The following is a 44,677-nucleotide window of genomic DNA, read 5'->3' on the forward strand; positions in this document are numbered from 1 at the left end:
CTTGACCGCGTCGTCGATGACCGGGTCGAGGGCGGAGTCGAGGAGGCAGTCGATGAGCGAGGAGGGGGTGTAGTACGAGCCGGTCGTCTTGCGGGCGTTGCCTGCCACCTCGATCAGTTCGAAGTGGCGCTCGGTGGCGTCGTGCTTGGGGACGAGCTCCAGCAGGGACTCGTAGATGGAGCCGAGTTCCTCGGCGTCCAGGTGGCGGTAGTCGACGACGCGGTTGCGCTTGGAGTTGGTGTCGCGAACGATCGACAGGGCGCGTACGGCGTCGAGCAGGGGCTCATTCGACAGGGCGAGGCTGTGCAGGATCTTGTCGGTCTCGGTGTCGTCGAAGATGCCGCCGAGGCCGGGCAGGCCCAGCTCCGGGCGGCCGTCGTCGCTGCCGAGACCCGAGAGGACGAAGCACAGGGCCTGGTAGAGGTCGCCGTGGGCGGTGCCCCGGCGCCGCTGGGCGTGTCGGCGCAGCCGGGCGGAGGAGAAGTACGTGGCGTAGCGCTCTTTGGCGGTGGCGTCCGCCGAGGGTGCCAGTAGAGCCTCACGGTCTTCGGCGACGAAGAGGAAGAGCAGCCGGTAGACCAGGCGCAGCAGGGCGTAGTGGAAGGTCGTGACGTCCAGCGTTTCGCGCAGCTCGCGGTTGGCGGGGTGCTTGAGGAAGCCGGTGCCGAGCGTGGTGATCGCGGTCTGTACGCCCTTGCGGAGCTGGTCCAGGGCCCGCGTCCCCGAAGCGATCGCCTCCGTACGCCACTTCTCCAGCCAGCACGCCGACGGGGCCGCGTCCTCCGCCACCTCGAACCGCGACACATGCAGCAGCCGGTACAGCAGGACGAATTCGCTGAAGAGCTCGCCGTCGAAGATCGCCTCAAGGTCGAATTCGACGTACGAGGCAGTGGCCAGCGCGCTGGAGTCACGCAGGAGCCGGACCTGGCGGCCGTTCGTCAGCATTCCCCACAGGTGGGCTTCCGTCCGGTTCAGGCACTCCTGGAGCATCGACTGCGGCGGGACCGTGCCCGCGCCGCCGGGGCGCTTGTCCAGGTTGGCGTTCCACGCCGTCTGGTGGATAAGGGTGTGCCGCCAGCGGTGCGAGACCTGGAAGCCTTTCTCCGCGTCGGAGTCGGCGGTCACGCCCGCCGGGCCGACCGCTGTGAGCGGGCCGAAGCCCAGTTCTCGCCAGAGCGGGGCCAGCCAGTCGCTGCCGGCGAGCCCGGTCGGGTCGGAGGCCGCAGCGCCGGTCTCCGGGTTCTCGGGGAGGTGCTTGCGCAGGTCGCGCCAGAGCGGCTTCAGGTACTCCCAGCTGCGCTCGGCCTCGTCCGGTACCGAACGGGACGACGGCAGGCCGTAGCCTGCGGGCTTGGAGCCGGGGACGTCCTTGCCCTCGGAGATCCGGAGCAGCATGTCGGCCGGCAGCAGAGCGCCGACCGTGTGGACGGCGGTGAACACCTGGTTGCGGGTGACGGCGGACATCAGGCGGACACTCCAGTGGCAACGGCCCCAGTAGCAACGGCCCCAGTAGCAACGGCCGGGGCTGCGGCAGGGGCGGCGGGCAGGTACACGTACGCGCCGAGGATGTCGGCGGGCTTCTGCACGGTGACGGACAGGCCACGCACGATCTCACCGGAGGCCTGGCGAACCCGGCGGTGGGAGGCATCCAGCTCGGCGGCCAACTCCTCGCCGTACGTCTCCAAATGGCCGTACACATCGGGGAGTTGGGTGAGCAGACGGGTCATCGTGCGCTCGCCGAAGTGGCGGTCCGTGCTCTCGGACGCCGTCGCGTCGAGCAGGTCCCGGGCCCGCTTCGGCGGCAGCCACTCCGCCTTCCTCGCGGAGCCTTCGAAGGCGATCAGCCGCGCGTCCTCCGCGACCACCTGCTTCTCGCCGCTGCGCGAGGGCAGCGTGAGGTGGAAGCGGTAACGGACGAGGAGGAGGGTCGTGAGGGTGCCGACCGCGTCCGTCGTGACCACGCCGCAGCGCCGCGCCGGGCGGGCGCCGTCCGCCTGGGTGTCCAGGGCGGCGTTCAGGACGTGGGACGCGAGGGCGCCCACGACCGGGTCCGTCCGGACGAGGGCCGCCTCGCCCCTCGCCACCGCCGGGTTCGCGCGGAACGGGATCGGGCGGTCCTTCTCGATCACCTCCGCGCCGACCGTCGGCGCGAGCGCGTCCCGCAGGCCGATGGGCGTGCCGCCCACCTGGGCCGTGAAGTCCTCGCCGTCGCCGCGGAGGACGGCACCGAGGGCGCCCAGTGACTCCCGTACGAACGTGTCGATCTCGTCCGCGCCGCCCAGAGCCTCCCGGACTGCCGCGACCTCGCGGGCCACCTCCTGCGGACGCACGGAACGCTGCGCGAATCGCGAACGCGACGCCTTCTCGCGCTCGGCCGCGGAGTTCCAGTCGCTGTCCAGCTTCGCCGTGCTCACCTTGAACGCGTCCGCGCTGAAGAGCGCGTCCTCGTCCTCGCGCCCCCGCATCAGCAGCCACTCGACGATCGCGTCCGTCACGCCCGTCGACAGTTCGTCGGGGACGGAGACGGAGATGCCGAGGTCCTTCTTGATCTGGCGGTGCTTCTTGATGAGGACTTCGAGGACCTTGCCGTCGATGCCGTTGTCGTCGCCGTACAGGGTGATGACGCGGACCTGGTCCTTGCGCTGGCCGTAGCGGTCGACGCGGCCCTCGCGCTGGTCGTGACGGGTCGGGTTCCAGGCCAGGTCGTAGTGGACGACGGCGTCGAAGTGGTGCTGGAGGTTCACGCCCTCCGACAGACAGTCCGTCGCGATCAGGACGCGGCGGGCGGCGGCGTCCTCGCCGGCCTCCTCGGCGAGCTTCTCGATGCGCTCCAGGCGCTGCTGCGGGGAGAGCGTGCCGGTGACCGCCTTCACGACGGTCTTGGCGCCGAGCGGGCCGCGCCTGCCGGACTCCTTGTCGTTCTCCAACTGGGCGGCGAGGTACTCGGCCGTCGGGATGTAGCGGCAGAACACGATCGGGTTGTGGCCGTCCGCGAGGAGCGCCTTGAGGTGCTTGATCAGCGCCTTGAGCTTGAGGTCCTTGGCCGGGCCTTCCAACTGCTCGGCGATGTCGGCGAGTTCGGCGAGGTAGGAGCGTGGGTCCTCGGTCGTCTCCGCGCCCGGTGCGACGTCCATGCCCTCCATCGCGTCACTGTCGGCGGCGTCGCTGTTGAGCGGGGCGCCCAGCTTGTCGGCCTCCTCCGCCGACGCGGCGATCGCCGCCGCCGAACGCGTCCGCAGCGTCTGCGCGGCGGCGCGCGGCGACGACACCAGGGAGCGGAGCAGCGCGATCGCCGACCACCAGGCGATGCGCGCCTCCCGCTTGCCCTGGCTGCCCGCCTGCTCGACGCGCTCACTCGCGTACGCGATCGCGTCGTCGAGCAGGGCCCGGTACTCCGGCGACAGCTTGTACGTCTCGTCCTTGAAGTAACGGTCCGAGGGGAACGCGGTCCGCTCCGCGAGGGAGTCGTCGGTGAGACCGTCCTCCTTGGTGAGGTACTGGCGTACGTCGGCCCGCTTGCGCGCCACGAAGTGCTGGGCGAGGAGCTTCCTGCCCGCCTCCGAATCCAGGCTCACGTCGGCCAGTTCGGGCTTGACCAGGCCGAGGAGGTTGCGGAACGCGGACTCCTTGCCGCTGTGCGGGGTCGCCGTCACGAGCAGCAGGTGCCGGGTCTCGTCCTGCGAGACGCGGCGCAGCAGCTCGTAGCGGAGCTGGTTCTGCGAAGCCGTGGAGGTGTCGTCGGCGACCACGCAGGTGTGGGCCTCGTCGACGATCACGAGGTCGGGGCAGTGGCGTACGAAGTCGTCCCGGTGGCGCGGGGACTTGATGAAGTCCGTCGAGACGATCACGTGTGGGTACTTGTCGAAGAGGGACTGGCCCAGGTCCAGGCCCCGTTCGAGGCGCGAGACCGTCGAGGAGAGGACCAGCTCCGCGTCGATGCCGAACTTCGTGCGCAGCTCCTGCTGCCACTGCTCGGCGAGCGCGGGGGAGCAGAGGACTGCCAGGCCGGTCGCCTCGCCCTGCGCGAGGAGTTCGCTCGCGACCAGGCCCGCCTCGATCGTCTTGCCGATGCCGACGTCGTCCGAGATCAGCATGCGGACCGTCTTCTGCCGCAGGGCCATCAGCAGTGGAACCAGCTGATACGCGCGCGGCTCCACCGCGATCCCGGCCAGCGAGCGGAACGGGCCCGCGCCCGAGCGGAAGCCGACGCGCAGCGCCGTACGCAGCAGGCCTGCCGCCCGCTGGTCACCGAGGTCGCTCGGCTCCGGCGGCGCGAACTTCGCCTCGTCCACCGTCTCGAACGCCGGGAACACGGCAGCGATGTCGTCGTCCGAGCCGCCCAGCGGACGCAGGACGAGCAGATCGGGCTTGCTCTCGGGGAGCACGACCCATTCCCGGCCGCGGGCCTTCACCAGGGAACCGGCGGAGTACGTGAGTGCCATGTGAGTCTTCGAGTCCTCGTGTTGGGTCCGACCGGATGGTGGATGGGGCGGGCGGTCAGTTGGCGGCCGGAGAGCCGAAGTAGCGGGAGTTGGCGGCGGCGACGGCGTCCCAGTCGACGTCGTGCGCGAAGCGGATGACGTCCCAGCGGGCGTTGAACAGGCGGTCCTCGGCGTCCTCGTCCCGGAAGGTGTCCTGCTCCTTGTCCGGTAGGTCTACGAAGACCGCTACGTTCACGCCGGGCAGGCGGTACACGTAGTCGGGGGTCGCCATCGCCTCGGTGAGGAACGAGCCCGGTTCGTCCGGCAGCCGCAGGCCGCGCGCCTTCGCCCAGCCAAGGAAGTCGCCCTGAGCGGCCAGCTCGGCCGCCGATGCCTCGACCGGTGTCGGCTCGGCGGGGTCGGGGTCGGGGTCGGGGTCGGGGGAGACCTGGTCGAGCAGTCGCCGGTACTGCTCCGAGCGCGACTCGCCGCGCGACTCCCGCCGGGCCGTCGCCGACGCGAGCCGCACCAGCAGGTCCCGCACCGAGTGGCGGTTGATGAGCGCGTGGTTGAGCTGGTTGCCGTAGGTCAGCAGGCACTCGTAGCAGCCGAGCGCGCACGGCCGGTCCGGGTGCGGGCCGCCCTGGTCGGTGCCGTCCGCGGCGAAGTGGCAGATGTCCAGGGCGCGTACGGCCGCCTTCGCCAGGGCGTCGGGCTCGGCCTGGAGGCGGCGCAGCACACCCGCCCCGCCCTCGGCGGCCTCCGTGAACAGGATGCGGTTGCGGGGGCCGTCGTCCGGCGGCAGCAGCTCGCTGGACAGTTCGGCGTCCTCCAGCTCGAACGCGGCCTCGATGCCCCGTTCCAGGGCGTACATCAAGGAGAGCGCCACCGGCTCCGGCAGCGGCTCGTCGAGGGTGACGACGAGGATGTTGCGGCGGTCCTCCACGTACGGGATGACCCGCTTCTTGCGGCGTCGCTCATTGCCGTCCGAGTCGATCACGGGCAGCTCGCTGGAGTCGCCGGACGCCTCTGACGCGTCCTTGTCGTTCATCCAGCGGCCGTCCGCGAGGTCCAGCCAGTACCCGGCCGGCTCGTCGCTCTTGGCGCGCACCCGCCCGATGTTGGTGATGCGGACTGTCGCCGAGTCGCCGTACGCCACGTCGGCGAGCGGCGCGCCCGAGGCGTCGGTGACCGCCGCGTTCAGGCGGCCCTTGCGGGTGCCGTGGTCCTGGAAGCGGTACGACGTCTCCAGCTTGAAGCCGGCGCGGCGCCGCTCCTCCTCGTCGGAGGAGATCCGCTCACGGCGGGTGGTGTACACGGTGTGCAGGTGCAGCAGGCCGTACGTCGCCGCGCCCAGCGGCTCGTGGCACATGGCGCAGCGGTCCTCCAACTGCTCCGGATCGTGGTGGTAGCCGCAACTCGCGCAGCGGCGGGCCTCGCTGGTCGCCAGCTCGCCCGAGGAGTCCGGTGGCAGCTGGATGCGGGTCACCTGGTAGCGGGCGCCCTCGTGGTAGATCAGCGCACCGGGGCCGAACTCGCGGATCGCGAGGAAGCGCGGGCGCTGGAGGTAGTCGCCGTCCCCGCGGCGGCGGCCGACGGTCGGGATGTACGCGGCGAGCGGGAGCCGCGGGAAGCTGTAGCCGGGCAGGAAGCCCTCGGATGCCAGATAGCGGTACGGGTTGAAGTCGGAGAGGACCGACTTGCTGTCGACGCTCTCGTTCATCAACAGGTTCAGTTGTGTCTCGGCCTCACGGCGGCGGGCGTTGGCACGGATGCGGTCGCCCTCGGTGAGGCTGTAGTCGAGGCGGCGCCTGTTCTGGATGTACTGGTCGTCGAGGGCGGAGCGGAACAGTTGCCGCCAGCGGTCGAAGGCCCGGTCGAAGCGGGTCGCCACGGTCCGCACACGGTCCTGGATCCAGTCGTCGTGCCACCACGTGGTGTCGGCGAAGTCGGGCAGGAGCGGGCCGAGGACGCGCAGGGCCGCGTCGACGGTGCGGCGCCGGGCGCTCTCGTCGAGGGAGGCCGCGAGGATGTCCGGCAGCAGTTCCAGCGCGGGGTGCGGACGGTCACCTGTGTCCGGGTACGACACGTCGAGCACCTCGGGGATGGCCCGGCCCAGCTTCAGGCCGGCCTCCGCGATCCAGATGCCCTGGAGATGGGAAAGCACCAGATCCTCGTTGGCGAGGTCCAGGCGCGGCGGGGCTACGGCACCCGCGACCATGCGCTCCGAGCGGCGGAAGTAGTACTGGTCGTGGCTGTTTCCCGTCGCGCAGTACGTGGTGACGAGGGCGGGCTGGCCGCTGCGGCCCGCGCGTCCCGAGCGCTGCGCGTAGTTCGCGGGTGTGGGCGGCACATTGCGCATCATCACCGCGTTGAGCTGGGAGATGTCGACACCCAGCTCCATTGTCGGGGAGCAGTACAACAGCTTCAACTCCGCCTTGCGGAAGGCCTCTTCGCGCTGCTCCCGCTCCTCCGGCGAGACCTGCGCGGTGTGCTCGCGCGCGAACAGGCCGGACAGGGTGCCTGCCGCGTCCTTGTACAGGTCGCGGAAGAAGGTGTTGACGCGCGGGCCGTCGCCGCTCTGGTAGGTGCGGGTCAGTGGGTCGTGCGTGCCCCTCTCGCCCCTGCCCGCACGCCAGACGAGGGACTGGGCGGCCACGCGGTAGCCGGTGGCGGCCGGGGCGGAGGACCTGCGGTAGCGGCCCGCGCGCTGCGGGGTCTCCGTCACCTCCTTCACCAGGCCCGCCTTGGCCAGAACCTTCAGCAACTCCTCGATGACCTGCTGGAGATCGGCCAGGTCGAAGCCAGGGCGCACCTTGAACGACGAGTCCGCGCGCCCCAGGTACTTGCCGAACTTGCCGCGCGCCGAAAGGAACAGAGCCGAGCGGTCCATGCCCGGGCGGGACGGGTGCGGATAGGCCGTGCCGACCTTCGGCTTGTCCGCGGCGGACAGCACCCACGGGTCGATCAGCCGCTCCTCGCTCGCCCGCTGGAGCGAGTCGAAGTCGTCACGGAAGTACGAGACGTCGATGGCGAGGGAGCGGCGCATCTCGTTGAGCACTGCCTTCATGACCTCGGCCCGCAGCGACGGGTCGGCGTCGCGCAGCGCCTCGTGCGTGCCCGCCCACCGGTCCTGCTTGGCCGCCACCCATTCCAGGTCCTCGTAGCCGATCTCCAGCAGGCCGGTCTGCTCCAGGTTCGGCATGGTGATGCGCCAGCCGCGCTCCAGGTCCAGATAGAGCCGGAACGCGATCACGTCACGGAGGGTCTTGGCGGCGTTGCGGGCGAGGGAGGGCGGCAGATCGCTCTCGCCGGTGTAGTCGGCCGGCTCGATGGCGAGCGCGTTCGTCACCGACGAGGCCAGTTCCTCGTGGTGGACGCCGTCCTCACCCGCGTCCAGAGCCGCCCGGTACAGGGCGCCGCGCAACTGCGTGATCTGCACGAAGTCGTTGAAGTGACCCGCCTGGAGGGACGCGTCCTGCCGGTTGTCGACGAACGTGAGGAGTTTGCGCGCCTCCGTGTCCAGGGTTTCCGCCGACACCGACTTCAGCGAGCGCACCACCGACGCGGAGATCAGTGAGGTCGCGGAGGACCGGCCCTCCTGGTCGAGCGTCGCCAGCTTCGCGAAGTCCCGGCCGCGCGTCTGCTCGTACGCGACCCCGCAGTGCAGACAGAAAAGGAAGGGGGAGGGGACGAAGGCGGCCTGGAGTTCGCCGCTCCCCTCGCGGCCGCGCGGATCCACCGTGACGGCACGCGGCACCCGGTCGCGGTACGACTTCTTGACGACCTCCTGGCCCCTGTCGTCCAACTCCAGCCAGGACTCGGGCAGTCGGCGGTCATCCACGGCGTACTGGACGTTGGACGGCCACGCCCGCTCGTGGTCGACGTACAGATAGCCGTCGCCCTGTCGCCCGCCCGTCGCGGAGGTGTCCCGGCGCGCCTCGTACCGGACCTCGCCGTCCTTCTCGGTCCGCCACACCGTCAGATATTCCTGCCCGCACTCCCGGCAGAACGCCAGCGGCATCAGCAACTTGCCGTCGCTGCCCGGCTGTTCGAGCTGGTACGAGCGGGTGAGGTGGCGCGAGAGCTTGTCCTCCAGGGTGACATACACGGTGTCGCCCTTGGAGAGGAACTGGTGCAGCCGGAACGCGAACAGCGGCCGCTCGGTCACCGGGTGGCGCGCCTGCGAACCGGCCTCCAGAGTGGCGCGGATCGCGGCGACACACTGGTCCTCGGCTACCCCGGACTGCTCGTGCAGCTCCTTCGCCGCGACCTCGATCTTCGTGGGCTGCTGGCGGATCAGCCGCCCGGTGGCCTCGTCGGTCGCCAGGCCGAAGCGGGTCTCGATCCAGCGGGCCAGCGGGTCGCGTACGAGATCGTCGTACGCGCGCGGCGCGGCGGGGGAGTTGAGACGCTCGGCGGGAACGGTGTCGGGTGTCTCGTGGGTCGCGCGGACCAGGGTCTCGCCGATGACGTGCTCCGGGCGCACCGGCGTACCGAACAGGGTGCTCGCCACTGAGGCGACGACCTTCTTCTGGTCGTCGAGCGTGCCCTCCGTGGACATGGTGGCTGACGTGCCGATGCACTGCAGGTCCTGCGCCTCGCAGGCCTCGCGGACGCGGCGGATCAGCAGGGCGACGTCGGCGCCCTGTCGGCCGCGGTAGGTGTGCAACTCGTCGAAGACCAGGAATTCCAGGCCCCGCGCCATCTTGATGAGGCTCGCCCGGTCGGCCGGGCGGGTCAGCATCAGTTCCAGCATCACGTAGTTGGTGAGCAGGATGTCCGGCGGGTTGTCGCGGATCTCCTTGCGCTTCTCGTCGTCCTCCTGGCCGGTGTACCGGGCGAAGGTGACCGGCTCGCGGCCCGCGCCGTAGCCGTCGCGCAGATACTTCTCCAGCTCCTTGAGCTGGCTGTTGGCGAGCGCGTTCATCGGGTAGACGATGATCGCCCGCACCCGCTTGGGCGCGTTCGGTCCCTCGGTGTCCCGCTGGTGGAGCACCTTGTTCACGATCGGGACGATGTACGCGAGCGACTTGCCGGAACCGGTGCCCGTCGTCAGGACATACGACGCACCGGACGCGGCGGCGTCGATCGCCTCGCGCTGGTGCTGGTGGAGCGTCAGGGGGCGGCCGTCGGGGACCGTGCCGCCCTCGGTCTTCTTCGCCTGGAAGATACGGGCGCACTCGTCGTGCAGCACCTTCTGCCCGGCGAGTTCGACCACCGTGCCGCCGCTCTGGAAGAACGGGTTCAGCGACAGCCACGGGTCGGGCCATTGCGACTTGCTGTCGAGGTCGTCCTCGACGAACGCCGCGATACGGTCGTCGCGGATGACGGTGCCGCCCTCGGTGAAGGACCGGTAGTCCTTGATCAGCGCGCGATGCACACCGAAGACATCCATTCCGGAGCCGGAGACGGTCACCGGGGCAGGCGTCGGGGCCACCGCGTCGCGCACGGGGGCCCGGGTGGTGGAGGCACGCAGCGGGCCGGTGGGGTCCAGGGCGCTCCAGTGCGGCAGCCGCGCGGAGTCCTCGTCCGCCGTGGCCAGGGGCAGCAGCGCGTCGCGAACCGCGACGGCGTCCGCGGGGCGGGCCGCCGGGTCCTTCGCGAGCAGCCTGTGGACGAGACGCGCGAGCTCGCTGGGGATGCCGCCGCGGATGCCGGCGACGGGTGCGGGCTCCTGCCTGGTGTGCTTGTCCGCGAGCTCGAACGGGGACTCGCTCGTGAAGGGAGGAACGCCGACGAGCATCTCGTACAGCACACACCCCAGCGCGTACAGATCGGCGGCTTGCGTGACCTGCTTGGCCTCGAACTGTTCCGGAGCCATGTAGCGGGCGGTCCCGACGCTGACACCCGTGCTGGTCAGCCGTGTCTCGTCCGGGTCGTCCACGATGCGGCCCATGCCGAAGTCGAGAACCTTGACCGTGCCGCCCTCGGTCAGCATGAGGTTCGCGGGCTTCAGATCACGGTGAACGACGCCCGCGGTGTGCGCGGCCGCCAGACCCGCGGCGACCTGTGCGCCGATGGCGGCGGCCCAGGAGATGGGGAGCTGAGGTTCCTCCTCGATGAGATCGCGCAGCGTCTCGCCGTCCAGGAGCTCCATGGCGAGATAGGGGAGGCTGCCCTGGTCCTCGGCGACTCCGCCCGCGATGAGCCGAGTGAGGTTGGGATGGTGCAGGCGGCGCATGATCCGCACCTCGCGCGCGAAGCGCTGAACTGCCTTGGGGTCGGCGCCGGTGTCGATCCGAAGGCCGGTGCGGCGGCGAAGGATGGTCTTGAACGCGACCGCACGCTCGGGCGAACCCTCGAGGGCGTTCAGGTCCTCGGCCCGGTGCACCTCCCCCATGTTGCCCTTGCCGATGACGCGCCCGATACGGAATCTGCCGTCGACCAGCTCGTGGCTCACGCCCCGCTCCTCTGTCCCTGTCTCCGCGGGTTCTCACACTTCTGAAACGGAATGCGTCCCCCTGACCTGCTTGCCGCACCGCCCATCGTGGCAGAGGGGACGCTGCGACCGCCGTCACCGTACACGATTGTGGGAATTATCGATAGACGTTCAATCTGTTGACATCGTCAACGCGCCACGTTTGAAGAGCATGTGCAGGCCTTGGGGCTCGGTGGTGCCGAGCGGGAACGGCTGCGGGGTGAACCGGACCGGTTGGGGCTGCCCGTCCAGGGAGTGCATGTACACAATGACGCGGACATCCCGGATATGGAAAAGGTTGCACTGTTCCGTGGAGAAATTGTGTTCCCCAGGGTTGATGTGGTGCGAACGCTTCTCCTCCGCTACGCGGACGCCGACGGATTCGTGATGTCCCGGGTCGTGGACGGAGTGGCCCGACTGGCCGGACTCGGTGAGCGGGATGCGGCGGCGCTGCGGGCCGGGCAAAGGGCCGGGACATCGACGTCGTGTCCGACGAATCGGAGGAGTCGGGGGCGGGCGAGGAGGACGATCCGCCGTCTGCCGGGGAGCCGGAACTCACGGCAGCCGGCCGGGCGGCAGTGACGCGGCCGTGGCCGCGGCGATGGCCGTTCTGCGGGAGGACCGCTTCTCGCGACGCCCTGGGGACCGACTGCTGAAGGCCGAGGCGGAGGTCGGTCTCGCCATCCTGCTGCGGGGCGGCGCGGACCGTGTCGGCCGGTGCGGATCGTGCAGCGCACGGCGGGCAACCTGTACTACCCGGTCGTGCACTCGGCGCTCGACATCCCCGAGACGGACGTACCGGTTCACACCGACGACGCCCTTGCCGCATGGGTGCGTGAGGACGACCTGTGGGTGTCCCAGTGCCGCACGGCCGGGACCCCGCGTGCCGAGGAGCTGGGCATGATGATCCAGGACGACACCGGGGCCGATGACGACCTCCTGGACGCCCTCGTCGCCGAGGAGACGGGTGGGGTTTCCGGGGCCGCTCCCGCCTCGTCGGACGCTCCGGCCCGGCCCGACCTGAGCCGCGAGGAGCGGCAAGCGGGGGACGCTCCGGTGAGGCCCGGCGGCGGTTTCGGACCGAGGCCGCCGGGACTGTGGTCTGCCTGGTGTGGCCTGAACCTAGGCGATTTCCTTGCGTACCTCGTCCAGCCGTACCGGCCGCCGCTCTGCCACCGACAGGGTGCAGGCCTCCGCGATCCAGCTGGCCTCGATGGCGTCGGTGACCGTGCAGGGGGACGTGCGGGTGCCGGCCACGACCTCGGTGAAGGCGGTGAGTTCGGTGCGGTAGGCGGGGGCGAAGCGGTCCATGAAGAAGTTGTGCGGGGGGCCCGGGGGGAAGGTGACGCCCGGCTCGGCGGAGCGGAGGGCGAGCTGGTTGTCGAGGCCGGCGGCGATGCTGTCCTTCATGCCGTGCACCTCCAGGCGGACGTCGTAACCGCGGGCGTTGTGACGGGTGTTGGAGATGACGCCGATGGTGCCGTCGTCGAAGGTGAGCAGGGCGGACGCCGTGTCGACGTCACCGGCCTCCTTGATGTAGTCCGCGCCCTTGTTGCCGCCCGTCGCGTACACCTCGACGACCTCGCGGCCCGTCACCCAGCGCACGATATCGAAGTCGTGCACCGCGCAGTCCCGGAAGATGCCGCCCGACACCGCGACGTAGGCCGCCGGCGGCGGGGCGGGGTCCAGCGTTGTCGACCGTACGGTGTGCAGTGCGCCCAACTCGCCGCTGAGTACGGCCTTCCTGGCGGCCACACAGCCCGCGTCGAAGCGGCGGTTGTAGCCGATCTGCACCTCGATGCCACTGTCCCGCACGGCGCGCAGCACGGTGAGGCTCTCCTCGACCGTCTTCGCCACCGGCTTCTCGCAGAACACCGGGATGCCGGCCTCGACCGCGGCGAGGATCAGCCCCGGGTGCGCGTCCGTCGCCGCGGTGATCACGACACCGTCGATGCCGGAGGCGAACACCGCCTCGGGGGAGTCGGCGACCGTGGCGCCGAACTTCTCGGCGGCCGACGTGGCGGCCGCGGCCACCGGGTCGGAGACCACCAGCTCCTCCACGACGTCGAGCCCGGCGAGGGTTCCGGCGTGGAAGGCGCCGATACGGCCCAGCCCCAGGATGCCAATGCGCATGACCAATGTCCCTTTCGGATGTGCAATGAGGATGTGCGATGAGGTGGAGAGGTGGATACAAGCAGGTCGGGGCGTAACGGGTCAGTCGGACGCGCCCATGACGTTCTGGTCCCAGTCGATGACCGAACCGGTCACCACGCCACTGCGGTCGGACAGCAGGAAGACGACGAAGTCGGCGATCTCGTCGACCTGGCCCAGCTTGCCCATCGGCAGGCGCTCGGCGGCCCGCTCCCGCCAGTCGTCGCCCGCCCCGTGGAACTCCCGCTGGATCGCGTCCTCGCCCTCGGTCTCCGTCCAGCCGATGTTCAGGTCGTTGATCCGGATCCGGTCCCAGCGGTGGGCGTGGGCGGCGTTGCGCGTCAGGCCCGCCAGGCCCGCCTTCGCGGCGGAGTACGGCGCCAGGTGCGGCGGGCCGCCGTGCGCGCAGTTCGAGCCGATGTTGACGATCGTGCCGGGAGCCTTCCGGGCCGTCAGATGCGCCACGACCGCCTGCATCGCGAAGAAGGGCGCGCGCAGATTGATCGCGATGTGGGCGTCGAACAGCTCCGGCGAGGTGTCGAGCAGCGAGCCACGGGAGGTCAGCCCGGCCGCGTTGACCAGGCTGTCGATACGGCCGTGGGCCTCGATCACCCGCTCCACGCTGCCGCGCACCTGCGCCGGGTCCGTGAGGTCCGCCCGTACGAACGTGGCGCCGGTGTCCGCCGCCAGCTTCTCGCCGGCCTCGGCGCGACGGCCCGTGAAGGCGACGGTCGCGCCCTCGCGCAGAGCCGCCCGCACGATGCCCTCGCCGACGCCCTGGCTGCCGCCGTTGACGAGGACGACCTTGTCCTCCAGTAGTGCCATGGGGGAGATTCCTTTCGAACAGTTGCTTGCCGCGCATCGATCAGTTGTCGCGTATCGATCAGGTACGCGCGCGCATCGATCAAGTGCGGCGCCGCTCCGCGCCCGCCCGCAGTTCCTCGCGCAGTCGCTCCGGGCTCCAGCCCTCCGTCACGGCCCGCCACAACGTGTCCGCCTGCGACGGCGGGGCCAGTCCGTCGACCGGCGGGTCCCGGTCCAGGTTGGTCGGGAAGGGGTAGCCCTCGGCGGTGGCGGCCACTACGTGCCGCAACCAGTCCTCGCCCGCGCCCTCGTCCCGGCGTGCGAGCAGGACCGGGAACAGGGCGTTCGCCATGGCCTCGCGGTCCACGGTCTCCATCGCGCGGCCGAAGGCGGAGGAGACCTGGAGCAGGTTCGCCATGCGCCTGATGTCCGCGGAGCGGTTGTGTCCGGCGGCGTGGAAGAGCGCGGGATTGAAGAAGACCGCGTCGCCCTTGTCCAGGGGGAGCTGGACGTGGTGCTCGTCGAAGTACGCGATGAACTCCGGCAGGCGCCAGGCCAGATAGCCGGGCTCGTACTTCTGGGAGTGCGGCAGGTACAGGGTCGGGCCGGACTCGACGGGCATGTCGCAGTGGGCCACCGCGCCCTGCAGCGTCAGCACCGGGGAGAGCCGGTGGACGTGCGCCGGGTACGCGGCCGCCTGCTCCTGGCCGAGGAAGCCGAGGTGGTAGTCGCGGTGCGCGCTCTGCGCCGCCCCGCCCGGGTTGACCACGTTGATCTGGGAGGTCACCTGGTAGCCGGGGCCGAGCCAGGCCTCGGAGACCAGCGCCAGCATGTCGCCCGCGTAATAGTCGGCGAATGCCTCCGGGGCCCGTACGGCCATCTTCTCCAGTGCGTTCCACACGCGGTCGTTGGCGCCGGGCTTCGCGAAGTGGTCGCCGCGGGCCGTGCCGGACGCGCGCTCCTCCTCGATGAGCGCCTCGAACGCGGCGGTGGCCGCGTCCACGACACCCGGGTCGGTGCAGGCCCGCTTCAGGACGACCACGCCGGGGCCGTCGAGCAGCGCGCGGACGAGGTCCGCCTGCACCTCACGGCGGTCGGCCGCGGCGCGCAGCCGCTCGCTGTCGTAGACGAGGACGTTCTGTTCGACGCCTTCCGCGTGCGGGTGGTCGCCGAGGTCGGTGGTGCGCCCGACCAGGGCGCGGAACTCGTCGAGGTCGCAGTCCTTCTCGGACAGCCAGGTCCTCGAGCCCGCGGCGGTCAGGGCCATGCGGAGTCCTTTCGCAGCGCTTTCGTCTCTGCCAGTCTTGGGGCGCGGACCCCCTCATACAACCCGCAGAGGCCCCTCAAAAACCCCTCAAGGAAGCGCAGCCATGGGACACCCCTACACGATCCGTGAGATCGCCCGCCAGGCCGGGCTGAGCCAGGCCACGGTCGACCGGGTCCTCAACGGCCGGGGCGGGGTGCGGGAGAGCACCGCCCGTGAGGTGCACCAGGCGGTCAGGGATCTGGACCGGCAGCGGACGCAGGTGCGCATCGGCGGCCGTACGTTCATGGTCGACATCGTGATGCAGACGCCGGACCGGTTCTCGACGGCGGTCCGGGAGGCGCTGGAGGCCGAACTGCCGTCCCTGCACCCGGCGGTCGTGCGGTCCCGGTTCCACTTCCGGGAGACCGGTTCCGCCTCGGAAATGGTGAAGGTGCTCGACCGGATCGGCCGGCGCGGCTCGCAGGGCGTGATCCTCAAAGCGCCCGACACGCCGGAGGTCACCGCCGCCGTCGAACGCCTGGTCGCGGCCGGCATACCGGTGGTCACCTTCGTGACGGACCTGCCGAGCAGCCCGCGCCGCGCGTATGTGGGCATCGACAACCGGGCCGCGGGGGCGACCGCCGCGTATCTGCTCCGGCAGTGGCTGGGCGGTCGGCCCGGTGCGGTGCTGGTGACGATCAGCCGGAGTTTCTACCGCAACGAGGAGGAGCGCGAGATGGGGTTCCGGGCGGCGATGCGGGCCGCCGAGCCGGGGCGGACGCTCGTCGAGGTCACCGACAGCGACGGTCTCGACGCCACGCAGCGGGAGCTCGTCCTCGACGCGCTGAAGCGGGAGCCCGGCATCGGCGCCGTCTACTCGATCGGCGGCGGCAACACCGCGACCCTCGACGCCTTCGCCGCGCTCGGCCGGGAGCCGTACGTCTTCGTCGCGCACGACCTCGACCACGACAACACCCGGCTGCTGCGGGAGCACCGGCTCTCCGCCGTGCTCCACCACGATCTCCGCCAGGACATGCGCCGCGCCTGCCAGACCATCATGCGCACCCACCACGCCCTGCCGGACGAGGGCCCGTTCCTGCCGTCGACGATCCAGGTGGTGACGCCGTTCAACATGCCACCGGGGGTGGGGACCGGGGGCGTTCCGGGGGCGGGATAGGAGGGACAGCCGGCGTTTCAGGGCTCAGGGAAGGTCAGTTCCCCGCCCGGAACGTACGCCGGTACGCCAGCGGTGACACGCCGATCGTCGCGTGCAGGTGCTGACGCAGGGACGTGCCGGTGGCGAAGCCGACTCGGGTGGCGATGTCGTCGACCGGGAGGTCGGTGGATTCGAGGAGGTGGCGGGCGCGGGCCACGCGCTGTTGGACGATCCAGCGGCCGGGGCTCATGCCGACCTCGTCGTTGAAGCGGCGGGCGAAGGTGCGCAGGCTCATCCGGGCGTGCCGTGCCAGGTCGGCGAGGGCGAGCGGCGCATCGAGGTGTTCCAGTGCCCACTGCCGGGTGGCAGCGGTGCCGTTGGCCGGGTCCTGCGGCACGGGCTGCTCGATGTACTGGGCCTGGCCGCCCTCCCGCCAGGGCGGCACCACGCACCGCCGGGCCACCCGGTTGGCGACCTCGCTGCCGTGGTCCTCGCGCAGCAGATGCAGACAGATGTCGATACCGGACGCGGCGCCGGCCGAGGTCAGGAAGTCGCCGTCGTCGACGAACAGCACATCGGGGTCCAGGTCGACCTTCGGGAAGCGGCGCCGGAACGCCTCGGCGAGCGCCCAGTGCGTGGTGGCGGGGCGACCGTCCAGCAGACCGGCGGCGGCGAGCACGAAGGCTCCGGTGCAGATGGACACCAGCCGGGTGCCGGGCCGGATCCGCGCCAGCGCCGCCGTCACAGGGCCCGGCAGCTCGGTCGACATCGACTCGGCCGCCGCGGGGGACAGTGCGAACGGGGCGACGATCACCGTGTCGGCCGTGTCCAGCACCTCGGGGCCGTGGTCCACGGTGATGGCGAAGTCCGCCGCCGTACGCACCGGACCACCGTCGACGGTACAGGTCAGCACCTCGTACAGACCGTCGATGGCGCCGAGGATGCGGCTCGGCATGCCGAGTTCGAAGGGGTACACCCCGTCGAGCACGAGGACCACGACACGGTGGGTGGATGTCATGCCGGACAGTGTGACACGACGCGTGGCACGATCCCATCGAATGATGGCAATCATGCCATTGTCGTGATCGCCGGGCCGTCGCAGGCTGGACGCCATGACGGAAACCACTGAGAACAAGACCGGAGACCGTGCCACCATGCGAGCGATCAGCCAGGACGTCTTCGGCGGTCCCGAGGTGCTGAAGGAGGTCGAACTGCCGCGACCCGTGCCCGGCCTGAGCGAGATCCTCGTACGGGTACACGCGGCCGGTGTGAACCCGACCGACTGGAAGAACCGGGCCTTCGGACTGTGGCACCCCGACCCGCTGTCCGTGCTGGGCTGGGACGTCTCCGGGGCCGTCGAGGAGGTCGGCCTCGGGGTCACCCTGTTCAAGCCGGGTGACGAGGTGTTCGGGATGCTGCCCTATCCGCACGCGGCGGGCGCGTACGCCGGGTACGCCAAGGCGCCCACCCGCTCCTTCGCGCTCAAGCCGGCGAACATCGACCACGTCGAGGCCGGTGCCCTGCCGCTGGCCGCGCTCACCGCGTACCAGGCGCTCGTCGACACGGCCGACGTACGGCCGGGACAGCGTGTCCTGATCCACGCGGCGGCCGGGGGCGTCGGTCATCTCGCCGTGCAGATCGCCAAGGCACGTGGCGCGTACGTCATCGGTACGGCCAGTGCCGGTAAGCACGAACTGCTGCGCGAGCTGGGGGCGGACGAGCTGATCGACTACCGGACCACGGACTTCGCGGAGGCCGTCTCCGATGTCGATGTGGTCCTGGACACCCTCGCCGGTGACGTTCGCAGCCGTTCCCTGGACGTTCTGCGGGAGGGCGGGGTGCTCGTCACCATCCTGCCGCTCGGCTACGAGGCGGACGCCGAGCGGGCCGCCGAGCTGGGCGTTCGGCTGGAGGCCCTGCTCGTCGAGGCCGACCAGGCCGGGATGCGGGCCATCGCCGAGCTGGTGGAGAAGGGGCAGCTCCGGGCCCGTATCGAGGCGACGTTCCCGCTGGAGGAGGCGGGCAAGGCGCACGCCCTCGGGGAGACCGACCGCACGACCGGGAAGATCGTCCTCACAGTGCGCTGACTACTCAGGCGCTCTCACTCGCTGGTTCCGGTGTGACGGGGCCCCTGAGCCGGGCCCCTCATCACATCGGCTCGCGGAGAGGTCAGCTCCTGACGAGTTCGGCCTCACGCCGCTCGGCGGCGGCCACAACGGGCACGGCCACGTGCATCGGCTCCGGCTCCGACACGGAACCCGTGCCCGTCCGCTCCTCCCGGGTCCGGAACAGCCAGGCGATGTCCCGGCCGAAGGACCAGAGCAGGGAGCCCAGGGCCAGGGCGACCAGGGCGAAGGTCGCCGTGTACGGCAGCAGCCCGGACGCGGCGACCAGCAGGAAGACGCCCTGGACGGCCGCGACCGTTTTACGGGCCATGCTGTGCGGGAGGGAACCGTTCAGCCACGGCAGGGCCTTGGCGGCGGCGACGAAGACGTACCGCATGAGGCCGATCAGCAGCACCCACGGGCCGAGCGACATGGAGACGTACACGCTCAGCACGAGGATCAGGAAGGCGTCGACCTCCATGTCGAAGCGGGCGCCCAGCGCGGTCGAGGTGCCCGTCTTGCGGGCCACCTTGCCGTCGACGCCGTCGAGGATCAGGGCCACGGCGGTCAGGCCGACGAACAGCGAGACCGGCGGCGAGCTCTGGAAGGAGTCGGCGACCAGGGCCGTGACGGCGCCGACGAGTATCGCCCGGCCGAGGGTGACGCGGTTGGCGGGGCCGAAGGTGCGGGTCCGGGTGCGCAGCAGGGCGCGGTTGAGGACGGCCCAGGTGGCGAGCCCGAAGGCCAGCCCGGTCAGCCAGCCCGCCGGGCCCAGTCCGATCGCGGTGCCCAGGAAGGCGAGAAGCAGCACCTGGGCACCGGCGCCCACGGTCGTCTCCGAGAGCAACAGCCGGCCGTCGTAAGTGTTGATCAGGGCCACCGCAAACCTTCCGAACGTGTGTGTACAGAAACGATCATCGCCGCGTAGCGTGTCCGCGACTCCCACCGCTGCGTACGTGGCGAACCGCTCGACCGTTCACGGAGACGCACATGAAACCGACAGCTCGCTCCTTCTGGCTCCGCTCCCCGGGGCAGGGAGAGATACGTGAGGAGACCCTCTCCGGACCCGCAGAGGGCAAGGTCATGGTCCGCGCGCTGTACTCCGGTGTCAGCCGGGGTACGGAGACCCTCGTGTTCCGGGGATCGGTGCCCGGGAACCAGTACGCGGCGATGCGCGCGCCGTTCCAGGAGGGCGAGTTCCCCGCACCCGTGAAGTACGGCTATCTCAGCGTCGGCAGGGTCGAGGAAGGGCCGGACGAACTCGTCGGCAGGAACGTCTTCTGCCTGTATCCGCACCAGAGCCGGTACGTCGTCCCGGCGAGCGCGGTCACCGTCGTACCGGAGTCCGTGCCCGCCGCGCGCGCCGTACTGGCCGGGACTGTCGAGACCGCCGTCAACGCGCTGTGGGACGCGGCGCCCCTCATCGGTGACCGGATCGCCGTCGTGGGCGGCGGCATGGTCGGCTGCTCGGTGGCCGCGCTGCTGGCCCGCTACCCGGGGGTGCGGGTGCAACTCGTCGACGCCGACCCGGCGCGCGCCGACATCGCCCGCGCGCTCGGCGTGGACTTCGCGCTGCCGGGGGAGGCTCTGGGGGAGTGCGACCTCGTCGTGCACGCCAGCGCCAACGAGCAAGGGCTCGTACGGTCGCTCGAACTCCTCGCGAACGAGGGCACGGTGATCGAGCTGAGCTGGTACGGCGACCGCCGCGTCGCCCTGCCGCTCGGCGAGGCCTTCCACTCGCGCCGGCTCACCATTCGCAGCAGCCAGGTCGGGACCGTCTCCCCGGCCGGACGCCCCGGCCGTACGTACGCCGACCGCCTCGCCCTCGCCCTCGAACTCCTCGCCGACGCCCGCTTCGACGCGCTGGTGACCGGGGAGTGCGCCTTCGAGGAACTCCCTGAAGTCATGCCGAAGCTCGCCAACGGGGAGCTGCCGGGGCTCTGTTACCGGGTCCGGTACGCCGCCGAGTGACCTACCGATGAGTCAGCGCAGCCGCCCCACCCGTCCCTGAACTGCCCGAACGGAACGCTGACCTCACAAGAAACCGCAGAACTCGGCTGAACAACGGGTAGGGAGCAGCCGTACTACACGGCATGCCCCGGCCCGGGGGCAGACGTACCGCACTGGAGGGTCGTCCGTTGTTCAGCATCACCGTCCGCGATCACATCATGATCGCCCACAGCTTCCGCGGGGAGGTCTTCGGACCCGCGCAGCGCCTCCACGGCGCCACGTTCCTCGTGGACGCCACCTTCCGGCGCGCCGAGCTGGACGACGACAACATCGTCGTAGACATCGGGCTGGCCACGCAGGAACTCGGTGCCGTGGTGAGCGAGTTGAACTACAGAAACCTCGACAACGAGCCGGACTTCGCGAACACCAACACCTCGACGGAGTTCCTGGCGAAGGTCATCGCGGACCGGCTCGCCGAGCGGATCCACAAGGGGGCCCTCGGCGAGAACGCCAAGGGCATCGCGGGAATCACCGTCACCCTGCACGAGTCGCACATCGCCTGGGCGAGTTACGAGCGTGCCCTGTGACCGACGTGACCATCGACCGGGCGGCCGCCGGCCCCGCCCAGCCATACGGCAGCGCTGTCCAGACCAACGGCGGCGTCGCCCAGGCAGGCGGGGGAGAGCAAGTGAGGCTCGGCTATGTGCCCGTGCAGAACGCGGCGCTCAAGCACGCCACCATCGTCCCCATGTCCCTGCGCTCCGTGCACTTCGTACTGCCGGGCGGCGTCGACGACCTCGCCCGCCCGAGCGGCGGCAACGCCTACGACCGCCGGATCTGCCTCGACCTGCCCGGCTTCGGCTGGCAGGTACACAAGCACGCGATCGACGGCAGCTGGCCCCGCCCGGACGAGACGGCACGCGCCGAACTCGCCCGCACGCTGCGGGAACTCCCCGACGGCACCGTCGTCCTGCTCGACGGCCTGGTCGCCTGCTCAGTCCCCGAGATCGTCCTCCCCGAGGCCGAACGGCTCTGCCTGGCCGTGCTGGTGCACCTGCCGCTCGGCGACGAGACCGGCCTGGAGCCCGAGCTGGCCGCCGAACTCGACGCCAAGGAGCGGACGACCCTGCGGGGCGTGCCCGCCGTGATCGCCACCAGCGACTGGGCGGTACGGCGACTCGTGTCACACCACGGGCTCGCCCCCGAGCGGGTCCATGTCGCCGCCCCCGGCGCCGACATCGCCCCCCTCGCCTCCGGCACCGACGGCGTCTCGAGGCTGCTGTGCGTCGCCGCGGTCACCCCCCGCAAGGGCCAGCACCGGCTGGTGGAGGCCCTCGCGGCCGTCACCGACCTGCCGTGGAGCTGCGTGCTCGTCGGCGGCATCGACCAGGAGCCGGAGTACGTCGACCACATCCGCGCCCTGATCGCCAAGTTCGGCCTGGAGGACCGGCTGCACCTGGCCGGACCGCAGGCGGGCGCGGCACTCGACGCCAGCTACGCCGCCGCCGACCTCATGGTCCTCACCTCCTACGCCGAGACGTACGGCATGGCGGTCACCGAGGCCCTCGCACGTGGAATTCCCGTACTGGCCACGGACGTCGGCGGTCTCCCGGAGGCCGTCGGACGCGCCCCCGACGGCGGGGTGCCCGGCATCCTCGTCCCGCCGGAGAACCCCGCGGCCATCGCCGCGGAGCTGCGCGGCTGGTTCGGGGAGGCCGACGTACGGCGTCGGCTGAAGGCCGCGGCGCGCGGGCGCCGGGCCGCGCTGGACGGGTGGGCGACCACGGCCCGCAGCCTCGCCCATGTACTGGGCCGGCTGCGGCACGAACCTCGGAGGGCGGCATGACCACTTCTGCCGAAAAGACCGGTCCCGTTGTGGCGCTGAGCATGGCGGGGCGCGGCGGTGACACGCCGATGCCCGAAGGACACCAGTACGCGCCGCGGTGGCTGGAGTTGCGCGAGAGCGCCGACGCCGACGCCCGCGCGGTGGACCTGCTCGACCCGCTGCGGATCCGCCTCGCGAACCTGCCGCGCCGCGCCACCGGCCTTGTCGTGCACGACCTCGGCTGCGGCACCGGCTCGATGGGCCGCTGGCTCGCGCCCCGGCTCGACGGCGCCCAGCAGTGGGTCCTGCACGACCAGGACCCCGACCTGCTGCGCCTGGCCACCGCGCGGGCGCCCCGCGCGGCCGGCGACGGCAGCCCCGTCACGGTCACCACACGGCGCGGCGACATCGGACGGCTGACGGCGGACGACCTGGCCGGCGCCTCGCTGGTCACCGCCTCCGCGCTGCTCGACGTCCTCACCCGTGAGGAGATCGGGACGCTCGCCGCGGCCTGCGCGGGCGCCGGCGTCCCCGCCCTGCTGACCCTCTCGGTCGTGGGCCGCGTCGACCTCGTCCCGGCCCACCCCATGGACGCCGAGATCGCCGACGCCTTCAACGCCCACCAGCGCGCCAGCGATCTGCTCGGCCCCGACGCGATCACCGTGGCCTGCGAGGCGTTCGCCCAGCAGGGCGCGACGGTACGGGTCCATCCGAGCCCCTGGCAGCTCGACGGACGCCACATCGCGCTCACCGAGGAGTGGCTGCGCGGCTGGGTCGCCGCGGCCTGCGAACAGCGCCCCGAACTCACCGAGCGCGCCGACGCCTACCTCCGCGACCGCCTCCGGTCCTGCGCCGCCGGCGAACTCCGCGCGGTCGTCCACCACAGCGACCTGCTGGCCCTGCCCCGACCGACGGGCGGCACCTCATGACGGCACGGGTGGAGGAGGCGGTCGCGGCCCCCGCGCCGACGACGGCCGGCCGTGTCCGCGTACGGCCACGGGGGGTTCGGGCGCGGGTGAAGGCGAGCGCGCCTTCGGCGAGGGCCCGGGTGAGCCACGGCGCCGTGGCGCTCGTCGAAGAGCGGCACGAGGTATCGGCTCGGGAGGTGAAGCCGTCCTCGTCCCGCGTGGACTGTCGTACGGAGGCAGCCACCAAGTCGCCGACCGGCCTTGCCGAATCCGACGCCGTCTTGGACGTCGACGCCCTCGAAGCCGCCGCCCCGCCCCGCCCCACCGCCAGGTTCACCCGCGCCCTGCGCGCCCACTTCGGGTCCATCGCCGGGACCGTCATCCTCGCCGTCGTCGTCTGGCGGCTCGGTACAGGGGTGTTCCTCGACGGGCTGCGGCGGATCGACGGCGGGACGCTGGTCGCGGCCGTCGCGATCGGTGTGCTGACCACCGTGTTCAGCGCCTGGCGCTGGTGTGCGGTCACGCGGGCGCTGGGGCTGAACCTGCCGCTCGGGCCGGCCGTCGCGGACTACTACCGGGCGCTGTTCCTCAACGCGGCGCTGCCCGGCGGCGTTCTCGGTGATGTGCACCGGGCGGTGCGGCACGGGCAGAGCTCCGGGGACATGGGGCGCGGGGTGCGGGCGGTGGTGATCGAGCGGACCGCGGGCCAGTTGGTGCTGGCCGTCGTGGGCGTAACGGTCCTGCTGACGCTGCCCTCCCCGGTCCTGGACCAGACCCGCCAGGCGGCCGGCGTGCTGGCGCTCGTCGCGCTGGGCACGGTGGCGATCTGGGCGGCGGTCCGGATGGGCCGGGCGCCGGGCGGGCGCGGCGGCCGGGGCCGCCGCCTCCGGGTGCTGCTCGCCGAGTCGAGTGACGCGCTGCTGACCCGCCGCAGCGGACTGGCGGTGCTGATCTCCTCGGTGGTGGTGCTGGCCGGGTACGTGGCGATGTTCCTGCTCTCCGCACGCGTCGCCGGATCCGCCGCGACCTGGCTGGAGGTGCTGCCGCTCGCGCTGCTGGCCCTGATCGCCATGAGCCTGCCGCTGAACGTCGGTGGCTGGGGCCCCCGGGAAGGCGTCACCGCCTGGTCGTTCGGCGCCGCGGGCCTCGGCGCCTCCCAGGGGCTGACCGTGGCCGTTGTGTACGGCGTGCTCAGCTTCGTGGCCAGCCTGCCCGGGGTCCTCGTGCTCGTCGGCCGTTGGTACGGCTCCCTGCGGGCGCGCCGTCAGTCGTCGGAGCCTACGGCGGACGAGGTGACCACGGAGAAGTACGCCCCGAAGGAATCGACCAACCCCGCCAGCAACTCCTTCCCTTTCGCGGCGGTTGCCAGCGACGGACGGCCGATGACACCGGAATCGGTGTAGGCCGACATACCGAGGGAGAGCAGATGACGGCGGTCGTCGGCAAGGAAATCGGTGGTCTCGTGACCGGGCCGGACCAATTCGGGATGGCAATGCAGAAGTATGGAGGTCTCAATTTCTCCCGCATGCATATCACTGAGCAACGAGGTCTCCACGCCCGCTCGTTCGCGGGCGGCGTCCCAGTCCTCCATGGCCGGGAAAAGCGCCATTCGATGTCCCTCCGCGGTGGATTCCTGGACGACATTGCCCAGGACGTAATTCCCACCGTGTCCGTTCACCACCACGAGCGCCTCGACGCCCGAGCGGCGCAGCGAAGCGGCGATGTCGCGGACCACCGCGTGCAGGGTCGTCGCGGAGATGCTCACCGTGCCCGGCCAGGCCGCGTGCTCGTGCGAGCAGGCGATGGTCACGGGCGGCAGGAGGTGCACCGGATACGCGGCGGCTATCTCCCGGGCTATGGCGCAGGCGACAAGCGTGTCGGTGGCCAGTGGCAGATACGGGCCGTGCTGCTCGTAGCTGCCGACGGGAAGCACCGCGACCTGTCGGCCGGCCTCCGCACCCCGCGCGCGGACATCCGCGGTGGTGTCCCTCGGTACAAGACTCGAACTGCTCATCTTTTCACGGCCTTTCGTCTCTGCTGATGCTCCGTCATTTTCGCATGACGTCAGGACTCACCAGATAGGAACCAGATCATGACAGAAAATGTTGGCGTACTCGGCGCGAATGCCCAGTCCTCCGGTGCCGTACGCGTGGTGAATGCCCCGCTGCCCACGACCTACGGCGACTTCGAGGCCGTAGGCTATCTCGACCAGGACCGCGGCGAGGAACAAGTGGCGCTGGTGTACGGCGACATCAGCGGCGGCGAGGAAATTCTGATCCGGCTGCACTCCGAGTGCCTGACCGGTGACGCGTTCGGCTCCCAGCACTGCGAATGCGGCGAACAGCTCGACAGCGCGCTCCGGGCCATCGTCGCCGAGGGTCGCGGCATTCTCGTCTACCTCCGGGGTCACGAGGGCCGGGGCATAGGCCTGCTCGCCAAGCTCCAGGCGATGAAGCTCCAGGCGGAGGGCCTGGACACGGTCGAGGCGAACCTCGCCCTCGGTCTGCCGGTGGACGCCCGCGACTACCGGGTGGCCGCCGAGATGCTGCACGACCTCGGCGTACGGTCGGTGCGGCTGATGTCGAACAACCCGCGCAAGCGGGAGGCGCTGCTGCGCCACGGCATCAAGGTCTCCGAGCAGGTGCCCCTGCTGATCACGCCGTGCGAGGACAACATCACCTACCTGCGCACCAAGCGCGAGCGGCTGGACCACTACCTACCGCACCTGGACGCGGTGGTCCGCTCCTCCTGAACCGCCGCTCCCGACCGCTTCTCCGACCGCTCCTTTTCGAACGCCGCGGGGTTCGCGCGGCGGCCGTACACGGGTGAACCCGGCACCGGCCGCCGCGCCCGCCGGGGGTTCGTCTTCGCGTGCTCCGCATGAACGTTCGCCGGTGGTGGAAGACCTGACTCCGTCGGGTGGCCCGGTCAGCGGGGCCGCCATGCCCCGGCGAAAGGAGTCACGTTCTTGATCCGCAGCGCACGGGTCGTCGTCATCGGCGGCGGTGTCATGGGTACGAGCATCGCTTACCACTTGGCTTCCGCGGGCGTGGAGGACGTCGTCCTCGTCGAACGCGACGAACTCGCCTCCGGCTCCACCGCACGGGCCGCCGGCGGGGTCCGCGCCCAGTTCTCCGACGAGCTCAACATCCAGCTCGGCGCCCGCAGTCTGGAGGCGTTCGAGCGCTTCGGGCAGGAACTCGGCCACGACATCGGACTCCACCGGGTCGGCTACCTCTTCCTGCTGTCGACCCCCGACCAGGTCGCCCGGTTCGAGGCGAGCGTGGAGCTGCAGAACGACCTGGGCGTACCCAGCCGCATGATCGACCCCGCCGAGGCCCAGCGACTCTCCCCGCTGATCCGCACCGACGGACTGCTCGCCGCCGCGTTCTCGCCGGACGACGGGCACTGCACCCCCGAATCCGTGGTCCACGGCTACGCCGCCGGGGCCCGCCGCCACGGGGCGACCGTGCTGCGGCACTGCGAGGTCCTCGGCATCGAGACCTGGCGGGACACGATCACGGCGGTGGTCACCAGCAAGGGCCGTATCGTCACCGACACGGTCGTCTGCGCGGCCGGCGCCTGGTCGCGGTCAGTCGGCGCCATGGTGGGCGTGGATCTTCCGGTGGAGCCTCTGCGCCGCCAGATCGCGGTGACGGAACCGGTCCCCGGCCTCCCGCCGAACCTCCCCATGACGATCGACTTCACCAGCAGCCTGTACTTCCACACCGAGGGCCCCGGACTGCTCCTCGGCATGTCCGACCCCGACGAGCGGCCCGGCTTCGCCACCGACACCCACGACCGCTGGATCCCCCGCCTGTGCGAGGCGATGGAGCACCGTGCGCCCACCCTGCTCGACCTGCGCCGGACGGGCGGCTGGGCGGGCCTGTACGAGATCACTCCGGACCACAACGCCCTCATCGGCGAGGCGGGTTCCTGCTCCCGCTTCCTCTACGCGACCGGTTTCTCCGGCCACGGGTTCCTCCAGGGCCCGGCGGTCGGCGAGGTCGTCCGCGACCAGTACCTCGGCCGCGTACCCTTCGTCGACATCAGCCCCTTGAGCGTCGACCGTTTCACAGCCGACGCCCTGCGCCCGGAGGCCAACCTCGTATGACCCAGCTCCACTTGTGGCTCCGCCACGAGACCCGCACCACCGAACGCCGCACCCCGATCGTGCCGTCCGACGCCCGGGGGCTCATCGAGAGCGGGGTGAGTATCACCGTCGAGGACTCTCCGCAGCGGATCTTCCCGCTGGAGGAGTACGAGGACGCCGGCTGCCGTGTCGCCGAGGCGGGCTCGTGGGTGTCGGCACCGCCGCACGCGGTGATCGTGGGCCTGAAGGAACTCCCCGATGAACCCGCCGAGTTGACCCACCGGCATGTCTTCTTCGGGCACGCCTACAAGGGGCAGCCCGGCGCCGAGGCGCTGCTGCGGAGGTTCGCGGGAGGGGGAGGGGTGCTGCTCGACCTGGAGTACCTGGTGGACGACCAGGGCCGCAGGCTCGCGGCCTTCGGCTTCTGGGCGGGCTACCTGGGCGCGGCCCTCGCGGTGCTCCACCACCGGGGCGTTCTCGCCACCCCGCTCGTACCCACGACGAAGGAGGCGATGGAGGCCGAACTCCGCGCCTCCCGGGGCGACGTGAGTGCCCTCGTGATCGGCGCCCTCGGCCGCAGCGGCCGAGGCGCACGCGCCGCGCTCGGCGAGGCCGGTGTCGAGCCGACCTGCTGGGACCTCGCCGAGACCCGTGCCCTGGACCGACCGGCCCTGCTCGCCCATGAGCTGATGGTCAACACCGTCCTGACGACCAGCCCGGTGCCGCCCTTCCTGACGGACAAGGACCTCGACGAGCCGGACCGCCGGCTCAGGACGATCTCCGACGTCACCGTCGACGTCGGCTCACCCATGAACGTGCTGCCGATCTACGACACGACCACGGAGTGGGACCACCCCGTACGGCGGCTGCGCGAGCACCCCCCGCTCGACGTCATCGCCATCGACAACCTGCCCTCCCTGCTGCCCCGGGAGGCGAGCACCGACTTCTCGGCCGCGCTGCTGCCGCAGCTGTCGGCCTTCGAGACCGGCGGACCGTGGGGCCGCTGCCTGGACCGGTTCCGCCAGGCGTGCAGTGAACTCAGCATTGAACTCGGCATCATGGGAGGGGAGTTGTCCGATGACTGAGCCGGTACCGGCGAGCGGCACCGTCCACTGGGTCGGTGCCGGCCTCTCCACGGGCAGCGGTCTGGCGTCCCTGTGCGACACCGCCGCCCGGGTACGGCTGTGGCACCGCACCGAGGAGCGCGCCGCCCAGGCCCTGGCCGCGCTGGGCCTGACGGGCCGCGCCGAGCCCCGCGCGTACACGCCGGCGGCGCTGGCGGCCGAGCTGGCACCGGGAGACGTCGTGGTCTCCATGCTCCCGGCGCCGGAGCACGGGCCGCTGCTCGGGATGTGCGTCGCGGCGCGGGCCCACTTCGCCTGCTCCAGCTATGTGTCGGACGCGGTCCTGGACCAGGTGCCGGCGGCCGAGGCGGCCGGTGTCACCGTCCTCACCGAGGCGGGCCTCGACCCGGGCATCGACCACCTCTTCGCGCACAGCCTGATCGCCTGGGCGAGCGAGGAGATCGGCCCGGACACCGCCGCCTCGTACACCCTGACCTCGTACTGCGGCGGCGTCCCGGCCGTACCCAACGACTTCAGGTACCGCTTCAGCTGGGCCCCCGCCGGGGTACTCAACGCGCTGCGCTCACCGGCCCGTTACATCGAGGACGGCGCCGAGACGACGGCCGACCGCCCTTGGACGGCCACCCGGCCCCATGTCATCGACGGTGAGACCTTCGAGGCCTACCCCAACCGTGACAGCGTGCCCTTCGTCCAGCAGTACGGCCTCCCGGCGGCCTGGAAGCCGCGGACCTTCGTGCGCGGCACCCTCCGCCTCGACGGCTGGCTGACGGCCTGGGCGCCGGTCTTCGAGGAACTCGACCGCAGCGACGGCCGGCGCATCGCAGAGCTGGCCGGGGAGTTGGCGGCGCGCTACCCCACCACCGAGGCCGACCGTGACCGGGTCGTCCTCGCCGTCTCCCTCGACGTGCACGCAGGATCGGGCGAGCGGTGGTCCGGCCGCTACCTCCTCGACCTCATCGGCACCGAGGAGGAGAGCGCCATGGCCCGCTGCGTGTCCCGACCCCTCGCCCTCGGGATCGGACACATCCTCGACGGCTCCCTGCCCGCCGGGCTGAGCCGGGCGGCGGAGACGGGGGAGCGGTCCGAGGAGTGGCTCGACGAACTGCGCGAGGACGGGGTCGGGTTCACGCTGCGGATCGACTAGGGGGTGTTTTGAAAGTCCCGCACAGCACCCACGGCGCCCGGCACGCTCCCCCCACTCTCGGCTCCGCTCGAGCGGGGGGACCCCCACCCGCGGCGGGCGCGGGCACCGCACGGGACTTTCGCAGTACCCCCTAGCGAGACGTTGCGGTGGAGTCCACCACGGCCTCGTGGACCAGCCGCTTCAGATCCCGGTAGAGGGAGGAGGACGACCGGCGTCGTACCTGCGTCATGAACTGGACCGTCAGGTCACGGCGCGGGTCGACCCAGAAGGTCGTGGTGGCGGCGCCGGTCCAGCCGAAGGTGCCGAGCGAGGACGGGCCCTCGGTCACGTCCGGGTCGATCACCACGGAGACGCCGAGACCGAAGCCGACACCGACGTTGCCGGGCTGCCGGTGGAAAGGGCTGCCGTAGGAGTGGATGTCGGCGCCTCCCGGCAGTTGGTTGGTGGTCATCGTGTCGATGGTCTCGGGGGTCAGCAGCCGCACGCCGTCGAGTTCGCCGCGGCGGCGCAGGAACTCGGTGAAGCGGTGGAAGTCCCGGGCGGTGGCGACCATGCCACCGCTGCCGGACAGGAAACGCGGCCGTCGGCGCAGGGGCAGGCCGGGCACCGGCGCGATGGAGCCGTCCTCCTGCTCGCCGTACAACTCGGCCAGCCGGACCGCCTGTTCGGGGCTGACCTGGAAGCCGGCGTCCGTCATGCCCAGCGGGCCGAAGATCCGCTCGGCGAAGAACTCGTCGAGCGCCTGACCCGACACCACCTCGATGATCCGGCCGAGGACATTGGTGGAGACGGAGTAGTTCCACTGCGAGCCGGGCTCGAACTGCAGCGGCAGACTCGCGTATTCCCGGCACGTCCGCGGCAGATCGGCGCCGGGCCGGACGGAGTTCTCCAGTCCCGCGTCGCGGTAGAGCGCGTCCACCGGGTGGTTGTAGTAGAAGCCGAAGGTCAGGCCCGAGGTGTGGGTCATGAGGTGCCGGACGAGGATCGGCTGCCCGGCCGGGCGGGTCCGGGTGTCGGCGCCCTCCCCGGACTCGTACACGCGTGGCTCGGCGAACTCCGGGAGGTAGCGGGAGACCGGGTCCGTGAGGGAGAGGCGGCCCTCCTCGATCAGTATCAGCGCGGCCACCGACGTGACCGGCTTGGTCATGGAGTAGATCCGCCACAACGTGTCGGTCTCGACCGGCAGTTGGGTCTTCCGGTCGCGCATGCCGTACGTCGTGAGATGGGCGACGCGGCCGTGGCGGGCGAGAGACAGCAGGTAGCCGGGCAGCCGGCCGTCGTCGACCTGGCGGGCGAGGTACTCGTCCAGACGGGCCAGAGTCTTCGGGTCGAGTCCTGCCTCGCGCGGCTCGATCTCACGGCGCAGTCGTTCCATGGTGGTTCTCCTCCGGTCTGCCCGGGTCACGGCTCTCATACGTGCTTGTCTTCTACACGCTTGTCTTCATCGTTCCGTACGGACGGTGTTCCATCCCTCACGGGACGGGCGGGTCGGGGCATTCGACCGGTAAGTGGCGCACCCAGCGCGGCCACGCCTGCCAGCAGGAACAACGCGGACCCCGCGCCGAGCGGCATGAGCGTGGCCGCGGCTGCCACACCCAGCGCCGGGCCGACGTTCATCACGGTCTGCTGAAGCCCGCCCACCGCCCCCGCCGCCCCGGGCGGCGCATGCCGTACGACGACGGCGGTGCCGGTGACCATCACCGCGCCGAACCCGCCGCCCACCAGCAGAAAGCCGGCGCCGATCGCAAACGCCGACGACCCTGGGTCCACCCGCGACAGCGTCAGCACCCCGGCGGTGAGCAGCACCGTTCCGGTGAGGGCCGTCGGGCGGGCACCCCACCGGCGCAGCAGTACGGCCGCCACCGGGGCGCCCAGCACCATCATCACGCCGCCGGGCAGCGCGACGAGGCTCGTGCGCAGCGGATCCATGCCGAGGCCCTCCTGGAGGAGGTGACTGCCGACGAACATCGCGCCCAGCATCGCCGCCGACGCGGTCACCAGCACCCCGAGCGCCGCACCGGCCGTCGTCGAGCCCAGCACGGCGGGCGGCAACAGCGGGTCGGGGACACGCCGTTCATGGCGTACGAGGACACAGGCCACGGTGGCGGTCAGGAGCAGGCCGAGTACGCCGGCCGCCGTCCAGCCGTGCTCCGGTATCCCGACGAGGCTGTGCACGAGCGCCGCCAGGGCCACGGCGAGCAGCGCGGCGCCGGGCAGGTCGAGACGCGTGGCGGACCTCCGCGGAGCCTCCGGCGCGCGTAGCGCCAGGGCCAACACGCCCATGACCAGCGCCGGGACGACGTTCAGGAAGAACACCGCCCGCCAACCCAACTGCGTGACCAGCACACCCCCGACCAACGGACCGGCCGCGGCCGCCACCCCGACGGCACTGGTCCGCAGCGCGACCGGCATCCCCAGCCGGTCGGGCGGGAACGCGGCCCGCAGCATCCCTAGCGTGGCGGGCTGCAACAGCGCCCCGAAGACCCCCTGCACGACCCGCAGCCCGATCACCCAGCCCACCCCCGGCGCGAATCCGATGCCCGCCGAAGCCGCGCCGAAGCCCAACACCCCCCAGGCGAACACCCGTTGATGCCCGTACCGGTCACCGAGCCGCCCCGCGAACACCAGCAGACCCGCCACCGCGATCAGATAGCCGGTGCTGGTCCACTGCACCTCGACGAACGAGGCGTCGAGGTCACGCCGCAGAGCCGGCTGGGCGATGGTCAGCACGGTCCCGTCGAGGGCGACGATCACGGCCCCGAGCACGCTGTTCGCCAGGGTGAGGCGGCGGTGCGGGGCGGAGACGGGCCGCCGGGCCTCGGCTGTCGCCGCTCTCATCGCTCCTCGCTCCCCAGATGGGCCTCAAGCGCGGCGTTCAGCAGCGGCGCGAAGTCATCGGCGCCCGTGGTGAGCTGGAGACTGCCCCAGGCCCACAGCTGGGCGATGCCGTACAGGTTCGCGAGCAGCGCGCCCGCGACGAGCCGGGCGTCGACGCCGGGGCGGGCGCGGCCGACCAGGTCCACCAGCAGGCCGAAGATCGGCATACTGGCCTCGCGCAGCCCCAACCTGTTGCTCTCCAGCAGATCGTGACGGAACATCAGCTCGTGCATGCCCCGGTTGGCGAGCGCGAAGTCGAGGTACACACGACCCAGCGTCGCGATCTGCTCCCGCGGGCTCGCCGTACCGTCCCCGATCGCCGCGACACCCCTGCCCGCCAGCTCCTCGAAGCCCCGCCGCGCGATGGCCGACAGCAGCTCCAGATGGGTCGGGAAGTACCGGCGCGGCGCCCCGTGCGACACCCCCGCCCGCCGCGCGATCTCCCGCAGGGACAGCGCCTGCACGCCCTCCGCGGTCACCAACTCCACACCGACGTCGATCAGCCGGGTCCGGAGCCCGGTGTGCCGCTCGCTCATAGACAATGTCTACCAGGGTGAGTAGACACTGTCTACCCGCCGCCCATAGACAATGTCTACCAACGGTTGTGTTCATGCTTGGGGGAGCCCGGCGAGGACCGCGTCAGGGACGCCGTTCGGTCAACTCGACCCGGAGCACACGCTCACCGGTGCGGACACCGAGGCCCGCGGTGACCAGCTCCGGGACCGGATCGCGGGTCGGGTCGGCCAGCCACCACAGGTTCACGGCGGAGCCGAGGAGCAGGGCGTCCAGGTGTGGACGGGGGGTGCCCCACGGGCGGACGGCGTGGGCCTCCAGGAGGTGGCCGCCGCGCAGCCACAGCAGACAGCGGTCGTCGTCGAGGGGCGCGACGACCACGTTCAGGTCGGGGAACCGCTCGGCGGTGCGGGCGACCCACTCCACGGGCGGCACCTCGGCGTCGACGACCGTGCGCGCGAGGACCTCCACGCTCTTGGGCGGCAGAACGAGGGGGCCGTCGTCGTTGCGGGCGAAGAACCCGCGCGCCTCCTGGAGCCCCTCCACCACCGGCCGGCGGGTCACCGCGACAGTGCCGTCGGGCAGCGGCCCGCCCGTGACGTCGTACGTCGAAGGGGCGGTGTGGCGTCGCGGCACCGGATCGGGTACGGGCGCGGGGCGCGGCGGCCGCGGGGGCGGATCGATGCCGAGGTGGCCGTACATCCACTTCTGCACGATCGAGCCCGCCTGGCCGCGTGCGCCGAGCTGCCGGTCCACGATGTCCCGCAGCCGCTCCGGGGAGTGCTGCCGTGCCGCCTGCCGCAGCTGCTCGTGGAGGTCGCCGTCGGGGTCGAGGCGCGGGGCCGTACGGGCGAAGTCGGCGGTCGGCGAGGCCGGATCGACCTCGTCGAGCCCGGTGGCCGCCAGCAGCGTCACCCGGTCGGCGGCGGCCGAGTAGAACGAGGTGCTCCCGTGGTCGCCGATGACGAAGTCGCTGGCGATGATCGCCGCCCGCCACCCCTCCTGCGGAGGAATCACCATCAGGCCCGCGTCCATGGCCGCCGCCAGCCGCTCGTACACGCCGAGCGGGCGGTGCCAGGCCCAGACGTTGGGGTGCAGTACGGCGGCGACGGCGTACTCGTCGACGGGGAGCGCGCCGACCAGCCGCAGCGGCAGATCGGGACAGCGGCCGAGGAGGGAGTGCTCGCCCCAGGTCGAGTGCAGGACGACCAGCCGGCGCCCGCCACCGACGCCGAGCCGCGCACGGTAGACGTCGCGCCGCGCCGCGCTGGCCCGGATCCGGTCGAAGCACCAGTCGCCGACGACCAGCGCCCGCGAGGCGGCGGGCGGGCAGATCCGGGCGAGCCGGTCGATCTGCTCCTCGTGCGACACCCCGATCGCGCTCGGCACGACCCGTCCCCAGTACATGAGTTCGCGCCGCGAGAGACCGGCGGGGGAGGAGGCGTCCCCGGTGGTCTCCGGGACCAGCCGGTTGTAGCCGGCGCCGTGGGGCAACACGATCAGGGGACAGCCCACCCGGCGCATCGACGCGTTCACCGTGCAGGCCACGGCGAGGTCGAAGCGCCTGCGCGTGGCCTCGCGCCAGGGCACGAACTCCGCGCCGACACCGGCGAGATACTCCTCAAGACCGGCCGCGAACGCCGAGCCCGGATTGATCGTGTAGGAGACCTCGATGCCGTCCTCGGGACGCAGCAGGGTCAGCACGTCCAGGAGCCGGGTCGCCGACGTCAGCGTCCGCACGATCCCCAGCACCCGTGCCCGCGGCTCCGGCCAGGTACCGCGACGCCTCGGCGGCACGTGCCGCTGGACGATACGCGACAGCAGGGACACGGCCACTCTCCGGCTGGAACGGGTCGGAACGGATGGGAACGGCGCGACGGCGAAACGGGGCGGACCGAGGTGATCGTACTGAGGTGATCGTACTAACGAGCGGTGCCGGACCGCCGAGATCCGGCTACCGGGCGGCGTGGCTCGCCGTGCCGCCGCCCGGTGACCGAGAGTCAGGAGTCGCGACCGGGGCCCGCTTCCTCCGCTGGGGCGACGCCCGCCGTACGGCGCAGTTCACGGGCCTTGTCGAGGCAGGCCGTGCGCAGTCGGGCGTCCTGGACGAGGTCGGCGAGCTCGGCGGCGAGGGCGAGGGCCTGCTCCAGCTTCGCGTACTGGCCTCGCGCGTGGGCGAGTACGGCGGCGTCGACGGCCAGGGCCAGCGCCCCGTCCGTGTCGCCGAGCGCGTGCCGGGCGCGGCTGAGCACCAGGTTGATCCGCATGCGCATCGAGTCCCGCTCGGGCAGCTCCGCGAGTACGGGGTCCAAGCGCTCGACCGCTTGCCGGGGGCGTCCGGCGGCGACGAGGGCCTGCGCGACGTTGTAGGTCTGGACGGCCACACCGTGCCTGTCCCCCGCGTTGGCCTCCAGCGCCCGCTCGAACAGGTCGAGGGCGGCTTCCGGGTCACCTTCGGCGAGGCACACCAGACCGTGCGACTCCCACACGACGCCACGCAACCGGGGGTCGGAGACGAGACCGAACAACTCCTCGGCCCGCTCCAACTCGGACCGGGCCTGCACGTACTCGCCCAAGTCGTAGTGTGCGCGTGCCAGTTGGTTCCGCAGCCGGATCTCGGCATCGGGCCGGGCCTCCCACTGGGCGGCGGCGATGCCGAGCCGGTGGGACTCGATCCAGTCGGCGTAGTGCTTACGGCTGTGGTAGAGCGCCCACAGCGACTCGCACAACCGCCACACCGCCTCGTGCCGTCCGTGGCGCGCCCCTTCCCTGAGCACCGCCAGGAGATTGGCACGTTCCGCGTCCAGCCAGTCCAGGGCCTCTGTGCCGTCAGGGAACGGCGCTGCTGCGGACGGCGCGTCCTGGAGCCGGAAGCGGTCGCCCAGCACCAACCGGTCGGCCTGCGCGGCGCGCTCGACGTAGAAGTCGAGGACACGCGCGAGGACGTCCGTGTGCCACTGTTCCGGCCGGTGCCTGAGGGCGTACCCGCGTGCGTGCGCCCGTACGACGTCGTGCAGCCGGAAGCGGTGGGACGCGTCCCGCCCATGGGGTACGGCCATATGGGCGTCCAGCAGATCACCCACACCCTCGTCGAAGCGGCCGACCCCGGCCGCCGTCGCCATGGGTCCCGTGAACGTGGTGCCGGGCAGACAGCCCAGCACGAGATACAGCTCCCGCGTGTGCTCGGGGAAACCGGACACGACCTTCTCGAACACGACGGCCACGGACCGGTCGTCGTCACCACCGCGCAGCCAGTCGCCGTCGCCGCCCAAGCCACGCACCACGTCCTCCAGAGTCAGATGTGACTGCCGCAGCAGCCGTTCTCCCACGGTCCGCATCGCCAGCGGGAGCCCACTGCACAGCCGTACCAGCTCGGTGGCGGTCCGCTCGGCCGCACCGTGCTGCCACGTCCGTACCAGTTCGACACCGGCCTCGTCGTCCAGCGGCCCCACCACGATCTGGGCCGCGCCGTCCAGGACCAGCGAGGGCAGGCGTTTACGGCTGAGGACCACCAGATGTCCTCCGCCGGGGATCAGAGGGCGCACCTCCGGCGCGTGCTGCGCGTTGTCGACGACGACCAGCAGCCGCCGACCCGAGGTCACCGTGCGGTACAGCGCCGCCCGCCCGTTCTGCGAGGTCGGCACGAAGTCCTTCTCCACGCCCAGCGCGAGGAGGAAGTCCCCCAGTACGGCACTGACGTCGACAGCGCCGTCATGGCGACTGTCCGCCAGGTCCGCGTACAACTGACCGTCGGGGAAGTACTCGGCGCCCGACGCGGTCGCCCACCGGCTCACCAACTGGGTCTTGCCGACACCGCCGAGTCCGCTGACCGAGATCAGACGGCTGGACGTCAACGCGTCGTTCAGGGAGCCGAGTTCGGTGGTCCGATTGACGAACAAACCGTTCCGTGCGGGCAGTTGGCGGGGAACCGGCGGCCGGTATGCCCCCGACGAGGCGATCGTGAGCGACTCGATCACCTGCGCCTGGACCGAGTGGCCATGGACCACCGCGTTTCCCGAGACGGAGTTGCGCACCGTCCCGCCCTCACCCGCGTGCTCGTCCACCCGCTCCCCTCCCACACCGTCCCGTTGATCTCCGGGGGCTCAGGGTATTCCCTGGGCGCTCCCGAGGGCAGACGCCCGGACGGAGGGTGTCCGGCCGGGCGTCCGCGGGCGACGAATCGCGAATGCGTTGTGCTGTTGTTCTAGCTCGTGGTGATGGACTGCCGGACAGGGTGGGAGAGCGACGGGTTCAGTATCCCGGCTACGGCCATTACGACGAGGAAGGCCGAAGCCCAGGCGTGCTTGTTGCGCATTGGTCAGTGTTCTCCTGCACTGGAGTTTCATCTTGCGCCTCGCGCCGTTCTGCGATCGAGGCGAGGCTGATCAAACCAGCAGAAGAACCATGGGGCAAGCGAAGAAGACGAAGTGATTCGGAGTCTCTGCGCGTAGTCCTTCGGCCAAGGCAGTGAATTCGCGTGAATTTGCAGGAGTAGGTGCTCAGTGCAGGGAATCGCTCGCCCGATCGCCCGACCGTTCCGCGATCGCCGCCAGGTGGCGCCGGGCCTCGGCCTCCTCGTGAGCTGCACCTATGTCCCTGGCCAGTTCGAGGGCCCGTTCGTGGTGGGCGACCGCCTCGTGCGTCCGGTCGGCCGCCTCGAAGGCGACACCAATGCGATGGAGAGTGATGGACGTGTTGCGTTTATCGCCGAGTCGGCGAAAGGTGGAGAGGGCCTGGCGATACATTTCCAGAGCCGCCTCCAATTCATTCGGAACGTCCATCGTGTCGGCGAGGTTGACTTGGATGAAGGCGCGCGAGTGATCGTCGTTTCCGTTTTCCTGGAGCAGTTTGAGGGACTCTCCGAGGGCTGTTCTCGCCTCTTCTCGACGCCCGGTCTGAAGATATAGGTCCGAGAAATTATTGAGCGTACGAGACTGCTCTCTTGGGTCGTCGCACATACGGAATCCGCTCAGTGCGTTGGTGAAGGACCGGCCTGCCTCCGGATAATCCCCGACGGAGATCTGGGTGATTCCCAGGTTGTTGAAGGCGCGGGACGTCTGCCAGAGGTCGCCGGCGCGCTGCCAGAGGGCCAGCGCCGTCTTCTGGAGCCCCAGGGCCTCCTGAAGCTCACCCAGATTCCAGCGGACCACCCCGAGCAGATGCAGCACGTCGGCCTCCGCGCCCGCGTCCCCGGCGGCGCGGGCCACGTCCAGGGCGCGGCGCCCTGAGGCGAGGGCCCGGTCGTACTGGCCCGTGTGGTTCTGGGCGGTGCCCAGGTCGATGAGGGCCCGGACCTCGGCCTGTCGGTCACCGGCGTCCCGCCAGTACGCGGCGGCGGCCGTGTGCATGGCCTGTGCCACCCCCCAGTGCCCCTCGTCGGTGAGGAACCCGCCCAGCGCGTGGGCGAGGAGCGCCGCTTCACGCGTGTGCCCGGCGGCACGGCTGCGACGCTCGGCGGAGACCAGGGCGACATGCTCGCGCAGCAGCCACTGCCGGGCGGTCCGGGCGTCGGCGAGGTCGACCGAGAGCGAGTGCGTGGCTTCCGGGAGAAGCCCTGCGGTACGCATGCGCGGCCGGCGGGGATGGGTGAGTGCGGCCGCCTGCTCAGCCGCTCGGAGGTAGAACGCGATCAGTGCTCGTACGGCATCGTCACGCGTGCCGGGCGGGTCTTCGGAGAGCGTCAGCTTATGCGCGTACTCCTTGACGAGATCATGAAATCTGTAAACCTCAGGTCTCCGCTCCTGGACCAAATTGGCATCGAGGAGTTCTTCGAGGATCTGTTCGCTCTCGCCCGGCGGGAGGCCGACGAGAGCGGCTGTCGAATGCGCGTCGAATTCGACTCCGAGGTGCAGGCTGAGCAGCCGGAATACGCATTGCTGATCCCTCGTCAAAGTGTGGTACGACATTTCGAACGCGCGGGCAATCGCTCGAAAACCGTCCCGAATTTCCCCCAGCCTGTCCGGCCCTCGGGTCAGCCGCTGGACGAGATGTGAAAGGGTCCACGAAGGACGGGAGTTGAGGCGTCCGGCGGCGAGTTCGATGGCGAGCGGCAGATGGCCGCACAGCCGTACCACCTCGTATGTCTCGTCCCGGTTCCGCGCGCGCTCCGCCCCCACGAGGTGCCCGAACAGCGCCATGGCGTCCTCGGTCGGCAGTGTGTCCAGCGTGAGGGTGCGCAGCCCCGGCAGACCGGTGAGTCGACGGCGGCTGGTGACGATGACCAGCGACTGGGAGGAGCCGGGCAGCAGTGGTCTGACCTGTTCGGGGTCAGCCGCGTCGTCGAGGACGATCACGACCCGGCGGGCGCTCAGCAGGGTCCGCCACAGTGAGGTGAGTTCGTCGAGTGCGGGCGGGATGGAGCGGGCGGGAACACCGAGCGTGCGCAGCAGTTGGGCGAGGGCGTCGACGGGGGCGAGGGGTTGCTGACCGGGTACGTGGCCGCGGAGATCGATGTACAGCTGGCCGTCGGGGAAGCGGTCGCCCAGTCTGCGCGCGGCGTGCACGGCGAGCAGGGACTTCCCCACCCCCGGCATCCCGGAGACCGTGTGCAGTGCGATGGCCCCGTCGCCCGGGGCGGCCGCGTGCAGGATCCCCGACTCGCCGGCTCTGCCGATCAGTTCACCGTGGCTGGGCAGGGTGTTGGGGGTCGGTGTGGCGGGGGCGGGTCGGGCGAGCAACTCGGTCACCGGTGCCTGGCGCAGGATGAGCTGATGCACCCGTGCCAGACCGCCGCCCGGGGCGGTGCCGTACTCCTGGGCGAGCCGTCTTCGTACGGTGTCGTAGACGCGCAGCGCGTCGGTCTGGCGGCCGCAGCCGTAACTGGCGGTCATCAGCTGGCCGGCGACGGTCTCGTCGGTGGGGTGCTCGTCGAGCAGGGCGGTCAGATCGGGAACCAGATCGGCGTAGCGGCCCCGGCGCAGTTCGATGGTGATGCGGGTGAGGGTGGCCGCGAGCCGCTTCTCGGACAGGTTGGCCCGTACCCCCTGCGCCCACAGGCCGGGCAGCCCGGTCAAGGGCTCGCCGCGCCACAGCTGCTCCCCCTGGTCGAGCAGGGCGAGGGCGCGGGCGTCGTCGCCGCTGTCGGCCAGTGAGCGGGCTTGTTCGCACAGGCGCAGATAGCGATGGGAGTCGACCCGGTCACGGGGTACGGCGAGACAGTAGGCGTGGGCCTGCTGGGTGAGCCGGTCGTCGAGGCCGTCGTCCCGCAGGCGGCGGCGGATGCGGGCCACGTAGGAGTGCAGGCCCGCCCGTGCCTTGGCGGGCGGTGTGCCGTCCCACAGCCGGTCGATGAGGGTGTCCAGACCGACGGGTTTGCCCGCGTCGACGGCCAGCGCGGCCAGCGCCAGCCTCTCCTTCGGTGATCCCAGGATGTCCCGCCGGTCGTCGGACCGGAACTCGACGGTGCCCAGGATGAGGATGTCCACGTCCACCAGCGCCCCCATCGCTGATCAGGTACGTGCAATTCCGATTATCAAAGGATGACATGGCGTCAAGTCCGGTCAATATGGCGAACGTAATCGACAGATATCTTGGCTAAAACGCTCTGCTTGTTGCATACACCTGTCTGTTCCGGTGGCCGGATGGGTAGTTCTCCAGCCGCCCGGGCGACGACAGTCGGTCGTACGCCGATGGCCTGCGGAGGACGGCGATGGACCCGGTGACGACCGAGGAACTGCTGCCCGCGCTGAGCCTGGCGGCCGCCCGCCCCTGGGCACGCCGGGCGCTCGCCGAACTCACCCGGGCGATGGCCGGACCTCGCGCCCGGACCCTGCTCCGGACCTGGGAGGCCTGGGCACTCACCTCGCCCGTGACCTCACCCCTGACCCGACATTTGGCCGCCGAACTGGCCCGGCAGGCCGAAACCCGGCCCCCCTTGGCGAACTCGCTGCGCGTGTGGGCCATGGCCGTGCTCGTGACGGGGGAGGCGGAGGAGAGGGGAGGGCGTGTCGGAGGGGTGGAGGACGGTGACGAGGGAGAGCGCGTCCGGACGCCGAGCGACAGCACCGGCACCGACAACCGCATCGGCGGGCAGGCCGAGATCGTCGGGCCGGTGGTGCAGGCGCGGGACATCCGGGGCGACGTGCACATCCACGCCCCACCGCCGACGCGGCCCGACCGGGAGCGCCTCGTCCCCCGCCAACTGCCGCCGCCTGTCGCGCACTTCACCGGACGTGAGCATGAACTGGCCGCGTTGGACGAGCGGTTGCGCGGCATCGATACCCTCAGTACGGGGCTCGCGGTCATCACCGGCCCGGCCGGTGTCGGCAAGACGGCCCTGGCGGCGCACTGGCTCGCCGGGCGCGCCGACCGGTACCCGGACGGGCAGTTCTACGCCGACCTCCAGGGACACAGCCCCGGCGCGCAGCCGCTGCGGGCGGGCGAGGTGCTCGGACGGTTCCTCAGAGCCCTCGGGGTCGGTCACGTACCGGCGGAACTGCATGAGCAGGCGGCGCTGTGGCGTTCGGTCACCGCCGGGCTCGACATCGCCGTACTGCTGGACAACGCGTTCAGCGCCGCGCAGGTCCGTCCGCTGCTCTCCGGCTCGCCGGGCAGCCTGGTCGTGGTGACGAGCCGGCTGCGGCTGGCCGGGCTCGGTGTCGACGGCGCCGTGTTCCAGCAGGTCGAGGCACTCGCCCTCGACGACGCCGTGGCCCTGCTCACGCGCCGGCTCGGCGTCGACCGGGTGCGGCGCGAACCCGAGGCGGCCCGGCGGATCGCCGTCCTGTGCGCCGGACTGCCGCTGGCCGTGTGCGTCGCCGCGGCCCGGCTGGTGTCCAGACCCGCGCGGCCGCTCGCGTCCATGGCCGGAGCACTCGACCGGGACGACACCAGCCGGTTCGCGACCCTGAGCCTCGGAGGAGAACACGCGGTGGAGACCGCGCTGGACGAGTCGTACCGCCAGCTGCCCGACCAACTCGCCCATGCCTACCGCCTGTTGGGGCTACTTCCCGTCCCCGACCTCGACGCGATCGTGGCCGGCGCGGCGCTCGACGTCGAGCCGTCGGAGGCCGTGGGACTGCTCGACGGCCTCACCGACGTGAACCTGATCGAGGAGCTGACCCAGGACCCCCGCACCCGGCTGACCCGCTACCGCTTCCACGACCTGGTCCGCGCGCACGCCGCCCACCGAGCCGAGCGCGAGGACCCCGACGAGGCCCGTGACCAGGCCGTACGCCGAGTCACCGACCACTTCCTGGCCACCGCAACCGCCGCCGAGGAAATGCTCACCCCCAGCCATCGCATCCTGCCCCGCGACTACGCGTTCCCGCCGAGGACCCCGCCCGGGTTCGCCGACGGGGCGGAGGCGCTGCGCTGGCTCGACGCCTCACAGGCCCGGCTCATGGCTGTTCTGCGGGCGTCGGCCGGGCGCGGTCCGCACTGTACGACATGGCAACTGGCCGATGCCCTCTGGCCGCTCGTCCTGCGGCTCAGACCCTACGACCTGTGGATCGAGGCGTACGAGATCGGGCGCGCCGCCGCCCTGCGCGACGGCCACCGGGCGGCGCTCAACCAGATGCTGACCTCGGGCGGGACGGGACTGCGCAACGCCGGGCGCCTCGACGAGGCGGTCAGCTGGTTCACCGAGGCGCTCGACGCGGCATGCCAGGACGGTGACCGCCGGGCCGAGGCCCAGGCCCTGCACGGCCTGGGCCAGACGCACCGGCTCGCGCTCCGTTTCGCCGAGGCCACCGCCCGGTTCACCGAGGCCCTCCTCCTGCGCGAGGCCATCGGCTACCGGCGCGGTGCCGCCCTGACCCGGATCTGCCTCGGCGACGTCGCCCTCGCCGACGACGACACCGAGCGGGCACGCCGCTACCTCACCCTGGCCCGCGACGACCTGCTCGCCGAGGGCGACACCTACGACGCCGCCCGCGCCCTGGCCCATCTGGGACTGGCCCAGGACCCGGAACCCGATCCGGAGCGGGACCTGGGCACACGCCAACTCCTCGACGCGCTCGTTGAGTTCGAGGAAGCGGGCGCCGTCCACTGGCAGGGCAGGGTGCTGGAGATGCTCGGCGAGCGGTCCGAGGCGGTGGGTGACCCGTTGCGGGCCGGGGACTGGTATCGCCGGTCCCTGGCCCGGTACGAGCCGGTCAGCGCCGCCGACGCACAGCGGTTGGCGGAGCGGTTGCGTGGGCTCTCCCCGACGCTCGACGAGCCCGATGAACCGGATGAGCCCCATGAGCCCCATGAGCTGGGTGAGCCCCAGGAGCCGGACGGGTTGGATCACTCGACGTGAGCCACGTGAACAACAGAACCGCGAAGTCGTTGAACTCCCCGTCCGTGGGCTCCCGTTCACCTGTGAGCGCCCCCACCACCAGCCGAACCCCCGTACAGGTCACGGCCACACAGCCGCCGCCCCGGCAGCGTGCGACCACTACCAGACACCCTGGGTAACGCCGGAGCGCGTCGCGCGCCAGCCGCGTCGCCTCCGCCACCGGCCGGGGCCGACCGGCCAACAGCACATCGGCGAACTCGTACCCGACGGCATCGAGGAGGGCGTCGAGATCGGCGGTGAAGGGTTCCCGGGATCTGTCCGTCTCCCGAGTCACGAGGCCCCGCCTGCGCTTCGTCGGCCACGTGCGCGCCGGGCGCCGGGCGTCGGTAGTGGTCGGGTCATGGTCGGGTACGCGGGTTCGCCCAGGCCGAGCAGCCGGTAGATCACCCGCCGCATGTTGCGGTGGAACCGGCCCGGCTCGGAGGAGATGCGGGCCGCGATCCGCGCGTACTCCGCGGCCGGGTACTCGGCGGCGGCATAGGCGAGCTGCTGGGACAGGGGGTGGGCGGGGGACAGGGCGGGAGCCGTGCGGGCCAGCTCGGCGCCCGGCGAGCCGGGGCGGACGTCGGCCTCCGGGAAGCGGGTCAGCAGGATGGCCGCCGGTGTGAGGGTCGCGTACAGCGTGACGGAACCGTGGTCGCCCATCACCCAGTCCGCGGCGATCAGCGGCGCACGCCAGTCGGCCTGCGGCGGGATGACCAGGACCCCGCGTCGCCGCAGTACGGCCAGCCAGGCCCGGACCTGCCAGTCGCCGTGCCCGGACCACACGTTGGGGTGCACGGTCACGGCGATCCGGTACTCCCTGCGGGGCAGCTCGGCCAGCAGCCTCGGCAGGAGCGCGTCCAGCCGGTTGAAGGAGGAGCCGCGTCCCCAGGTCGAGGAGACGAGGACCAGCTTCTGTCCGGGGCGCAGCCCGAGCGCCCTGCGGTAGCGGGACCGCAGCGGCAGACTCGCCATGATCCGGTCATGGGCCGCGTCCCCGACCACCTCGGCCGCGGGCAGGGCCTCGGGACAGGTGTGGGCCAGGACGTCCAGGTCCTCCCGGTGCGCCAGGGCCAGTACCCGGGGTACGACCGTCCCGTTCCGCATCAGATAGCGCCGGCCCAGGCCACCGACGGTTCGCGGCGCCCCGGGGTCGCGGTCGTCGTCGAGCCGCGACAGCTTCATATGTCCCGCGCCGTGCGGGAGCCGGATGAGCGGGGCGCGCAGCCGTTCGGTGCCCTGTGCCCCCGCGGCGAGGGCCAGGTCGAAGTCGGTGCGTACCGCTTCCTCCCATGGGATCACGGAGCCGAGGCGGTCGGGGAGCGAGCGCTCGGCTCCCTGGTTGAACGCGTGTGGTGCCATCGTGAACGCCACCTGGATCCGCAGATCGGACTCCAGCAGTGACAGCAGATCCCTCAGCCGCTGTCCGTACACCTCGGTGTGGACGACGACGAGGACTCTCTTGCAGCCGGTCAGCGTCAGCCATTGACCGGACTCGACGGACACGGCCCCCTGGGGCCCGCTTGCGACAGACATCATCTCCCCCGAATCTCTCCCCGCGTTGCTCGTGTCGGCCTCTCGGCCTTGTGGGAGGAGGGATGCCCGCGGGTCCGGTGCGAACGCTTGACCGACCCTTGACGAAACCTTGCAGGACGGCATGGACATGTACACGCACATGGGTGAAGCGCGCGAGTCCCCGAGCACCGACGGGTGCTCG

Annotated in this window: 28 protein-coding genes and 1 pseudogene (1 of these 29 running past the window's edge); 12 read left to right on the forward strand and 17 right to left on the reverse strand. The window is 71.3% G+C overall.

Annotation, left to right across the window (positions count from 1 at the left end; genetic code table 11):
• The 7 genes from F3T56_RS21355 to F3T56_RS21385 all read right to left on the reverse strand — a co-directional run.
• A protein-coding gene (locus F3T56_RS21355; RefSeq protein ID WP_149826798.1) for an Eco57I restriction-modification methylase domain-containing protein crosses the window boundary here: on the reverse strand, nucleotides 1–1,464 show its beginning. It extends 2,571 nt beyond the left edge of the window; the window shows 1,464 of its 4,035 coding nt (coding positions 1–1,464); its start codon is at nucleotides 1,462–1,464; its stop codon lies beyond the left edge, outside the window.
• The gene (locus tag F3T56_RS21360; protein WP_149826799.1) at nucleotides 1,464–4,442 is read right to left on the reverse strand and encodes a DEAD/DEAH box helicase; all 2,979 of its coding nucleotides are present in this window, start codon (nucleotides 4,440–4,442) and stop codon (nucleotides 1,464–1,466) included. Before F3T56_RS21360 ends, F3T56_RS21355 begins: the two co-directional genes overlap by 1 nt.
• Before the next feature lie 55 nt (nucleotides 4,443–4,497).
• Nucleotides 4,498–10,824, reverse strand: coding sequence for a protein kinase domain-containing protein (locus F3T56_RS21365; protein WP_149826800.1), 6,327 nt, complete (start codon nucleotides 10,822–10,824; stop codon nucleotides 4,498–4,500).
• 573 nt (nucleotides 10,825–11,397) lie between these two features.
• Nucleotides 11,398–11,883 (reverse strand): hypothetical protein, encoded by a 486-nt coding sequence (locus F3T56_RS46285; RefSeq protein ID WP_172639060.1) that lies wholly within the window; start codon nucleotides 11,881–11,883, stop codon nucleotides 11,398–11,400.
• Between the two features lie 81 nt (nucleotides 11,884–11,964).
• A complete protein-coding gene (locus tag F3T56_RS21375; protein WP_149826801.1) occupies nucleotides 11,965–12,975 on the reverse strand; it encodes a Gfo/Idh/MocA family protein in 1,011 nt (336 codons plus the stop codon).
• Between the two features lie 81 nt (nucleotides 12,976–13,056).
• Nucleotides 13,057–13,818 (reverse strand): SDR family oxidoreductase, encoded by a 762-nt coding sequence (locus F3T56_RS21380; protein WP_149826802.1) that lies wholly within the window; start codon nucleotides 13,816–13,818, stop codon nucleotides 13,057–13,059.
• A 79-nt stretch (nucleotides 13,819–13,897) separates the two neighbouring features.
• On the reverse strand, nucleotides 13,898–15,064 hold the full coding sequence (locus F3T56_RS21385) for a phytanoyl-CoA dioxygenase family protein (protein ID WP_149826804.1): 1,167 nt from the start codon (nucleotides 15,062–15,064) through the stop codon (nucleotides 13,898–13,900).
• Nucleotides 15,065–15,167: 103 nt separating this feature from the next.
• Here F3T56_RS21385 and F3T56_RS21390 point away from each other — a divergent pair, with 103 nt between their 5' ends.
• On the forward strand, nucleotides 15,168–16,220 hold the full coding sequence (locus F3T56_RS21390) for a LacI family DNA-binding transcriptional regulator (RefSeq protein ID WP_149826806.1): 1,053 nt from the start codon (nucleotides 15,168–15,170) through the stop codon (nucleotides 16,218–16,220).
• Between the two features lie 34 nt (nucleotides 16,221–16,254).
• On the opposite strand, the gene F3T56_RS21395 is transcribed toward F3T56_RS21390, so the two are convergent.
• Complete coding sequence (locus tag F3T56_RS21395; RefSeq protein WP_149826808.1) at nucleotides 16,255–17,217, reverse strand: GlxA family transcriptional regulator; 963 nt, start codon at nucleotides 17,215–17,217, stop codon at nucleotides 16,255–16,257.
• Nucleotides 17,218–17,311: 94 nt separating this feature from the next.
• Between F3T56_RS21395 and F3T56_RS21400 the strand changes: the two genes are divergently transcribed.
• A complete protein-coding gene (locus F3T56_RS21400; RefSeq protein ID WP_149826810.1) occupies nucleotides 17,312–18,286 on the forward strand; it encodes an NADP-dependent oxidoreductase in 975 nt (324 codons plus the stop codon).
• Nucleotides 18,287–18,368: 82 nt separating this feature from the next.
• Here F3T56_RS21400 and F3T56_RS21405 read toward each other — a convergent pair whose 3' ends face one another.
• Nucleotides 18,369–19,184, reverse strand: coding sequence for a CDP-alcohol phosphatidyltransferase family protein (locus F3T56_RS21405; protein ID WP_149826812.1), 816 nt, complete (start codon nucleotides 19,182–19,184; stop codon nucleotides 18,369–18,371).
• Nucleotides 19,185–19,294: 110 nt separating this feature from the next.
• Here F3T56_RS21405 and F3T56_RS21410 point away from each other — a divergent pair, with 110 nt between their 5' ends.
• The 5 genes and pseudogenes from F3T56_RS21410 to F3T56_RS48015 form a co-directional block, all read left to right on the forward strand.
• On the forward strand, nucleotides 19,295–20,275 hold the full coding sequence (locus F3T56_RS21410) for a zinc-dependent alcohol dehydrogenase (RefSeq protein WP_149826814.1): 981 nt from the start codon (nucleotides 19,295–19,297) through the stop codon (nucleotides 20,273–20,275).
• Nucleotides 20,276–20,442: 167 nt separating this feature from the next.
• Nucleotides 20,443–20,841 (forward strand): 6-pyruvoyl trahydropterin synthase family protein, encoded by a 399-nt coding sequence (locus F3T56_RS21415; RefSeq protein WP_009320081.1) that lies wholly within the window; start codon nucleotides 20,443–20,445, stop codon nucleotides 20,839–20,841.
• Nucleotides 20,838–22,100 (forward strand): glycosyltransferase family 4 protein, encoded by a 1,263-nt coding sequence (locus F3T56_RS21420; RefSeq protein ID WP_149826816.1) that lies wholly within the window; start codon nucleotides 20,838–20,840, stop codon nucleotides 22,098–22,100. The genes F3T56_RS21415 and F3T56_RS21420 overlap by 4 nt, the downstream gene beginning before the upstream one ends.
• 41 nt (nucleotides 22,101–22,141) lie before the next feature.
• Nucleotides 22,142–23,008 carry a methyltransferase domain-containing protein gene (locus F3T56_RS21425; RefSeq protein ID WP_149826865.1) on the forward strand — a complete coding sequence of 289 codons (867 nt, stop codon included), beginning with the start codon at nucleotides 22,142–22,144 and terminating at the stop codon, nucleotides 23,006–23,008.
• Nucleotides 23,005–24,192: pseudogene (locus tag F3T56_RS48015) on the forward strand (lysylphosphatidylglycerol synthase transmembrane domain-containing protein); the annotation flags it as partial. The gene F3T56_RS21425 and the pseudogene F3T56_RS48015, both read left to right, overlap by 4 nt.
• 59 nt (nucleotides 24,193–24,251) lie before the next feature.
• Here F3T56_RS48015 and F3T56_RS21435 read toward each other — a convergent pair.
• Nucleotides 24,252–25,001, reverse strand: coding sequence for a creatininase family protein (locus F3T56_RS21435; RefSeq protein ID WP_149826820.1), 750 nt, complete (start codon nucleotides 24,999–25,001; stop codon nucleotides 24,252–24,254).
• Between the two features lie 78 nt (nucleotides 25,002–25,079).
• On the opposite strand from F3T56_RS21435, the gene ribA reads away from it, so the two are divergent.
• The 4 genes from ribA (at nucleotide 25,080) to F3T56_RS21455 (ending at nucleotide 29,309) form a co-directional block, all read left to right on the forward strand.
• Complete coding sequence (gene ribA / locus F3T56_RS21440) at nucleotides 25,080–25,739, forward strand: GTP cyclohydrolase II (protein ID WP_149826822.1); 660 nt, start codon at nucleotides 25,080–25,082, stop codon at nucleotides 25,737–25,739.
• A 216-nt stretch (nucleotides 25,740–25,955) separates the two neighbouring features.
• On the forward strand, nucleotides 25,956–27,101 hold the full coding sequence (locus F3T56_RS21445; RefSeq protein ID WP_149826824.1) for an NAD(P)/FAD-dependent oxidoreductase: 1,146 nt from the start codon (nucleotides 25,956–25,958) through the stop codon (nucleotides 27,099–27,101).
• Complete coding sequence (locus tag F3T56_RS21450) at nucleotides 27,098–28,165, forward strand: saccharopine dehydrogenase (RefSeq protein ID WP_149826825.1); 1,068 nt, start codon at nucleotides 27,098–27,100, stop codon at nucleotides 28,163–28,165. Before F3T56_RS21445 ends, F3T56_RS21450 begins: the two co-directional genes overlap by 4 nt.
• On the forward strand, nucleotides 28,158–29,309 hold the full coding sequence (locus tag F3T56_RS21455) for a saccharopine dehydrogenase family protein (protein ID WP_149826827.1): 1,152 nt from the start codon (nucleotides 28,158–28,160) through the stop codon (nucleotides 29,307–29,309). The genes F3T56_RS21450 and F3T56_RS21455 overlap by 8 nt, the downstream gene beginning before the upstream one ends.
• Nucleotides 29,310–29,439: 130 nt before the next feature.
• On the opposite strand, the gene F3T56_RS21460 is transcribed toward F3T56_RS21455, so the two are convergent.
• From F3T56_RS21460 to F3T56_RS21485, 6 genes are all read right to left on the reverse strand, one after another.
• Nucleotides 29,440–30,684 (reverse strand): serine hydrolase domain-containing protein, encoded by a 1,245-nt coding sequence (locus F3T56_RS21460; RefSeq protein ID WP_149826829.1) that lies wholly within the window; start codon nucleotides 30,682–30,684, stop codon nucleotides 29,440–29,442.
• A gap of 35 nt (nucleotides 30,685–30,719) precedes the next feature.
• Nucleotides 30,720–32,147 (reverse strand): MFS transporter, encoded by a 1,428-nt coding sequence (locus tag F3T56_RS21465; protein WP_149826831.1) that lies wholly within the window; start codon nucleotides 32,145–32,147, stop codon nucleotides 30,720–30,722.
• The gene (locus F3T56_RS21470) at nucleotides 32,144–32,722 is read right to left on the reverse strand and encodes a TetR/AcrR family transcriptional regulator (RefSeq protein ID WP_149826833.1); all 579 of its coding nucleotides are present in this window, start codon (nucleotides 32,720–32,722) and stop codon (nucleotides 32,144–32,146) included. Before F3T56_RS21470 ends, F3T56_RS21465 begins: the two co-directional genes overlap by 4 nt.
• A gap of 103 nt (nucleotides 32,723–32,825) precedes the next feature.
• Complete coding sequence (locus F3T56_RS21475) at nucleotides 32,826–34,529, reverse strand: hypothetical protein (RefSeq protein WP_149826835.1); 1,704 nt, start codon at nucleotides 34,527–34,529, stop codon at nucleotides 32,826–32,828.
• A gap of 170 nt (nucleotides 34,530–34,699) precedes the next feature.
• A complete protein-coding gene (locus tag F3T56_RS21480) occupies nucleotides 34,700–36,763 on the reverse strand; it encodes a tetratricopeptide repeat protein (protein WP_149826837.1) in 2,064 nt (687 codons plus the stop codon).
• 435 nt (nucleotides 36,764–37,198) lie between these two features.
• The gene (locus tag F3T56_RS21485) at nucleotides 37,199–40,141 is read right to left on the reverse strand and encodes an AfsR/SARP family transcriptional regulator (RefSeq protein WP_149826838.1); all 2,943 of its coding nucleotides are present in this window, start codon (nucleotides 40,139–40,141) and stop codon (nucleotides 37,199–37,201) included.
• 206 nt (nucleotides 40,142–40,347) lie between these two features.
• Between F3T56_RS21485 and F3T56_RS21490 the strand changes: the two genes are divergently transcribed.
• Nucleotides 40,348–42,939, forward strand: coding sequence for an ATP-binding protein (locus F3T56_RS21490; RefSeq protein WP_246203742.1), 2,592 nt, complete (start codon nucleotides 40,348–40,350; stop codon nucleotides 42,937–42,939).
• Nucleotides 42,940–43,248: 309 nt separating this feature from the next.
• Here F3T56_RS21490 and F3T56_RS21495 read toward each other — a convergent pair whose 3' ends face one another.
• Nucleotides 43,249–44,466 (reverse strand): hypothetical protein, encoded by a 1,218-nt coding sequence (locus F3T56_RS21495; protein WP_246203743.1) that lies wholly within the window; start codon nucleotides 44,464–44,466, stop codon nucleotides 43,249–43,251.
• Between the last annotated feature and the right edge of the window lie 211 nt (nucleotides 44,467–44,677).

It is taken from the genome of Streptomyces tailanensis (genome assembly GCF_008386495.1).
GTDB lineage: Bacteria > Actinomycetota > Actinomycetes > Streptomycetales > Streptomycetaceae > Streptomyces > Streptomyces tailanensis.

Coding starts and splice junctions, on each gene's coding strand:
- F3T56_RS21360 (WP_149826799.1), bottom strand. CDS start 4,442: ATGGCACTCACGTACTCCGCCGGTTCCCTGGTGAAGGCCCGCGGCCGG.
- F3T56_RS21375 (WP_149826801.1), bottom strand. CDS start 12,975: ATGCGCATTGGCATCCTGGGGCTGGGCCGTATCGGCGCCTTCCACGCC.
- F3T56_RS21380 (WP_149826802.1), bottom strand. CDS start 13,818: ATGGCACTACTGGAGGACAAGGTCGTCCTCGTCAACGGCGGCAGCCAG.
- F3T56_RS21385 (WP_149826804.1), bottom strand. CDS start 15,064: ATGGCCCTGACCGCCGCGGGCTCGAGGACCTGGCTGTCCGAGAAGGAC.
- F3T56_RS21390 (WP_149826806.1), top strand. CDS start 15,168: ATGGGACACCCCTACACGATCCGTGAGATCGCCCGCCAGGCCGGGCTG.
- F3T56_RS21395 (WP_149826808.1), bottom strand. CDS start 17,217: ATGACATCCACCCACCGTGTCGTGGTCCTCGTGCTCGACGGGGTGTAC.
- F3T56_RS21400 (WP_149826810.1), top strand. CDS start 17,312: ATGACGGAAACCACTGAGAACAAGACCGGAGACCGTGCCACCATGCGA.
- F3T56_RS21410 (WP_149826814.1), top strand. CDS start 19,295: ATGAAACCGACAGCTCGCTCCTTCTGGCTCCGCTCCCCGGGGCAGGGA.
- F3T56_RS21425 (WP_149826865.1), top strand. CDS start 22,142: ATGGCGGGGCGCGGCGGTGACACGCCGATGCCCGAAGGACACCAGTAC.
- F3T56_RS21435 (WP_149826820.1), bottom strand. CDS start 25,001: ATGAGCAGTTCGAGTCTTGTACCGAGGGACACCACCGCGGATGTCCGC.
- ribA (WP_149826822.1), top strand. CDS start 25,080: ATGACAGAAAATGTTGGCGTACTCGGCGCGAATGCCCAGTCCTCCGGT.
- F3T56_RS21450 (WP_149826825.1), top strand. CDS start 27,098: ATGACCCAGCTCCACTTGTGGCTCCGCCACGAGACCCGCACCACCGAA.
- F3T56_RS21455 (WP_149826827.1), top strand. CDS start 28,158: ATGACTGAGCCGGTACCGGCGAGCGGCACCGTCCACTGGGTCGGTGCC.
- F3T56_RS21460 (WP_149826829.1), bottom strand. CDS start 30,684: ATGGAACGACTGCGCCGTGAGATCGAGCCGCGCGAGGCAGGACTCGAC.
- F3T56_RS21465 (WP_149826831.1), bottom strand. CDS start 32,147: ATGAGAGCGGCGACAGCCGAGGCCCGGCGGCCCGTCTCCGCCCCGCAC.
- F3T56_RS21470 (WP_149826833.1), bottom strand. CDS start 32,722: ATGAGCGAGCGGCACACCGGGCTCCGGACCCGGCTGATCGACGTCGGT.
- F3T56_RS21485 (WP_149826838.1), bottom strand. CDS start 40,141: ATGGGGGCGCTGGTGGACGTGGACATCCTCATCCTGGGCACCGTCGAG.
- F3T56_RS21490 (WP_246203742.1), top strand. CDS start 40,348: ATGGACCCGGTGACGACCGAGGAACTGCTGCCCGCGCTGAGCCTGGCG.